The organism is Methylomonas sp. MK1 (assembly GCF_000365425.1).
Lineage (GTDB): Bacteria > Pseudomonadota > Gammaproteobacteria > Methylococcales > Methylomonadaceae > Methylomonas.
On record NZ_AQOV01000002.1, the window covers coordinates 342,501 to 400,171 of the forward strand.

43 protein-coding genes (2 of these 43 cut by a window edge) are annotated in these 57,671 nt (G+C 51.6%); 32 read left to right on the forward strand and 11 right to left on the reverse strand.

The genetic code is table 11. The annotated features are described in order from the left end of the window. The 7 genes from G006_RS0118450 to G006_RS0118480 form a co-directional block, all read left to right on the forward strand. On the forward strand, positions 1-425 hold the 3' end of the coding sequence (locus G006_RS0118450) for a class I SAM-dependent DNA methyltransferase (protein ID WP_235048888.1). 1,366 nt of this gene lie to the left of the window's left edge; the window shows 425 of its 1,791 coding nt (coding positions 1,367-1,791); the start codon falls outside the window, past its left edge; its stop codon occupies positions 423-425. Next, positions 415-1,833: a restriction endonuclease subunit S gene (locus G006_RS0118455; RefSeq protein ID WP_020484708.1), complete on the forward strand. Its 1,419-nt coding sequence runs from the start codon at positions 415-417 to the stop codon at positions 1,831-1,833. The genes G006_RS0118450 and G006_RS0118455 overlap by 11 nt, the downstream gene beginning before the upstream one ends. Positions 1,834-1,999: 166 nt before the next feature. After that, positions 2,000-3,238: an ATP-binding protein gene (locus G006_RS0118460; RefSeq protein WP_200860472.1), complete on the forward strand. Its 1,239-nt coding sequence runs from the start codon at positions 2,000-2,002 to the stop codon at positions 3,236-3,238. Beyond that, positions 3,235-6,393, forward strand: a complete 3,159-nt coding sequence (locus G006_RS0118465; protein WP_026147157.1) for a type I restriction endonuclease subunit R — start codon at positions 3,235-3,237, stop codon at positions 6,391-6,393. The genes G006_RS0118460 and G006_RS0118465 overlap by 4 nt, the downstream gene beginning before the upstream one ends. Before the next feature lie 205 nt (positions 6,394-6,598). After that, positions 6,599-7,771, forward strand: coding sequence for a methyl-accepting chemotaxis protein (locus G006_RS0118470; protein WP_020484711.1), 1,173 nt, complete (start codon positions 6,599-6,601; stop codon positions 7,769-7,771). A gap of 22 nt (positions 7,772-7,793) precedes the next feature. Further along, a complete protein-coding gene (locus tag G006_RS0118475) occupies positions 7,794-8,774 on the forward strand; it encodes a nitrate- and nitrite sensing domain-containing protein (protein ID WP_020484712.1) in 981 nt (326 codons plus the stop codon). A 322-nt stretch (positions 8,775-9,096) separates the two neighbouring features. After that, on the forward strand, positions 9,097-14,259 hold the full coding sequence (locus G006_RS0118480) for a RecQ family ATP-dependent DNA helicase (RefSeq protein WP_020484713.1): 5,163 nt from the start codon (positions 9,097-9,099) through the stop codon (positions 14,257-14,259). Positions 14,260-14,375: 116 nt separating this feature from the next. Here G006_RS0118480 and gatB read toward each other — a convergent pair whose 3' ends face one another. The 4 genes from gatB to gatC are packed head-to-tail and all read right to left on the reverse strand — an operon-like array spanning position 14,376 to position 18,197. Continuing rightward, a complete protein-coding gene (gatB, locus tag G006_RS0118485; RefSeq protein ID WP_020484714.1) occupies positions 14,376-15,815 on the reverse strand; it encodes an Asp-tRNA(Asn)/Glu-tRNA(Gln) amidotransferase subunit GatB in 1,440 nt (479 codons plus the stop codon). Between the two features lie 18 nt (positions 15,816-15,833). Beyond that, positions 15,834-16,436, reverse strand: a complete 603-nt coding sequence (locus G006_RS0118490; RefSeq protein WP_020484715.1) for a Uma2 family endonuclease — start codon at positions 16,434-16,436, stop codon at positions 15,834-15,836. A 13-nt stretch (positions 16,437-16,449) separates the two neighbouring features. Next, a complete protein-coding gene (gene gatA, locus G006_RS0118495; RefSeq protein WP_020484716.1) occupies positions 16,450-17,901 on the reverse strand; it encodes an Asp-tRNA(Asn)/Glu-tRNA(Gln) amidotransferase subunit GatA in 1,452 nt (483 codons plus the stop codon). Positions 17,902-17,909: 8 nt separating this feature from the next. Beyond that, positions 17,910-18,197: an Asp-tRNA(Asn)/Glu-tRNA(Gln) amidotransferase subunit GatC gene (gatC, locus tag G006_RS0118500; protein ID WP_020484717.1), complete on the reverse strand. Its 288-nt coding sequence runs from the start codon at positions 18,195-18,197 to the stop codon at positions 17,910-17,912. A gap of 114 nt (positions 18,198-18,311) precedes the next feature. On the opposite strand from gatC, the gene G006_RS0118505 reads away from it, so the two are divergent. The 10 genes from G006_RS0118505 to G006_RS0118555 all read left to right on the forward strand — a co-directional run bounded on the left by G006_RS0118505 (position 18,312) and on the right by G006_RS0118555 (position 30,458). Beyond that, a complete protein-coding gene (locus G006_RS0118505) occupies positions 18,312-19,355 on the forward strand; it encodes a rod shape-determining protein (RefSeq protein WP_020484718.1) in 1,044 nt (347 codons plus the stop codon). Between the two features lie 167 nt (positions 19,356-19,522). After that, positions 19,523-20,419: a rod shape-determining protein MreC gene (gene mreC, locus G006_RS25945; protein ID WP_081607973.1), complete on the forward strand. Its 897-nt coding sequence runs from the start codon at positions 19,523-19,525 to the stop codon at positions 20,417-20,419. Further along, entirely contained in the window at positions 20,406-20,894 is a 489-nt protein-coding gene (mreD, locus tag G006_RS0118515) for a rod shape-determining protein MreD (protein ID WP_020484720.1), read from the forward strand. Before mreC ends, mreD begins: the two co-directional genes overlap by 14 nt. Positions 20,895-20,900: 6 nt before the next feature. Further along, positions 20,901-22,751 (forward strand): penicillin-binding protein 2, encoded by a 1,851-nt coding sequence (mrdA, locus tag G006_RS0118520; protein WP_020484721.1) that lies wholly within the window; start codon positions 20,901-20,903, stop codon positions 22,749-22,751. Further along, positions 22,748-23,878, forward strand: a complete 1,131-nt coding sequence (gene rodA / locus G006_RS0118525; RefSeq protein WP_020484722.1) for a rod shape-determining protein RodA — start codon at positions 22,748-22,750, stop codon at positions 23,876-23,878. The genes mrdA and rodA overlap by 4 nt, the downstream gene beginning before the upstream one ends. A gap of 7 nt (positions 23,879-23,885) precedes the next feature. Beyond that, positions 23,886-24,869, forward strand: coding sequence for a lytic murein transglycosylase B (mltB, locus tag G006_RS0118530; protein ID WP_020484723.1), 984 nt, complete (start codon positions 23,886-23,888; stop codon positions 24,867-24,869). Positions 24,870-25,054: 185 nt separating this feature from the next. After that, complete coding sequence (locus G006_RS0118535; protein ID WP_020484724.1) at positions 25,055-26,749, forward strand: FHA domain-containing protein; 1,695 nt, start codon at positions 25,055-25,057, stop codon at positions 26,747-26,749. Positions 26,750-27,146: 397 nt separating this feature from the next. Continuing rightward, on the forward strand, positions 27,147-27,566 hold the full coding sequence (locus G006_RS0118545; protein ID WP_020484726.1) for a hypothetical protein: 420 nt from the start codon (positions 27,147-27,149) through the stop codon (positions 27,564-27,566). Positions 27,567-28,027: 461 nt separating this feature from the next. Next, the gene (locus G006_RS0118550) at positions 28,028-28,441 is read left to right on the forward strand and encodes a very short patch repair endonuclease (protein WP_020484727.1); all 414 of its coding nucleotides are present in this window, start codon (positions 28,028-28,030) and stop codon (positions 28,439-28,441) included. Positions 28,442-28,475: 34 nt separating this feature from the next. Continuing rightward, positions 28,476-30,458, forward strand: a complete 1,983-nt coding sequence (locus G006_RS0118555) for a BbrUII/HgiDII family restriction enzyme (RefSeq protein WP_020484728.1) — start codon at positions 28,476-28,478, stop codon at positions 30,456-30,458. On the opposite strand, the gene G006_RS0118560 is transcribed toward G006_RS0118555, so the two are convergent. Continuing rightward, positions 30,455-31,492: a DNA cytosine methyltransferase gene (locus G006_RS0118560; protein ID WP_020484729.1), complete on the reverse strand. Its 1,038-nt coding sequence runs from the start codon at positions 31,490-31,492 to the stop codon at positions 30,455-30,457. The genes G006_RS0118555 and G006_RS0118560 overlap by 4 nt on opposite strands. Positions 31,493-31,933: 441 nt before the next feature. On the opposite strand from G006_RS0118560, the gene G006_RS0118565 reads away from it, so the two are divergent. Next, entirely contained in the window at positions 31,934-35,617 is a 3,684-nt protein-coding gene (locus tag G006_RS0118565; RefSeq protein ID WP_020484730.1) for a hypothetical protein, read from the forward strand. An 8-nt stretch (positions 35,618-35,625) separates the two neighbouring features. Here the strand turns inward: G006_RS0118565 and G006_RS0118570 are convergent, their stop codons facing one another. Beyond that, complete coding sequence (locus G006_RS0118570) at positions 35,626-36,720, reverse strand: acyltransferase family protein (RefSeq protein WP_020484731.1); 1,095 nt, start codon at positions 36,718-36,720, stop codon at positions 35,626-35,628. Between the two features lie 217 nt (positions 36,721-36,937). On the opposite strand from G006_RS0118570, the gene gcvT reads away from it, so the two are divergent. The 5 genes from gcvT to G006_RS27235 all read left to right on the forward strand — a co-directional run bounded on the left by gcvT (position 36,938) and on the right by G006_RS27235 (position 45,344). Beyond that, positions 36,938-38,029 carry a glycine cleavage system aminomethyltransferase GcvT gene (gene gcvT / locus G006_RS0118575; RefSeq protein ID WP_200860473.1) on the forward strand — a complete coding sequence of 364 codons (1,092 nt, stop codon included), beginning with the start codon at positions 36,938-36,940 and terminating at the stop codon, positions 38,027-38,029. 4 nt (positions 38,030-38,033) lie between these two features. After that, complete coding sequence (gene gcvP / locus G006_RS0118580; RefSeq protein WP_026147161.1) at positions 38,034-40,943, forward strand: aminomethyl-transferring glycine dehydrogenase; 2,910 nt, start codon at positions 38,034-38,036, stop codon at positions 40,941-40,943. A gap of 8 nt (positions 40,944-40,951) precedes the next feature. Beyond that, positions 40,952-42,334 (forward strand): 3'-5' exonuclease family protein, encoded by a 1,383-nt coding sequence (locus G006_RS0118585; protein ID WP_020484734.1) that lies wholly within the window; start codon positions 40,952-40,954, stop codon positions 42,332-42,334. A 139-nt stretch (positions 42,335-42,473) separates the two neighbouring features. After that, positions 42,474-43,007, forward strand: coding sequence for a hypothetical protein (locus G006_RS0118590; RefSeq protein ID WP_020484735.1), 534 nt, complete (start codon positions 42,474-42,476; stop codon positions 43,005-43,007). Between the two features lie 444 nt (positions 43,008-43,451). Beyond that, complete coding sequence (locus G006_RS27235; RefSeq protein WP_020484736.1) at positions 43,452-45,344, forward strand: diguanylate cyclase; 1,893 nt, start codon at positions 43,452-43,454, stop codon at positions 45,342-45,344. Positions 45,345-45,370: 26 nt separating this feature from the next. On the opposite strand, the gene G006_RS0118600 is transcribed toward G006_RS27235, so the two are convergent. From G006_RS0118600 to G006_RS0118610, 3 genes are all read right to left on the reverse strand, one after another. Continuing rightward, a complete protein-coding gene (locus tag G006_RS0118600) occupies positions 45,371-45,619 on the reverse strand; it encodes a phosphopantetheine-binding protein (RefSeq protein WP_442785769.1) in 249 nt (82 codons plus the stop codon). After that, entirely contained in the window at positions 45,609-46,403 is a 795-nt protein-coding gene (locus tag G006_RS0118605; protein WP_020484738.1) for a lysophospholipid acyltransferase family protein, read from the reverse strand. The genes G006_RS0118600 and G006_RS0118605 overlap by 11 nt, the downstream gene beginning before the upstream one ends. Before the next feature lie 324 nt (positions 46,404-46,727). After that, positions 46,728-47,480, reverse strand: a complete 753-nt coding sequence (locus G006_RS0118610) for a hypothetical protein (RefSeq protein WP_020484739.1) — start codon at positions 47,478-47,480, stop codon at positions 46,728-46,730. Between the two features lie 650 nt (positions 47,481-48,130). On the opposite strand from G006_RS0118610, the gene G006_RS0118615 reads away from it, so the two are divergent. The 8 genes from G006_RS0118615 (at position 48,131) to G006_RS0118650 (ending at position 55,594) form a co-directional block, all read left to right on the forward strand. Beyond that, positions 48,131-50,155: a cache domain-containing protein gene (locus tag G006_RS0118615; RefSeq protein WP_020484740.1), complete on the forward strand. Its 2,025-nt coding sequence runs from the start codon at positions 48,131-48,133 to the stop codon at positions 50,153-50,155. A gap of 318 nt (positions 50,156-50,473) precedes the next feature. Continuing rightward, on the forward strand, positions 50,474-51,970 hold the full coding sequence (gene nifB / locus G006_RS0118620) for a nitrogenase cofactor biosynthesis protein NifB (protein ID WP_020484741.1): 1,497 nt from the start codon (positions 50,474-50,476) through the stop codon (positions 51,968-51,970). A gap of 145 nt (positions 51,971-52,115) precedes the next feature. Further along, positions 52,116-52,400, forward strand: coding sequence for a 4Fe-4S dicluster domain-containing protein (locus tag G006_RS0118625; protein WP_020484742.1), 285 nt, complete (start codon positions 52,116-52,118; stop codon positions 52,398-52,400). Positions 52,401-52,405: 5 nt separating this feature from the next. Next, positions 52,406-52,831, forward strand: a complete 426-nt coding sequence (locus G006_RS0118630; RefSeq protein ID WP_020484743.1) for an ArsC/Spx/MgsR family protein — start codon at positions 52,406-52,408, stop codon at positions 52,829-52,831. Next, entirely contained in the window at positions 52,828-54,105 is a 1,278-nt protein-coding gene (locus G006_RS0118635) for an FprA family A-type flavoprotein (protein ID WP_026147162.1), read from the forward strand. Before G006_RS0118630 ends, G006_RS0118635 begins: the two co-directional genes overlap by 4 nt. Before the next feature lie 187 nt (positions 54,106-54,292). Continuing rightward, the gene (locus G006_RS0118640; protein ID WP_020484745.1) at positions 54,293-54,580 is read left to right on the forward strand and encodes a 2Fe-2S iron-sulfur cluster-binding protein; all 288 of its coding nucleotides are present in this window, start codon (positions 54,293-54,295) and stop codon (positions 54,578-54,580) included. Positions 54,581-54,600: 20 nt separating this feature from the next. After that, the gene (locus G006_RS0118645; protein ID WP_020484746.1) at positions 54,601-54,951 is read left to right on the forward strand and encodes a 2Fe-2S iron-sulfur cluster-binding protein; all 351 of its coding nucleotides are present in this window, start codon (positions 54,601-54,603) and stop codon (positions 54,949-54,951) included. 37 nt (positions 54,952-54,988) lie between these two features. Next, positions 54,989-55,594: a nitrogen fixation protein NifQ gene (locus G006_RS0118650; RefSeq protein ID WP_020484747.1), complete on the forward strand. Its 606-nt coding sequence runs from the start codon at positions 54,989-54,991 to the stop codon at positions 55,592-55,594. Between the two features lie 96 nt (positions 55,595-55,690). On the opposite strand, the gene G006_RS0118655 is transcribed toward G006_RS0118650, so the two are convergent. Together G006_RS0118655 and G006_RS0118660 are read right to left on the reverse strand one after the other, a co-directional pair. Continuing rightward, entirely contained in the window at positions 55,691-56,266 is a 576-nt protein-coding gene (locus G006_RS0118655; protein ID WP_020484748.1) for a hypothetical protein, read from the reverse strand. Between the two features lie 4 nt (positions 56,267-56,270). Then, positions 56,271-56,972, reverse strand: a complete 702-nt coding sequence (locus G006_RS0118660) for a HupE/UreJ family protein (RefSeq protein ID WP_026147164.1) — start codon at positions 56,970-56,972, stop codon at positions 56,271-56,273. A gap of 328 nt (positions 56,973-57,300) precedes the next feature. On the opposite strand from G006_RS0118660, the gene G006_RS0118665 reads away from it, so the two are divergent. Then, a protein-coding gene (locus G006_RS0118665; RefSeq protein WP_020484750.1) for a DUF11 domain-containing protein crosses the window boundary here: on the forward strand, positions 57,301-57,671 show its 5' portion. The gene runs 1,408 nt beyond the window's last position; 371 of the gene's 1,779 nt are visible here — the first part of the coding sequence; it begins with the start codon at positions 57,301-57,303; its stop codon lies beyond the right edge, outside the window.

A 57,671-nucleotide genomic window follows, 5' to 3' on the forward strand; every position in this document is an offset into this window, starting at 1 on the left:
AAGGCGAAATCCTGTTTATCGACGCCCGCAATCTGGGCTACATGAAAGACCGCGTATTGCGCGACTTTACGCAGGACGATTTAAACAAAGTCACCGAGACCTTTTATTGTTGGCAAACCGTAGGTTGGGGTGAGGAACGAACCCCAACGAATGCCGAAGCCGATGTTGGGGTTCCTAACGTCACCCCAACCTACGCCGACATCCCCGCATTTTGTAAATCTGCCACCCTGGCCGATATTCAAAAACACGACTATGTCCTTACCCCAGGCCGTTATGTTGGCGCAGCCGATGCCGTGGACGATGGCGAAGCCTTTGCCGACAAAATGGTACGCTTGACCGCACAGCTGAAAAGCCAGTTTGAACAGAGTGACAAGTTGGAAGCCGAGATTAAAAAGAACTTGGCGGGGTTGGGTTATGAGTGTTGATGGTTGGAAAAATGCAACTATTGAATCTTTAATAGCTGATGGAGTTATTATTACCCACAAAGATGGAAATCACGGTTCTAATTATCCTAGAGCATCAGAGTTTGGTAAGAGAGGTGTGCCTTTTATTACAGCTAAATTATTAGATGATTCCGGGAATATTGATATTGAAAACGCTCCTAGATTAAATAATAACAAAGCAAGTAAATTTACTTTTGGTTTCATTCAGGCCGATGATGTCTTACTGTCTCATAATGCAACGGTAGGAAGAGTTGCTGTGGTGCCAATGCTAAACGAACGAGTGTTAATAGGTACATCTTTGACTCTATATAGATTAGATATAACGAGATTATTGCCTAAGTACCTTGCCGCTTATTTTTCTGGTCGCGAATTTCAAAATCAACTTGCATCCGTGATGAGTCAAACGACTAGAAATCAGGTTCCAATCACTTCGCAAAGAAAATTATCTATAGTTATTCCGCCTTTAAATGAACAGGAAAAGGTTGCGGATATATTAGAGTCTTTTGATAAAAAAATAGAACTCAACCGCCAAACCAACCAAACCCTAGAACAAATCGCCCAAGCCATTTTTAAAAGCTGGTTTGTCGATTTTGAGCCGGTGAAAGCCAAAATGGCCGCCAAACAAGCAGGCGCAACTGCCGAGCAAATAGAACAAGCCGCCATCTGCACCATCAGCGGCAAAACCCCGGAACAACTCGCCCAACTCGACCCGCAAACCCTAAAACAACTCAAAACCACCGCCGCCTTATTCCCCGATGCCTTGGTGGATTCTGAGCTGGGGGAAATGCCGGAGGGGTGGGAAGCGAAGCCTTTAGGTAATTACTTAGAAATAAAGCGGGGTGGCTCACCAAGGCCAATAAATGAATACATGGTTGAAAAAGGATTGCCATGGACAAAAATTGCCGATGCTACAGCTGAACCTAGTCCCTTTCTGTTTCGTACGAAAGAGTTTATTAAAGAAGAAGGTTTGAAAAAGACAGTTCTATTAAAAAAAGGTACTTTGATTTTAACTAATAGCGCGACACCAGGGTTGCCAAAGTTTCTCGAGTTAGATGCATGTATTCATGACGGGTGGCTCCATTTTCCAAATAAGAAATTATTTACTGATAATTACTTATATCAGCTTTTTTTAGATATTAGAAAAGCACTTATTGCCCAAGGTAATGGAAGTGTATTTACAAATTTAAAAACAGACATACTCCGAAATCAGGTTGTTGTCGTGCCTCCTCAAGATTTAATAATTAAATTTGAAGATACTATCCAATTGATTTTTATGCAGCTAAAAGAGAATTGCAAAGAAATTAATGTGCTTACTGAATTAAGGGATTCCCTACTCCCCAAACTCCTCTCCGGCGAAATCACCCTTGCAAATCAAGATGAGGCGTCATAATCCCTAACGGTTGTTCAGGCTTGGTCGCGCTATTTTCAAGTGGTAATCTACAATTGGACGCTGACTTAACCAGCAATTGGACGGCGTTTAAACCTACAATTGGACGGTGACTTAACCAGCAATTGGACGGTAAAATAGGCCGGAATGATTGGCACTGGGAGCGGTTGTGGCGGAACAGAGTGTGTATGTGCGGCATATGATGCCTGTGTTGCAGGCGGCGCTGGCCGATACGCCGGTGGTGTGTTTGTTGGGGCCCAGGCAGGTGGGTAAAACCACGCTGGCACAGCAGGTAGCGCCCAGTACGCCTTATATTAGTTTTGACGACCCGAATTTGGTCACGGTGGCGCAACAGGATCCGGTGGGTTTTGTGGCGGGCTTGCCTGCATCGGTGGTGCTGGATGAAGTACAGCGGGTGCCTGGGTTGTTTACGGCCATTAAAGCATCGGTCGATAAAGACCGGACGCCGGGGCGATTTTTATTGACCGGTTCGGCCAATTTATTATTGTTGCCCAAGGTACAAGAGTCGCTGGCGGGGCGCATGGAGATTGTGCTGTTGCAGCCCTTGTCGGAAATGGAAAAGCAGGGCGGCCACTATTGCTTGTTACAAGCGCTATTAGACGGCAGTATTAAAACAGAGATTAGCGGTGAGCAAACCGTGGTGCCAGGGTTGGCCGAGGCTGTTTGCAGCGGTGGCTACCCGGAACCGTTGCGGCGCAATCCCGCTCGAGCCCGGCAGTGGTACAGGCAGTATCTAAACGCGATTATGCAGCGCGACGTTAACGATATTACGGCGATTAAATCTACCGATGATCTGGCCAAATTGATGGCTTTGTTGGCGTATCGCACGGCCAATTTGTTGAATGTCAGCGGCTTGTCCAACGAATTGGACATCAACCGCGAAACGGTAGAAAAGTATTTGGGTATTTTGGAACGTTTGTTTTTAGTGCGGCGTTTGCCTGCCTGGCATCGCAATGACGCTAAACGTTTAATTAAAACCCCCAAGATCCATGTCGTCGATTCCGGATTGGCGGCGGTGTTACATCGTTTGGCAATGGAAGATTGGTCGTTTCAAAGTACTGAGTTTGGCGGGCTGCTGGAGAGTTTTGTGGTGCAGCAGTTTATTTGCCAGGCGGGTTGGGTCGATAGCGATTTAAAGTTTTCGCATTATCGCGATAAAGATCAGGTTGAAGTGGATTTGGTGATTGAGCGCGGGCGCGAGGTGTGGGCGGTTGAGGTAAAGCGCGCCAGTAGCTTTAATGAAAATGATGGTGCCGGTTTGGCCAGGCTGGCCTTACAGGCAGGCGAACAGTTTAAGGGGGGGATTTTGTTGTATTCAGGAAGTAATTGTTTGCCCATGAAGCAGGCCAACTGCTTTGCCGTGCCTATGGACAGGTTATGGTCATGATCAGCGAAGACCAACTGGAACAGCTTTGCCTCGATTGGTTTCAATCCATTGGCTATAGCTACGCCAATGGTTATGACATTGCGCCCGATGCTGAGCATCCAGAACGGGTCGATTACCGGCAAGTAGAGTTATTTGACCGTTTACTGAGTCAACTGCAAAAAATCAACCCGCATATTCCGCTCGATGTACTGGAGCGCGTCTCCCAGCAAATCGCCAAACCGGAATCGCCGGTGTTAATCAAAAGCAACCATGTGTTTCATCGCCTGTTATTAGAGGGCGTGAAAGTTGATTTTAAAATCGACGGCGAAGAGAAAACCGATTACGTGGCATTGCTGGATTTTGCCACGGTCAGCAATAACCAGTTTTTGGTGGTGAATCAATACACGATTGCAGGCAGCAAGGGCCATCGCCGCCCGGATGTGGTGGTGTTTGTGAATGGCTTGCCGTTGGCGGTGCTGGAGCTGAAAAATCCGGTAGACCTTAACGCCGATATTTGGGCGGCATATCAGCAGTTGCAAACTTATAAGGATGAAATTAGCGATTTATTCATCTTTAACGCGGCACTGGTCGTTAGCGATGGTTTGCATGCGCGGGTGGGGTCGCTGACCGCCAATAAAGAGCGGTTTTTGCCGTGGCGCACACTGGCAAATGAAGACGACAAGCCGCTGTTTGAATATCGTTTGGAAACCTTGGTGAAGGGCTTTTTTCAGCCGGAATTGTTTTTAGATTATCTGCATTACTTTATTTTGTTTGAGCAGGACGACGGCCAATTGATTAAAAAGATTGCCGGTTATCATCAGTTTCATGCTGTGCGCGAGGCGGTAAAAGCCACGGTCATAGCTGCGCAGCAGATAGACGACCGTTCAGCCGAGCCCCGCGCGGATTATGCACAGCGGGTGGTGCCGGGTTCTGGGAAAGCGGGAGTGGTGTGGCATACCCAGGGTTCGGGCAAGTCGATTTCGATGGTGTGTTATGCCAGTAAATTATTGGCGCAGCCGGAAATGAATAATCCCACCATCGTGGTAGTGACCGATAGAAACGATTTGGACGGCCAGCTGTTTAATACCTTCAGCATGGCAGTCGAAACGTTGAAACAAACCCCGGTGCAGGCCGGTGATCGTGATGATTTGCGCGAGATGTTGGCCGCACGCCAAGCGGGTGGGATTATTTTTACCACCATCCAAAAGTTTGCCTTGCTGGCCGATGAAACCAGTCATCCGGTATTAAGCAATCGCCACAATATCGTGGTGATTAGCGATGAAGCGCACCGCAGCCAATATGGCGATAAAGCCAAGCTAAATGCCAAAGGCCAATATACCTTTGGTTATTCCAAGCATTTGCGCGATGCCTTGCCCAGCGCCAGTTTTATCGGCTTTACCGGTACACCGATTGCCGCGCAAGATAAAGATACGCGCGCGGTGTTTGGCGATTATGTGTCGATTTACGATATTCAAGACGCGGTGGATGATGGCGCGACGGTGCCGATTTATTATGAATCGCGCCTGGCCAAGCTGGACATCAACACGGCAGACATCGAAGCCTTGAATGCGGAAGTGGACGAAGTCATCGAGGATGAAGAAGACATCGCCAGCCGCGAAAATACCAAATCTAAATGGGCGGCCTTGGAAAAGCTGGTGGGGAGTGCGCCGCGCGTGGAGCAGGTGGCTAAGGATTTGGTGTGTCATTTTGCAACCCGCGTTGCCAGTATGCCCGGCAAGGCCATGATTGTGTGCATGAGCCGGGATATTTGCGTGGAGCTGTATAACGCCATTGTGGCGCTTAAGCCCGAATGGCACGATGCCGACCCCAACAAGGGGGCGATCAAAATTGTGATGACCGGTTCGGCCTCTGACCATGCCAAGCTTCAGGCGCATATTTACAGCAAAACCACTAAAAAGCTGTTTGAAAAGCGATTTAAAGACAGTAACGACCCGCTGCAATTGGTGATTGTGCGCGATATGTGGCTGACGGGTTTTGATGCGCCGTGTTGCCATACCATGTATATCGACAAGCCGATGAAAGGCCACAACCTGATGCAAGCCATTGCACGGGTGAATCGGGTGTTTAAAGACAAGCCCGGCGGCTTGGTGGTGGACTATATCGGCATTGCCAGCGAGCTGAAGCAGGCGCTGAAAACCTACACCGATTCCAAAGGCAAAGGCGCACCCACGCTGGATACCCATGAGGCCTATGCACTGCTACTCGAAAAACTGGATATAGTGCATGGCATGATGCAGGGCTTTGATTACAGTGCCTTTGCCACCCAGGCTTTGCAGTTATTGCCGGGCGCGATGAATCATATTTTGAGTTTGCAAGGCAGTAATGGTGAGTTAGACGGTAAAAAGCGTTTTTTCGAGGTAATGACCTTATTAGTCAAAGCGTATAGCTTATGCAGCACGCTGGATGAAGTCGCCCCGCTTAAAATGGAAATTGCCTTTTTAAGCGCGGTGAAAGCCTCGTTAACTAAAAACACCACAGTGGATAAACGCTTAAGTGATGAAGAGAAAAACTCGGCGCTAAAGCAGATCATTGATAACGCGATTGTCGCCGATGGCGTTGATGATATTTTTAGCTTGGTGGGTTTGGACAAGCCCAATATTGGCTTGCTGTCGCCAGAATTTATGGATGATGTCGCCCAACTGAAGGAAAAAAATCTGGCGGTGGATTTGCTGGAACGTTTGCTGCGCGATGAAGTGAACGCGCGGATGAAAACCGATGTAGTATCCGAGAAAAAATACTCTGAGCGCATTCTGGAGTCTTTGCGCAAATACCACAACCGCGCCATCGAAACCGCTCAGGTAATTGAAGAGCTGATTGCGATTGCCAAAGACATGCAGGCGGATTTGGCGCAAGCGGAAAAACTGGGTTTAAATCCGGACGAAATCGCCTTTTACCGGGCCTTGATTCAAAATGAATCGGCCGTGCGGGAATTGGGTGATAACAACCTGCGCGAACTGGCGAAATATATTACTGAGCAATTACGCAATAGCACGACGGTCGATTGGGCCAAACGCGATAGCGTGCGGGCCCGATTGCGGAATCTGGTCAGAAGGGCTTTGCGGCGCTGGAAGTATCCACCCGATAAAGCCGACGAAGCGGTTGAGTTGTGTCTAAAGCAAGCCGAGGTACTCAGTGAGGCTTGGAGTGTGGGCTAATAAGCCACCGAATGGATTTCGGTACCTGGCCCTGGTCAACTCGCTGTCGATTTTGAGTCAACTTGGTGCGTATTTTTGTGAACTCCAACGGGAAGTTCGTCCTTTTGGTGCGTCGCGCCTCTATTTGGCTTGGGCGGCATTGAGCAATATCGCTGGCGAGAAAATTGCTGGCAAATCGGCATGTCTCAACTGAAGGCGCATCAAAATGTCCGTATTGCTGATTAACTCGTTTCTCGGTCGCTTCAAGCTAAAAAGTAAATTTGCGCTGATATTTACGCTGATTGTTTTGGCCGGCGTGCTGACCCTGATTATGCTCGTCGATGCGGGTCTGTCAATTTCCGGGTCACAATGGCTGGTGATAGTCTCCGCTAATCTGGCTTGGATAGTGGCGTTGTTAGCAATGTATTCTTCCCTATCGGGTGCGATTGCGGCATTGATCGGCGCACACAGGCAGTTAGAGCTTGGCAACTTCAATATGCGTCTGCAGCTTACCGGTCAGGATGAGCTGTCGCAGTTGTATAGCGGTTTTAACGAAACCGCCAAAGCGTTGGGCCGGCGCCTAGGCGATGTGCATGCGTCTATTCAAGAAGTGACCTATGCCGCCGACCAACTCAACCAGGGTGCCGGTTTCGTCGCCGAAAAACTCGATAACCAACGCGAAAGAACCACGATGATGGCGGCGGCCATTGAACAAATGTCAGCCAGTATCATGGGCGTGGCGGGGCAATGCCGGGACGCTGAAAAAATATCGTCGACCACGCAGCAGCTTTCCCAGCAAGGCCATCGCGCCATCGAAAGCTTTATTGCCGATATGAAGGCGTTGTTCGGCGAAATTCAGGACTTGGCTCAATTGATGCAGAATCTAGAATTGCATTCACAGCAGGTTGCCAGTATCTCGGAAGTGATTAAAGCCATTTCCGATCAGACCAACCTTCTGGCTCTGAATGCGGCGATAGAAGCCGCACGAGCCGGGGAATACGGTCGCGGCTTTGCCGTGGTGGCCGACGAAGTTCGCTCGCTGGCGCAACGGGTGCGGCAATCGGCCGAGGAAATAACCGGTACCACCGAAGCCGTCAGGGAAAAAATTTATCTGGCCGCGCAGTCCATCGCCGCCACTCGGGATCAAACGGAAAAAGGCATTGACAAAGCCTTCGAAGTTGAACAATCGCTGGCCGAGATTCGGCAGTATGCGGATCAAGCCTTAAATAACGTAACGATGATAGCAACCAGCGCCGAACAGCAAACCCAGGTAAGCCAGGAAATCGGCCGCAACATCGAGACGATTGCTCAAAGCGTTGAACAAAACAGCAATGCGGCCCAGGAATCAGCGGAAATAGCCAGGCATTTGGCTAAATTGGCGCAAATCGTCGCTCATTAACCAATATAAAGGGGAATTAGACGTGCCCGATTATGTTTCTGAATTGTTTTTATTGGCGGCGGTGATCGCCAGTACTGCTGCATTTATGTGCTACAAAAATCGCCAGACGCGCCTTGACCATCTACGTGGGCAATTGCATAGTCTGGAAATCACCGGCGCTTTGAAAAACCTATTGACGCAGATACAACAACATCGCGGCATGGTGAGCGCTTATTTGAACGGCGATCTGAGCTTTAAATATAAAATCGCGGTCTTGCAATCCGGCATTGATCGGCAGCTCGATCAACTCTCTGGGCAGTTCAAGCGGTCGCCGGAATCGTGTCAGTCGTTCGTTGACATTCGCGATGCCTGGAAGCAACTACACCCTTCCGCGTTGCATCTGACCAAGGAAGTAAGTTTCGAACGGCACTGTTTATTGGCCGGTACTATTCTCAATTTGATAAGAGATATAGCGGAGCATAGCCAATTACATCAGGAAAGTATTTGTCCGTTCAGCTTTATAGAAATTCTATGGCATCTATTGCCGGATACCGCGGAGGCGATAGGTCAGGCACGCGCTATCGGCACCGGCGTGGCCGCGGCTGGCCGCTGTCGGATCACTGATAGGATCAAGCTGGGTTTTCTGATTACGCGTATCCGCCAGGCCATCGAACGGGTTGAAGCCGGCATGGGCAACGCCGATATATCCATGGTTGCCGATAACCGCTTTCAGCAGTCTTCGGCTGCGGTTCATGTGCACATTACCAGTTTAATTGGCCATATCGAACAAAAATTGCTGACTGTGGATAAGCCGGCGATCGATCCGGTGGCCTTCTTTGACACCGCCACGGGGACATTGAACAGTATTTTTGCTCTTTACGATCAGGGCGAAGTGATTACAAGCCATGCCTTGCAAAACCAACTGGCAAGTGCCAGACGTAGTAGCAATCAGTCTTTCGCTATCGTGTTGGTAAGCTTGGTTTTTTTACTGGCTTCGTTGGTTTTGAAGCATGGGGTTTCTTAATCAGCGAGATCAAAAATCACGCTTTCGATGGAGGCAATTTAATTTTGAGGGATGCTGTAGTACTAAATGAGAGGCATCATTTCGAATTTGTTTGATTACATTAAACAGTCTACGCCCACTTTTTTAGGCAAGAATTCTGGAAAAGTCAGGATGTCAGCGCGATTGGCTAAGCTAAGCTAGGCAAGACCCGTTTGTTGCGCTATGGTTAATGCCCGCTTCCTCCGGCCCAATAGCTTCGTCTAGCGGGTTGGCCGAATAGCACTAAGCAATTATCAGTCGTCGCTAACCTAAACATCTAAGTCCATCCCCATTCCTCGACACAATGGCTCAACCACCCGACAGAATTCGAGCCAAGTGCCTTTGCATCGACATAGAAACCGCGCGGCAGGATAGCTTAAAGCTGCGGGAGATTGGTGCGTATCGCCCGGACACCGATGCCCGCTTGCGCTTATCAGGTAAAGCTGCCGACTTGCGGCAAAAGCTGGATCAGATCAGCGAAGGCGCGGCGTTTGTGTTGGGGCATAACGTGATTGCCTTCGATCAACCGGCTCTATCGGTATTGCATCCGGATTTGGTGCTGCATCGTTTGCCCTTGGTCGATACGCTGGAACTGTCGCCGGTGGCTTTTCCTCAAAATCCCTATCACCGCCTGGTGAAGGACTACAAACTCTGTACCACCACCCGCAACGATCCGGTTCGGGACGCGGAACTGGCTTACGAGCTGTTTCTGGATCAGGCTGGCGCCTTGCGACAGCGGGTGGCCGATCAGCCTGACGAAGCGCTGTGTCTGCATTTTTTATTGGCGCCGGAAAACGGAAAGGGCGTGGCGAATTTTTTTGCCAGCTTGCGCGCCGCGTTGCGGCCTTCCTTGCCTGATGCCCAAGCAGCCTGGCAACGAGCTACCGAGGGTAAGGCGTGCCGCGCTGGGCAGCTACAAATCGTCAATCACTATTTGCCCGATCCTGCTTGGCATAAGTCTTTGGCTTATGTGCTGGCCTGGCTGCGAGTAGCGGGCGGCAATTCGGTGTTACCGCCCTGGGTGAGTTTGTCCTTCCCGAAAACGCGGGAGTTAATCGCGACCTTGCGCGATGTGCCTTGTGGCGATGCCGAGTGCGACTGGTGTCGGGAGCAGCATGATCTGTCGCAATTGTTGCCGCGCTATTTTCCTGGCATCACCCAGTTCCGGCAGACGCCGACTACCGAGGACGGTCAGTCCTTGCAACAAGTCATCGTCGAACACGGCTTTGCCGGCACTCCGACCCTGGCGATTCTGCCAACTGGCGGCGGCAAGTCCTTGTGTTATCAATTGCCGGCGCTGGCGCGTTTTTATCGCAACGGCAGCCTGACGGTGATTGTCTCGCCGCTGCAATCCTTGATGAAGGATCAGGTGGATAACCTGGAAGCGCGGGGCATCACCTGCGCCGGCTACATCAACAGTCTGCTGAATCCACTGGAACGGCAGGTGATGCTGGATAAGTTGCGCTTGGGCGATTTGGGTTTGATCTTTGTCGCGCCGGAACAATTTCGCAGCAGCGCATTTGCCAAAGCCTTACAGCATCGTGAAGTCGGCGCTTGGGTATTCGACGAAGCGCATTGTTTATCCAAATGGGGTCATGATTTTCGGCCGGATTATTTGTACGTGTCGCGTTTTATAAAAACCCGGCAAAAGGATAAGCCGTCACCGGTGTTTTGTTTTACCGCCACCGCCAAGCCGGATGTGGTGCAAGACATTGTGGAGCATTTTCGCAAGCGCCTGGGTATTACGCTGGCGTGTTTGACCGGCGGCGTCAGCCGCGAAAACCTGCTGTACGAAGTACACGCGGTGCCGGCCCAAGCCAAATACCCGGAAGTGCTGCGTTTGCTGGAGCAAAGCTTGCGCGACGAGGGCGGTGCCATCGTGTTCTGCGCCCGGCAGAAAACCGTGGAGGAAACGGCCGAATTTTTGAAACAGGCCGGTGTGGATTGCGGCTATTTTCACGGCGGTATGCAGCCCGAGCAAAAGCGTCAGGTGCAGGAAGCTTTTATCGCCGGCGAGCTTCGGGTAATCGCCGCCACCAATGCCTTTGGTATGGGCGTGGATAAGGCCGACGTGCGCTTGGTGATTCATTTGGATACGCCGGGCTCGCTGGAAAACTATTTGCAGGAAGCCGGTCGGGCCGGTCGTGATCAAGATCCTGCGCGTTGTGTGTTGCTGTATGACGATGCCGACCTGGATGTGCAGTTTCGCTTGCTGCGTAATTCCAAGCTGACGCAACACGATATTTCCGCGATTTTAAAAGCGCTGCGCAGCATCGAGCGCAAAGACCGCAGCGAAGGTTCGGTGGTAGTCACCAGCGGCGAAATATTGCTGGAGATTCCGGACAAGCACGGCATCGATCCCGACGCCGCCGATGCCGACACCAAAGTCCGCATTGCGGTGGCCTGGCTGGAAGAAGCGCGCTTGCTGGAGCGTCAGGAAAATCATACCCGGGTGTTTCCGGGTAGCTTGCAGGTTGCCAGTCTCGAAGAAGCCCAGGTTTTGCTGCAGAAAAAGCTGGGTCCGAATACCAATATCGAGCCTTATATGGCGCTGTTGTCGCAGTTATTTTACAGCGAAGACGACGAAGGCATTAGTACCGACGACTTGATGTTGGCTACCGGCCGCAACTCTCACGAAGTGCAGAGCATGTTACGGGAGTTGGATCGTTTTAAGCTGGTCTCCAACGATACCGAAATCGGCGTGACCCTGTACCGCGATCCCGACACGGTCGATAGGCTGGCGGACTTGCGCAAGCTGGAAGACGCCTTGATCGCCAGCATGCGCGAGGCCGCGCCCGATGCCGACCAAGAGCAATGGCAGATTCTGAATGTGCGACGGCTCTGCGATACCTTGCGGCGCGATGCCGGCGTGGAATTGACGCCGGACAAATTGACCCGCTTGATGAAATCGTTTGCCGAAGCCTTTGGCGATAGTAGCAGCCAGCGTGGTTTTTTCGCGTTGCGTCCGTTCGGTCAGGATAACCGCTATCTTAAATTGCTGCGTAGCTGGCAGGACATCGACCTGATTCGGCACAAACGCATGCGGCTGGCTCAGGCCTTGCTGAATTATTTTCTAGCACAACGCCAAGGCAATAATTTGCTCGTCACCTGCAAGCAAGGCGATTTGGAGGTGGCTTTGCAAGCCGATCTGACTTTGCAGGATCTGGAGGTGCGTGATTGGCAGGTGGCTTTGGCAGCAGCGCTAATCTATCTGGACAGCAATGAAGTTTTGCATCTGGCACGCGGCAAGGCAGTATTTCGGGCGGCGATGAGTATCCAGCTCAATGCCGAAGCCCGGCGCCGACAGTTTAAAAAATCCGATTACGCCGAACTGGCTTTGCACTACAAGGACAAGATTATCCAGGTCCATGTGATGGCGGAATACGCCCGGCTGGCGCTGGGCAAGATTCAGGCGGCGATGGCATTTATCGTCGATTACTTTGCCATGGACAGACCCGAATTCGTGCGCCGCTATTTTGCAGGCCGCCAGGATATTCTGGAAATGGCCACCACCGAAGCCGCGCATCGGCGCATTCTCACCGATCTGCAAAATCCCGATCAGCAAGCCATCGTTGCTGCGCCGCCCGAGGGTAGTCAGTTGGTGTTGGCCGGCCCCGGTTCCGGTAAGACCAAGGTCATCGTGCATCGGGTGGCCTGGTTGCTGCGCGAATGCATGGTGTTGCCGGAAGATATTATGGTGCTGAGTTACAACCGCTCGGCGGCGCTTGAAATTCGCAAACGCTTGTGGGCCTTGATTGGTGCCGATGCCTCCGGCGTCACGGTGCAAACCTTGCACGGCTTGGCAATGCGCTTGACCGGCACCAGTTATGCGGTGGCTGCCGAACATGGTGAGAGCGTTGATTTTTCAGCGGTGATCAAAAACGCCACCGCGCTGTTAAAACAAGCGGAGCAGGGCGACGAACTTGGGCCGGGCATCCAACGTGACCGCTTGCTGTCCGGTTTGCGTTATTTATTGGTTGACGAATATCAGGACATCAACGCCGAGCATTACGAGCTAATCAGCGCGCTGGCCGGTAGAGCCATCAATAGCGAGGACGATAAATTGTCCTTGTTGGCGGTGGGTGACGATGATCAAAACATCTATGCTTTTGGCGGCGCGAATGTGCGTTTCATCAAACAGTTTGCCGTGGACTATCAGGCAAAAACCTACTACCTGATCGAAAATTACCGCTCCACGGCGCAGATCATCCATTGCGCGAACCGGGTGATTGCCCCGGCGCGGGAGCGGATGAAAACCCAGCATGCAATCCAAATCAATTACGCGCGCAGGGATGTGGTGGATGGTGGCGAATTTGCCGAGCTGGATAGTTTGACTCAAGGCCGCGTGCATATTCTGGAAACGCCAGCGTCGTTGGATGGCGAAGTCCAGGTGGCGTCGGTCGAGCTGTTAAGGCTGAACACCTTGGCAAACGCGGGCCAAGTCAGCCATTGGGGCCGGTTTGCGGTGATTGCTAGACATTGGGACACGCTGGAGCCGCTGGCAGAATTGTGTCGGTTGCTAGGCATTCCGGTAAGGCTGATGCGCGACGATTATTTGCTGAATTTGCATGCCACTAGGGAAGGCCATAGTTTGCTGGCCCTGTTGAATAAGCAAAGGCGAACGGCCCGCAAACCAAGGGTGTTGCTGCGTTGGGGATCGTTGTCGCGCTGGTTCAAACGCCGCTATCGGCAAAATGTGAATGAGCTGATCGAACATCCTTATCTAGCCATGCTGGCGCAATTCATCATCGCCGCCGAGGTCGCCGCGCCGGGTTGCCAGCAGGTGGTCAGCAACCTTGTCGATGCACTCTACGAATTCGGTTTCGGCAGCCAGTCCGGTGAAAACGACAGCCGGCATGCGCCGCTACTCTTATTGACGGCGCATCGTGCCAAGGGCTTGGAGTTTGATCATGTCCTGATTCTGGATGGTGGTGGCTGGCAGCAAGCAAGCGACGAGGAGCGGCGGCTGTTTTATGTAGCGATGACGCGCGCCCGCAAAACCCTAACTTTGTGCGCCAAGCAGGGCGGGCGGCATGCTTTTGTCAGAGACTGCGAAGCGCTTTGCGTTAAAACCCAACCGCAACACGCGTTGGAGTTTCAGCGGCTGGGGCAACGCACTTGGACGGCGGATCTTGGGCAAATCGTGTTGTCTTGGCCCGGCTACTTTCCTCCCGGTAAGCCGATCCACCGGGCGATTGCCGCGTTGGATGTGGGTAGCGAGTTGATTTTGCGGGCCAGAAGCGATGGGCAAGCTGGTTGGGAGATAGCCGATTTAAATGGCATGGCAGTTACCCGGATGGCACAGGCTTTTGCGCCGCCAAAAGGCGACATCGTTAAGGTGCGGGTTGCTGCCATTTCGGTTAGACATAGAACCGCCGTGAATACCGAAAATTTGCGTTGCGAGCATTGGGAAGTGGTGTTGCCGGAAATTCTATATTTGCCGAGTTCAAATGTCGGAAAGACCTAAATTTTTCGGCACCGATTTCTTCGTTCCCGCGTATGCGGGAATCCAGGAAAGCCAAAATTCTGGATCCCCGCTTGCGCGGGGATGACGATAAATTCAGTGATTGGGAGGTGGCAGACCTAGCTTTTCAGCTTGGCAATCAACATCTTGTTCACTTCGCCCGGATTGGCCTTGCCTTGGGTTTCTTTCATGATTTGCCCAACTAAGGCCATCAAAGCCTTGTCCTTGCCGGCTCGGTATTGTTCGACTGGTACCGGGTTGGCGGCGATGACTTTGTCGACGATCGTTTCTATCGCGCCGCTGTCGGTGATCTGCTTCAAGCCTTCTTTTTCGATGATCTCGTCGGCGCTGTCGTTGCTGTTCCAAAGCTTGTCGAATACCTGTTTGGCGGTTTTGCCGGAAATCGTGTTGTCGGCAATGCGTTTGATCAAGCCAGCCAAACGGTCGGCACTGACCGGGCAATCGCTGATTTCCAGGCCGGCTTTGTTCAATGCGCCGAGCACGTCGCCGGTCAGCCAGTTGCCGGCCAGTTTGGCTTCGCCGCCGGAGGCTTTGACCACGGCTTCGTAAAAATCGGCCAGTTCGCGGGATGAAGTCAAGGTCGTGGCGCTTTCGTTATCCAGGGCGTATTGATCGATGAAACGCTGCTTCTTAGCATCCGGCAACTCCGGCAGGGTCGCACGGATTTCGTCCTTCAAACTTTCTTCGATCAACACCGGTAACAGATCGGGGTCGGGGAAGTAACGGTAGTCGTTGGCTTCTTCCTTGCTGCGCATCGAGCGGGTTTCGTCTTTGTTGGCGTCGTAAAGCCGCGTTTCCTGAACTACTTTGTTACCGCTTTCGATTACATCGATTTGCCGCTCAATTTCGTGATTGATGGCTTTTTCCACGAACTTGAAAGAGTTGATGTTTTTGATTTCGGCGCGGGTGCCGAATTCCTTTTGGCCTTTGGGGCGCACCGAGACGTTGGCGTCGCAGCGGAACGAGCCTTCCTGCATGTTGCCGTCGCAGATTTCCAGGTAGCGCACCAGTTCGTGCAGTTTACGCATGTAGGCCACGGCTTCCTTGGCGGAACGCATGTCCGGCTCGGAAACAATTTCCAACAGCGGTGTGCCGGCGCGGTTCAGGTCGATACCGGTCAAGCCGTGGAAATCCTCGTGCAGGGATTTGCCGGCGTCTTCTTCCAGATGGGCGCGGGTGATGCCGATGCGTTTTTCGACGCCGTCGACTTCAATGTCCAGATGGCCGTTGCCGACGATGGGCAGCTCGAACTGACTGATCTGATAGCCTTTCGGTAAGTCCGGGTAGAAGTAGTTTTTGCGGGCAAATACCGAGTGTGGCGCGATTTCGGCATCGATCGCCAAGCCGAAAGTCACGGCCTTGCGGACCGCGTCTTTGTTCAGCACCGGCAATACACCGGGCAAGCCTAAATCCACTGCACACGCCTGAGTGTTAGGCTCGGCGCCATAAGCGGTGGCTGCGCCGGAGAAGATTTTGGATTTAGTGGACAGTTGGGTGTGGATTTCCAAGCCGATGACGGCTTCCCATTGTGAGTTCATTCTTGGTTCCTTTAAAGCTTATTCGGCAAAAACGTCGTTCAAGTCGATTTGCAGGTCGGGGAATAAATGCGGGGTGGCGATTTCGTTGCCGGGATACAGGCCGCGTAATTGGTATTTGCCGTGCTCGTCTAGCACAAATTGCTGCACGATCTGCTCGTAGGGGAATACCAGCCAATATTCGCTGACACCGCTTTCTTCGTATAAATCGTATTTCAGGCGAACTTCTTTGCGGCTATTGCCCGGCGACAGTACTTCAATGATCCAATTGGGTGCGCCGTCGCAACCTTGTTCGGTCAGTTTGTCCTTGTCGCAGATCACGCAAAGATCGGGTTGCACGACGCTGAAAGCTTCGCGGTCGGTCAGTAGCGATTTGCGGCGGTCGTAAAGCTTGACGTCGAAGGGGGCAATAAAGACTTCACAACTTTTGTGCAAGAAGTAGTTGTCAATTGGTCGCAGTAACTTAAGCGCAATCCTTTGATGCTTGACATTTGGTGCAGGCGACATCGCCATGATCTTGCCCTTGATAAGCTCGACCGATTCTTCGAGCTGCCAGGTCAAATAATCCGCGTAGCTATAGGTGCCGTTCGGGTCCAGTTGCGATAGTTGCGTGATAGGCGCCATGTTGCCTCCCGTGCTACTCGAAGCCTTTCGGTAGTTGCAAATGCCAGTCGGTCACTTGTTGATAGCGATGGCCGACATTCAGCAATTTAGCTTCGCTGAAATAATTGCCAATGACATGCAAACCCACCGGCTTGCCGTTTATGAAACCTGCCGGAATCGACATGGCTGGTAGGCCGGCCAGGTTGATGGCTATCGTGTAAATGTCTTCCAGATACATCTGAATCGGATCGCTGGTTTTTTCGCCGATACGAAAGGCGGTGCTGGGGGTAACCGGGCCCATCAATACATCGACTTCGCTCAAAGCTCGCTTGAAGTCATCGCTGATCAGGCGGCGTACTTGTTGAGCTTTTAAGTAATAAGCGTCGTAATAACCGGCCGACAGCGCATAGGTGCCCATCAGGATACGGCGTTTGACTTCCGCACCGAAGGCTTCGCCGCGCGAGCGAGTGTACAGGTCAGTCAATTCTGCCGGATTTTGGCAACGGTAGCCGAAGCGCACGCCGTCGTAACGCGAGAGGTTGGACGAACATTCGGCCGAAGCAATGACGTAATAGGCGGGAATGGCCAAGTTCAGGTTGGGCATGTCCACCTCTTTGACTTCCGCGCCGAGTTTTTGGTATTCGGCGATGGCGGCCTGGATGGCGGCAGCCATTTGGCTGTCGAGTTCGGCGCTAAAAAACTGTTTTGGCAGACCGATCTTCAAACCTTGCAAGCTATCGTTCAGGTCCGCGCTATAGTCAGGCACCGCTTGATTCACGCTGGTGGAGTCTTTAGGATCGAAGCCGGCCATGATTTGCATCAACAGAGCGGCATCTTCGGCGCTCCGGGTCATCGGTCCGCCCTGATCCAGACTGGAAGCGTAAGCGATCATGCCGTAGCGCGACACCCGGCCGTAAGTCGGTTTTAAACCAGTGATGCCGCACAATGCCGCAGGCTGGCGAATCGAACCACCGGTATCGGTGCCCGTCACGGCAGGTGCAAGGCGCCCCGCAACTGCCGCCGCCGAGCCGCCGGACGAGCCGCCGGGGACGCAATCAGTCGCCCAAGGGTTGCGCACCGGCCCGTAGAAGCTGTTTTCGTTGGACGAACCCATCGCAAATTCGTCCATGTTCAATTTGCCCAGCATCACCGCGCCGGCGCTGTTGAAATGATCAACCACGGTGGCGTCGTAAGGGGCGATGAAATTGTCCAGCATTTTCGAGCCGCAGCTGGTTTTAGTGCCTAGCGTGCAGAAAATGTCTTTTTGGGCGATGGGGATGCCGGCAAGTGGTCCGGCGTTACCAGTGGCCAGCAGTTGATCGGCGGCTCTCGCTTGTAGCAAGGCGCTTTCTGCGCTAACGGTGATAAACGCATTTAAGTCTTGGTGCTGGCTTATGCGGTCCAAGAAGAATTGGGTGAGTTCAACGCTGGAAAATTCTTTACTGCGCAGCCCGGCTGCCAGTTCGCTAAGGTTTTTTTTGTGCATAATCGTCCTTAATCGATGACTTTCGGAACCAGGTACAATCCGGCTTCGGTTTGCGGGGCTATGGATTGGAAATGGTCGCGTTGGTCGGTCTCTGTCACCGCATCTTCGCGCAGACGTTGCATTTGATCCAAGGGATGCGCCATTGGTGTCACGCCGTCGGTATTTAACTGGCCCATCTGGGTCATTAATTCCAGTACGCCCGATAGGTCTTTTGCATAGTGTTCGACATCTTGTTCAGCAATGCCCAGCCTTGCCAGGTGAGCGATTTTTTTAACGTCATTCGCCGTTAACGACATTCTTCTAACTCCAGGTTTTCTTAGTAAAACTATGATACTTTATATCTTGCTCAAATACCTGCTTGATTGTTAAAGTAGTGGGATTTTCCGTGTGCGCTTAGGGTACTGCTTACAATGTTTAAAAGAATTCGTGGCCTTTTTTCCAATGATTTGTCGATCGATTTGGGTACGGCAAATACGTTAATTTATGTTCCAGGCCAGGGAATCGTACTCAACGAGCCTTCCGTGGTGGCGATCAAGGAAGACAAAATTCGCGGCCAAAAAACCATCGCTGCTATCGGGGCGGATGCCAAAAGCATGTTGGGCCGCACGCCCGGTAATATCACCGCTATTCGGCCGTTGAAAGACGGCGTGATTGCGGACTTCGCCGTCACCGAGCGCATGCTGCGGTTTTTTATCAAAAAAGTCCACGAAAACAAGCTGTTGCGGCCCAGTCCGCGGATTTTGATCTGCGTGCCTTGCGGCTCGACCCAGGTTGAACGCCGCGCGATTCGTGAATCGGCGGCCATGGCGGGTGCTAGAGAAGTGTATTTGATCGAAGAGCCGATGTCCGCTGCTGTTGGCGCCGGTTTGCCGGTGGATACCGCGCATGGCTCCATGGTTTTGGACATAGGTGGGGGCACCTCGGAAGTGGCGGTCATTTCTTTGAACGGTATTGTTTATTCCGCCTCAGTCCGAATTGGCGGCGATCGCTTCGACGATGCCATCATCAGCTATGTGCGCCGCAACTATGGCACCTTGATCGGCGAAGCAACAGCCGAAAAAATCAAACATCAAATCGGCGCGGCCTATCCCGGCAGCGAAGTGCGCGAGATGCAGGTCACCGGCCGTAATCTGGCCGAGGGCGTGCCGCGCAGCTTTTCATTGAACAGCAATGAAATTCTGGAAGCCTTGCAAGAACCATTATCCGGCATAGTCAGCGCGGTGAAAGTGGCGTTGGAACAAACTCCGCCGGAACTGGGTGCGGACGTGGCCAGTCGCGGTATTGTGTTGACGGGCGGTGGCGCATTGTTAAAAGACATCGATCGTTTGATTTCCGAAGAAACCGGCTTGCCGGTCTACATTGCCGATGATCCTTTGACTTGTGTAGCGAGAGGCGGCGGTATGGTGTTGGAAATGTTGGATTCGAAAGGTGCGTCGGCGTTCTCTCTGGAATAAGCGCTGAGCTGAAGTATCTCTAAAAGGCCGCTGTAATCGCGAAAAGCGGCTACAGCGGCCTTTTCTACGAAATTTGTGCCGCTCGGCGATGAAAGTGCCTTGAAGCGGAAGTCCATATGCTTACTTTCGCGTCAATTGACGCCGGTCTTGATTGTTAGAGGTTTGCCATAAAACTCTTATTTGCCAAAGGCCCTTCACTTAATACCCGTTTACTGGTGGCATTGCTGGTATCAATTTCGATGTTAGTGATTGATTATCGTAGCGAGCGTCTGGACCGGTTGCGCTCCTTGTTATCGGTGTTCACTTATCCATTACAGTCGCTGGCCAGTCTGCCGGTGGATTTTTACCAGACAGTGTCCGGAACGGTCATTTCTTTTGTGGAGCTGCAAAAAGAAAACCGCCGCTTGAAAGAAGCTCAGTTCGTCAACGATGCGAAATTATTGAAATTCGCGGCCTTGGAAAAGGAAAACACTCGTCTGCGGATGTTGCTGGAAAACTCCTTTCAGCTTGGCGAGCAGGTGCTGGTAGCCGAACTGGTTTCGGTAAAACTGGCGCCTTACGAACATACGGTGGTGGTCAACAAAGGCTCCCGTTTTGGCGTGCATCCGGAACAACCTGTTTTGGATGCCAACGGTATTGTTGGGCAGGTGGTGCGGGCCTTACCGTCCAGCTCGGAAGTGATGCTGATCACCGATCCCGACCATGCCATCCCGGTACAGGTCAACCGCAACGGTTTGCGTACCATCGCTTTCGGTACCGGCCAACCCAACCGTCTGCATTTGCCGTTTCTGGCGAATAACGCCGATATCGTGCCGGGTGATTTGTTGGTTACCTCTGGGCTTGGCGGGGTGTTTCCGGCCGGTTATCCGGTGGCGGTAGTGGATAAGTTCGAAGCCAGGCCGGACAAATCCTTTGCCAATATTTACGCCACGCCAAAGGCGGAATTGGATAAAAGCCGCGAGTTTTTGATCGTCTGGAGCCACTCCACCCCGGTTGTGCTAGGGGAGTCGGCGAAAGCCGCGGTCGAACCTGAATCCAAGGATGCAGAACATGTCGCGCCTTGATTTTGCCGCCACCGTTTACTTCATCGCTACCATAGGCGCGGCGATGGTGCTGCGGGTAATGTCGCTGTTTCCCAGTATGGATGTATTCAATCCGGACTGGATCGTATTGGTGTTGATTTATTGGTCCATTGCCTTGCCGGAACGGTTTGGCGTATTCAGTGCCTGGTCGATAGGCTTGTTGACTGACGTGTTGACCGGTCGCTTGCTGGGCCAGTACGCCTTGATCTATGCGCTGATTTGCTATTTCAGTATCAACGAGCATCGGCGTTTGCGGCAATTTCCGATGGTGCAGCAATGCTTATTTGTGTTTTTGTGTTTGTTTGCGTCGCAGAGCATTATTTTCGGCACGGAAAGCATGCAAGCCGGCAACCGCTTGTCGCTGTCGTTCTGGTATCCGGTGTTATCCGGGACTTTGGTATGGCCGCTGGTGTTTGTGGTGTTGCGCTATATCCGGGTGATGGCGCGCATCTTTTAACGGGGCATGGATAGAAAATTCGCCATCAAGGATCCGCTAGCGGAGAGCCGCTTGTTCCTGAGCCGCATCGTCGCGGCGTTTATCTTGATCCTGTTTTTGATCGCCGGTTTGGTGGTGCGCTTGGTGTATTTGCAGGTGGTCGGTCACGAGCACTATGCGACGCTATCCAAGGATAATCGCATCAAAATTTCGCCACTGCCGCCCACCCGTGGTGTGATTTACGACCGCAAGGGCCGAATGCTCGCGGAAAACGTGCCCACCTACAGTTTGGAACTGATTCCGGAACAGATCGAAAATCTGGACGACACGCTAGTCAGACTGCAAAAGCTGCTGGACATTTCCGAAGAAAAAATCGATCTGTTTCAAAAGCAGCGTAAGCGCAACAAATCCTTTACCAGCACGCCGTTACTGCAGAATCTGAGTGACGAAGAAGTCGCCAAATTCGCGGTGGTCAGACCGTATTTTCCCGGCGTCGATGTCTACGCCCGCTTGGTACGGCATTACCCTTACGGCGATTTGGCTTCTCATGTGGTCGGCTACGTGGGCCGGATCAACGAGAAGGAAATGCAAACCTTGCCGTTAGCGAAATATCGGGGTACTAATCACATCGGTAAAACAGGCATCGAAAAAACCTACGAGGAGCATCTGCTGGGTACCGCCGGCTATGAAGAAATAGAAACCAATGCCCAGGCCAGGGCGGTGAATACCGTGGCCACGGTGGAGCCGGTAGCCGGGTCCAACATCTATCTGACCTTGGACATCGACCTACAAAAAATCGCCTACGATGCGTTGTCTGAGTATAACGGCGCGGCGGTGGCGATTGAGATCAAGACCGGCGGCGTACTGGTGTTCGCCAGCAGGCCCGGTTTCGACCCTAATCCGTTTGTATCGGGGATTTCCGGCAAAGAATATAAGGCCTTGCAGGATTCGCCGGATCAGCCGCTCTATAATCGGGCCTTGCGTGGCCAGTATCCGCCCGGCTCGACGGTGAAACCGTTTTTGGCCTTGGCCGGTCTGGAATACGGTGTGACTGAATTCAACCATCGCTTGTTTTGTCCCGGCTATTACAAATTGCCGAATGTTGACCACAAATACCGGGACTGGAAAAAATGGGGACACGGCATGGTGGATATGAACGACGCGATTACCCAGTCTTGCGACGTCTATTTCTACGATCTGGCGCTGGCGCTAGGCATCGATAAAATGCATGCGTTCATGGACAAGTTCAGTTTCGGCCGGAAAACCGGGATCGATTTGGTCGGTGAAGTTGACGGCTTGATGCCGTCCAAGGAATGGAAAAAACATTACCGCAGTCAGGCCTGGTTTCCCGGCGAAACCCTGATTACCGGGATCGGCCAAGGCTACACGCAAGCGACGCCGCTGCAATTGGCACACGCGACTGCGACTTTGGCCAATTACGGCAAGGTCATTACGCCGCATCTGGTGCACAGTATTATCAGCGCCGACTATGCCGACTTGATCGGCGGCAAAGCCGATGCGCTGATTCCGCTGAAAACTCAAAACGTCGATAACATTATCAGGGGTATGACCAACGTGGTGCACGGATCGCGGGGCACCGCCGGCCGCTTGGCCAAGGCCATTACCTATCAAATTGCCGGCAAGACCGGCACCGCGCAGGTTTTTACCATCAAGCAGGAAGAGAAATACAACGAGGACGCCATCGATTTTAAAATGCGCGACCATGCTTTGTTCATAGCCTTTGCGCCGGTCCACGATCCGCAAATCGCGGTGGCGATTATCGCCGAGCACGGCGGTCACGGCGGCTCCGTAGCGGCGCCTATCGCCGGCGAAATTATCGATGCCTATCTGAATCAGAAAAAGGAGGCGCAGCCATGAGAAACGAAATGCGCAACGAACAATTCCAGCCGCCGTCGCTGCTCGGTAATTTGCTCCGAAAGTTGCATATCGATATTCCGCTTTTTATAGGTTTGTTATTGATTTGCGCGGCCAGTTTCGTGATTTTATACAGCGCGGGCGGGCAAGAGGTGCCCTTGTTGATTCGGCACGCTACCCGTATGGGTTTCGCCATTTTATTGATGATTGTGCTGGCACATATCAACCCACGGCGCTTCCAAAGTTTTTCGGTGGCCTTGTTCACGGTGTGCGTGCTGTTGCTGCTGGCGGTGGCGGTGATGGGGCAGATCAGTATGGGTGCTCAGCGTTGGCTGGATCTGGGTGTTTTTCGTTTTCAGCCTTCCGAATTTACCAAAATCAGCGCGCCGATGATGGTGGCCTGGTATCTATCGGAGCGCGCCTTGCCGCCCAAGCCCAAGCACGTGTTAGGCGCGGCGACGCTTTTGATCGTGCCGGTTTTGCTGATCGCTAAACAACCGGACTTGGGTACCTCGTTACTGGTTGCTAGCTCCGGGGCGGCGGTATTGTTCTTTGCCGGCTTATCCTGGTGGTTCATGCTGGGCATTGTGGCTTTGCTGGCGTCTCTGACACCGGTGCTGTGGCACTTCATGCGCGAATACCAACGGAATAGAGTATTGACGTTTATGAATCCGGAAGCCGATCCGATGGGCGCCGGTTACCATATCATCCAGTCCAAGATCGCCATCGGTTCCGGTGGGATAAACGGCAAGGGCTGGCTGGGCAGTAGCCAGGCGGAGCTGGATTTTCTGCCGGAAAGCTCTACGGACTTTATCTTTGCGGTGTTTGCCGAGGAGTTTGGCCTGTTCGGCTGCGTTGGTCTGCTGGTTTTGTATTTATTGGTCATCAGCCGTTGTTTTTATATCGCAGTGCAAGCTCAGGATACCTACTCGCGCCTGCTGGCCGGCAGTCTAGCGTTCACTTTTTTTGTGTATGTCTTCGTGAATATCGGCATGGTGATCGGCGTGTTGCCGGTAGTCGGTGTGCCGTTGCCGTTGATCAGCTATGGTGGCACTTCAATGGTAACGCTGATGGCCGGCTTCGGTATCCTGATGTCTATCCATACCCACCGTAAATTACTACCCGTCTAATTGGCTTATGAAAATTAATAAGAATATATTCAGCTGGCTATTGGCAGCCACGTTGTTCGCCGCTGGTTCGGCATCTGCTGAAATCGCTGAAACCGACAGTTTCAAGCAATTTATCCACAACATGGTCAAACAGCAGCATTTCAACGAAGCTGAATTGCGAAACCTGTTTAAGGCTGTGCAAATCCAGCAGCCCATTCTGGATGCGATGTCCAAACCGGCGGAAGGTAAGCCCTGGTTTCAGTACCGCGAAATCTTCATGACCGAAGCCCGGATCGCTGGCGGGGTGCAGTTCTGGAAAGACAACGAAGCAGCTTTGAAAACCGTGGAAAGCCAATACGGCGTGCCGGCCGAAATCATCATTGCCATCATCGGTGTGGAAACCAAATACGGCGCGCATACCGGAAAATACCGGGTGATTGACGCGTTGGCGACCTTGGGTTTTGCCTATCCGCCGCGCAGCGAGTTCTTCCTGAAAGAACTGGAGCAATTCCTGGTGTTGGCGCGCGAAGAGCATATGGACCCGTTGCAACCTATGGGTTCTTATGCCGGTGCGATGGGCTTGCCGCAATTCATGCCCAGCAGTTTTCGCGGCTATGCCAAGGACTTTGATCTGGACGGCAAACGCAATATCTGGACCAATAGCGCCGACGCCATAGCCAGCGTGGCCAACTATTTCGTGCGCAACCAATGGCGACCCGGCGGGGCTGTGACTTACCCGGTCAGTGCGCGCGGCGATGCCCACAGGCAAGCGCTAAGCAAGGGCGTTAAGCCTGACACAACTGTCGGCGAATTGCGCCGCCTTGGAGTGGATGTTCCTGCACAATTAGCCGCTAGCGAAACCGTCAAGCTGCTGGCTTACCAGCAACAGGTGGGGGAAGATTTATGGGTGGGTCTACATAATTTTTATGTCATCACGCGCTACAACCATAGCCCGCTATATGCGATGGCAGTGTATCAACTCAGCCAGGCCATAGCCGCGCGCAAGGCCTAATAACCACGATACGCATTGTTGGGCTATGCTTGCTCGGCACTGGCGAAACCAAACTTGCCGGCGTTAAGGCGGTATGGTGCCATCACCGATAACAACAGGCGATTAATGCGTGTATTCGCTAGAGACTCGATTACAGACTGATAAGCAGACCTGGCGTAGGCGCGCTGTAGCGATGAGGCAAGTTGATGGAAGACGATAAAACCGTTTTCATGGGAGTCAGTCCGTTTAAAGCACCGGAAGCGGATGCTGATCGCACCGTATTGGCCAAGCCGGAAACGCTTCTGGTTGAGTTACTGAATATCAGCGGACAAGTGATCGCCAGTTATGCGTTCGAAAACAGTTTCAGTGTTGGTCGTGCCCAAGAGAATTCGGTGGTTGTCAACGATCAATCCATAAGCCGGCATCATCTGGAAATCAAGCGTGAGTCCGATGGTTGGTGGGGGTATGACTTAAACAGCACGCACGGCGTGTATCTGGACAAACAACGGCTGGCTGCTAAAACCAAGTTGCATTTGCCGGTGTTGTTGGGCCTGGGTGTTTCGCCGTTTGAACTAAAAATCGCCTCCGCGAATGTAAAACCCGTTTTGCCCACCCCCAAAGACGATGCCACCTTATTTGCCGTCGCGCCAACGCCTGTTTTAAATCAGCCCAAAGCCCCACCTCCCAAACCGCAGCAGAACTTATCGGCCGATGCCATCAAGAATCGCCTGCTGTCCGATGAAGAATCTGCGGATATGGGCGATTACACCCGCATGGTGCGGCGGGTGATCCGCGAGGACAGAACGGTCAGAACCAAAAATTACAAAAAACTGATTTGGTCCTTGGGAATCTTGTTTGTGATAGCCGCCGGCTTGGTGACTTATCAATATCTGGCGCTGGACAATGCCCGCAAGCTGGCGATCAATATGTTTTACGACGTAAAAACCTTGGAAGTCAGTTTGTCGCAAGCCGACATGCGACTGGCGGAGAATGTCGAGTCCTTGGCCAAAGCTTTTGAAGAATTAAAGGACGAAAAATTAAAAGTCTCGCAAGAGCGCATCAAAGCCGAGCAGGCAAAAATTCTGGAAGAGAAAAAACGCTTAGCAGAGGAACGGCAAAAGCTGAAACTGATGAAAGCCAAATATCAGGAGTATCTAAAGGAAATCGATTTTCTGCGCCTGAGCTTTCCGACCGATGAACAATACGAACGCGAGTTGATCACCCGCGTGGTCAGGGGTTTCGGCGAAAGCGAGTTGGAATTGCCGGACGAGTTTGTCACCCAGGTGCGGCAATACATCAAGAACTGGCAGGACACCGGTCGGTTGCGCGTAGCTATTAAAAACATGCAAGATAACCAATATGGCGTGATGGTCTTGGATGCGCTGGATAAGGAAGGGCTGCCGGCTTATTTTATGTATTTGCCGCTGCAGGAAAGCAATTACGACACCAAGGCGATAGGGCCGGAGACGCGTTTTGGCATTGCCAAGGGTGCCTGGCAATTTTTAGCCACCACCGGACAGGAATACGGTTTACCGCCCGGACCGCTGGCGAATGTCAGGGAATACGACGAGCAGGACGCGCGCTTCGACTTTGCTCAGGCCACTCAAGCTGGCGCTAAATACCTGAAATATATCTACAGTAAGCAAGCGCAGGCATCAGGATTATTGGTAATGGCCAGCTATAACTACGGTCACAATAAAGTGCGCGGCATGGTGGAAAAAATGCCGGACAACCCGCGCGACCGTAACTTTTGGAAGTTCATCCAGCAATACGAAATTCCGCTGGAAACCTACGATTATGTGTTTTACATCGTGTCGGCCGCAGTGATAGGTGAAGACCCTAAGCATTTCGGTTTTGATTTCAGCCCGCCGCTGTTACAAATATCTCAGGCCGTTAATTGATAGGTCTGATTTAATTCGGTAGCTTCGATAACACTGGGTATGTTGCAGCACACAAGCTTGGGCTTGAACCTAGCGGCATATTCCGATGCGGAACGCCAGCCGTAAACTTCCGACGTCATACAGACACTTTGTGCTGGTCAGTGGCAATGCGGGGTGGTTCATCGAAGCCTTCGGAACGCTTGACGGAGACGGAAAGCTTTCCAACGTTTCCGCAATCGATGTCTATCCGTTTGCCGCCCCCAAGAACTTCGGATACTGGGCTGGCACTGGACCGGTTAATCCTTGAAGTCCAGAAATACCTTTGTTATGGCTATCAAAGCGAGCCATTACTTCGGCAAGACAGCGCTTATTGGTACACCCCATTCAATTCTCTACCCACCACCACAAGGAAACAACGATGAGTATGACGCTTTGGTTGAATATCCGTAACGGCGAAACTTACGAGAGCAACGGCGAAGATCATTCCGCTGTCTTCTACCTGCAAGAGCCACTGGATGCGTTGGCTCACAAACTCAATGTCACCCCGCTTAGCGCCTTTTATGATGATACTGACGTTCGCTATAACATGGACGAAACCGGCGAGTTTGAAGACTGCGAAGAAGGCTGGTCGGCATCAGTCGCCAATTGGTTTCCGGCCGCAGTCGTATTGTCTTCGGTATCCGTGATATTGGACCACCTGCAAACCAATCCTAACGCGTTAACGACCACAGACGGCTGGAAGCAAGACGATGTCATTGACGAGCTTACCGATTTTAAGTCCGAACTTGAGCGTGTCGCAGCGCAGTCAAACACGGTCCATCTATGTATCGTCATGTGATGCCTGGCCTGGTAATCAAACGGACCTGCGCAAAAAAAGTGCAGATCCGTTATTTCTAAGGTCGATCTCAAGGCGTCCGAATGGCTGACTAAAGCGGAAATTTGTGCCGCTGTTTGACACCATGGTACCTGTAAGGATGTGGCGGCTCCCGGGCTGGGCTCGGGCGATTTACAATCGATCAAGAACAAAGTAGACGCTGACTGATCAATTTCGACCGATTGTGTTGAAAAAGTCGGTTTTCGGTGAATTTAGGCCAATTTTTCCTACTCTCGTATTTTCAACCTATTGTTTTCAATAGGTAATAATTTTTATAAAAACAGCTCCTTTCACAAAAGAGCCCGTTTTCAACACAATCGACCCAATTCTGACAGTGGACTGCATAAATGAGATGACTATAATTTGGCGTTAAGCGGACGTTGAATCAATTTTTGTGCATGATTCCGACCCGCTAACATTAGCGTGTGGTTATTTTGGATACAATTACCATAGAAAAACGCAGCGAAATGATGAGCAAGGTCCGGAGCAAAAACACCTCTCCGGAACTTGCCGTCCGTAAGTTGGTTTTCGCCCTCGGTTACCGCTACCGCCTGCACGGTAAAAACCTACCCGGCAAGCCGGATTTGGTTTTTCCAGGTAAGAAGAAGGTCATCTTCGTGCATGGCTGCTTTTGGCACGGGCACGACTGTAAGCGCGGTAGCGTACCGGCGACAAACAAAGAATTTTGGCTTCCTAAACTGCAAAAGAACAAATTACGCGATTCGGAAATACTTAGCCGGCTAGACAATATGGGTTGGAAAACTTTGGTTATTTGGCAATGCCAACTGAAAGATAAAGATGCTTTAAAAAATGCAATAGACAATTTTTTAAAAAATTAGTCGTATTATGACACGCCATTATTAAGGAAAACTAATGACGGAATTCGCTTTTAAAATCGATTTGAACGTGCTTAATCATTTAGGCTTAGGGTTATACAGCAGCACACCAGCTGTTTTAACGGAAATTATCGCCAATGCTTACGACGCCGAAGCTACGGAGGTGACTATTTCAATCGATAAAACTCGGCATATTATTACAATTACCGACAATGGCCACGGCATGTCGGAAATTGACTTGCAAAATAAATTTTTGAATGTCGGTTACGCAAGGCGGAATTTTTCCGACTTTACGCTTACCGAAAAGCGACGCGTTATGGGCAGAAAGGGTATAGGAAAATTGGCTATGTTCTCTTTAGCCGATGTGGTTAATATTTCGACTAGGCAAGATGGAAAAGATGCTTTAGGGGTTTCGGTAAACGTGCCGGATTTAAAAAATACCATTAATAAACACCAAGAGTATAAGCTTAACTCTGTAACACCTTCCAATAAACTCAACGACTCTCACGGGACAGTGATCGAGCTGTCGGAATTAAATAAGACAACTACCTCGGCAACGGAGTCAAATTTAAAACTTAGGTTGGCTCGACGCTTCAGCATTATAGGAAATAGTGCTGAACTACCTTTTAATATTTATATCGATGGTGAAAAAGTCACAGTAGCCGACCGTGGATTTCATGAGGATGTGCAATTTTTTTGGAGTTTCGGCGGAACCGAGGCGGACGAGAATTTAAGACTATGTAAGAATCTCGCCGTCGATAAAGATACAAAAGTACAAAGAGTTATGTTGCTTGACTCTTCCGTTACCAGCGATACCGAATTGTCACTCCGAGGGTATATCGCTTCGGTTACCAAACCGAAACAGCTGAAAGAAAAAGAAACCAACATCAACCAAATATCGATTTTCGCCAATGGACGTGTTTTCCAGGAAGACGTGCTGCCGATACTGAGCAACAGCGACCATTTCAACAGCTATTTGGTCGGCGAAATTCATGCCGATTTTTTGGATCAGGATGACGTGGATAGAGCGACGGCTAGCCGGGAAGCGATCAAACAAAACGACCCGAAATTCATGGGTTTGATTAGTCATTTAAGAAGTCAGATGCAAAGAGTAGCCGGAGCATGGGACGAATGGCGCAAGGCTTTGGGATACGAGAATCTGCCGGATAAGAATCCGTTTGTTGAGGATTGGCTTAATAGTCTTATCGACAAACGGGATAGAAAGTCGGCTGAGAAATTAATAATGAGTGTTTATAACAATCAATTCTCACCAGACCAAAAGCAAAACGACGAATATAAAAAGGATTTATATAGAAGCACGATTATCGGTTTCGAGAAGCTTAAAGCCAAAAAACAATTAGCAAAACTGGAAGCTATCAGTAGTGTTACGAGTCCTGAATTTCAAGCTATATTTCAGTCGCTAGATGACATGGAGGAAACCTATTACTGGGATATAACCAACAATCGCCTACATATCATAGAGAAATTCAAAAAAATCGTAGATAACAAAGAACTCGAAAAAGTCGCGCAAGAGTATCTTTTCGAGCACTTATGGCTTCTCGATCCAACTTGGGACAGAATTAAAGGATCCGAGCATTTGGAATTAACATTGACCGCTGAATTAAAGAAAGCCAGACCCGATGCCGATAGCGGTGCCAGAATTGATATCGCTTATAGGAACAGCGCTGGTCGTCAGATTATTATCGAACTCAAGAAGCCCGGAATAACTCCGGATTTTTACAAATTATTGAAGCAAGCGAAGAAATATAAAGATGCCGTGAAGCAGTTCCTTGTCGAACATCCGGATACTTTCCATGGTTCCGTAGATGCTATCGATATATGCTTATTGCTCGAAAAGGATATTGCAATGGATGAAGATCAAAAAAATATGCTTCAGAGTGCAAATGCCAGGATTGTTACTTATAAAGGCTTAATCGAAAACGCATTTAGGGTGTATCAGGAATATCTAAATGCACATCAAGAAGCCTCAAAAATCGAACAATTGGTGCAAAAAATCTAATTCAATGATTCCAAATGCTTCAAAATCACTTCGCCTTGTTGCCTAATAAAATCCGGTGGCAAGGCGTTTCCTATCATCAACGCAGCGGAGTCTTTGCCTCTGCGTAATGAAAAATAGTAATCTTTAGGAAAGGTTTGCAGCAATGCGGCTTCCCTTAAAGTAATTGCTCGGTTTTCTTCCGGATGCAAAAAACGGCCTTTCGACGGATTATGACACCCGCCGGTTATGGTTGGTGAAACGTCGTTCCAACTCATTCTGCCGTACACATCCCTAAATCCATTCGGATACCGTTTATGGCATTCCAACCAATATTCCAGCGGTAAATCCGATCGGCTACCGCCGTCTTTAGGTACCAATGAAATCATTTTATTGACTTTCTCAGACCGGTTGTCCGGTAAGTCGTGCAGCGGATCACCGCTATAGCCTGCTTTCGGTAACCAGGCTATAGCCTCCTTTACCGTGGTTTTGGCTTCAGCCGGTTTTGGTTGCTCTACCGCGCCGAATCGGCTGGCTGTAAAAATCATGCGCTTGCGTCTTTGAGGGATGCCGTAATCGGAAATATCGTCGATACGTAAATTTGAATCGCCGATCCTATAGCCTAAGTCTTCGAGTTGCGCGATTGCACTAGTCATTCTTATGTCTTTCGCAAGTGCCGGCACGTTTTCCAACATTACACATTTGGGCAGGAACACCTTTACCCAGCGAACGAATTCGAAAACAAGGTCATTACGTCGATCATCTACACTAGACTTTTTGTTTCTGGTCCTTAGCGATGAGAAACCTTGGCAAGGCGGACAACCAGCCAGTAATGATAATTCGCCGGGCTTCAATCCCAACGCCGACATCACTTCAGCTGGCGATAGGTTGCAAATATCATCTTCCAATAATAGGGTTCTTTTGTGGTTGTGGCGATAGGTTTCGGCCGCAATGTCGAGCAGTTCGACACCAGCAAGCACACGAAAACCGGCTTGCTCAAGCCCGCATGTCAGCCCGCCGGCACCACAAAATAAATCGATGGCTGTGTAATTTTTCATAACTTATATTGTAGTAATGCTTTGCATCGAACGCCATCTAAAGATAAAGGCCGTTCGATTAGCCATAGCAAAAGATTAGGGCAAAACTCCCTATATCCTACTGGCAGGCAGATGTTGGGCTTATTGCTGTCATTCCGACCATAACGCATCAGTCCGCTCATGGCCGAAGTCTGTCTTCCCTCGTAAGCCAACATCAAAAGGTTAAGGCCTAATCTGTATTCCACTGGGCGATACCCTATTGCGTCGCAGTTAGGCTTTACTGTTTCGGCACAACACCCTGTCATTAGTCCTCGGGCTGAAGAATTTGTGTTAGCCAAAATCTACCGGCGGTGCCGGCCAAGCTAAAGCGGAATTTTTTGCCGAGCTGTTTTATTATGGCGACTACAAGGATGTGTTCGCTCCCGGGCTGGCTCGGGTGTTTTTGACCGACAAGGATTTGCGATGCCTCCCTGCGCTGTATTCATTCGGCTGTTTTCGGCCTCTACTTGTTTCATTTTTCCCTGCCTGCTGATGATCGCTAGCGCTACTGTGTGTCAGGCCGCGCTAAATGACACACTCAATCTACCTATCAATCCCACGCCGCAGCAACCGGCCTTATTGCTCGAGTTGGGCAACGCACCACACGCACAGTCTCGCTCCTTACCTGGTGTCCAATTCATACAGGGTCAAGCGCTGCAAGAGCCGCAAGCCGGCGTTAGCTGGCAAGTCGAAAACGAAGCGGTGAACGTGCTGCATTCGGGCTTTGGCCAATGGCGAGCGGCTTTTCGTTTCAATTTAACCCAGCCAGTCGTCGCGGGCGATTTCCAATTTTGGGCGCGCTGGCGGCAGGGCGGCGATCCGAATGTTTGCATACAGACTTTTGACATCTGGGCGGGACCGGATGCCGGCCGGTTGGCGTTGCGCGGTAGTTTGTCGCTAAAACCTAAGGGCTGGGAATATGCTTGGATTACCGGCGATAAGTCGGTGCCGCTGCAAGCCGGCGATAGGGTGATCGCGATTCGTAATAGCGGCAACGGCCATGATGCCAAAGTGTTTGATGCGTTTTTATTGGCGTCGCCGTGGGCGGTATTGCCGTTTGCGGGTAGTGTTGATCAACCGGCGGTGCTGTTGGAATTGGGCAAAGCGCCGGCTTTGGCAGCGTTGCCCAAGCCGCGCTATCTTGACGTTGTTACAGGCAGTGCCACGGCGGGCCGCAATACCGGCGCACTGGCCACCGAGCAGGATGAAGCATTATTGTTTCATCAGGGCTTTGGTGAGTGGGGTGGACGTTTTCGCTTTGAATTACCGACAGCGCTTAAGCCTGGACAATACCAGCTATTGGCCCGCTATAAAAGCGGCGGCGAGGTGTCGCAGGTCAAACAAAGCTTCATCGTCAAGGCCGGAGCCAACCCTGAGGAGTTGGCGACTCGCGCCGAGTTTGCGCTGACCAATACCACGCCGTGGGAATACCAATGGTTGCCGGCTTCCACCAGCGTCACATTGTTGCCGGGCGACCGGTGGTTGGAAATCGAAAATAGCGGCAAAGCGGATGGTGCCAAAGTCTTCGATGCGTTTTTATTAAAACTGGATAAACCGCTGGGCGATTGGATGTCCGTCGAGCAGGCTCAAGCCAGAAATCGTTTCTTGGCGTTGACCAAGCCTGCCGCCGCAGGCCCGCGACACCTTTATCTGTTGGATGGCAAAGGTGAAAACGCCGAGATGTTGTTTCGCGGGTTGGCTGCGGATGTGGCGCGGCCATTCTATGAAAATTTGCCGGTGACCTATTTGATTGGCCCGGAAGCCGAAACAATGGCCAGGCGATTGAATATCGAGGTTCTGCCCGCAGCGGTAATCACCGACGATCATTTCACCGTGCTCGGGGTATTCACGCAGCCTAGGAACCAAACGGAGGTGGTCAAGTTTCTGGCCGAACCTGGCAAATTCGGCACGATGCCGAAACCAGCTCCAGTTGCTCCCTCGCAGCCAACTTCGCTGAACAATGGCGTGCCATCAGCGTGGCTGGTCGGCGGCTTGCAGGATGGGCAGGCCGGCCTGTCGGTGTTTGGCTTGGACACTGAAACTGTCTCAAGGCCCAATCCAGAACAACCGTATCTGAGTCTGGAAATGATGGGCGGCAAAATGCGCGATTGGCGCATCGCACTAACTCAGGCCAACGGTGAGACCGATATTGAAGCCAGCACCCAGCACGCCTATGGCTGGTCGCGCGGCACGGGGTATGCCCAGCTTTACGTTTACGCCGAACGGGCAACGCAAACGCATCTGCATTTGCGACATTCCGGTATCAAATCCGTCGGCTGGCTGGATGGTCAGTCTGTTACGTTTAGCGATGATCCGACGCCACCGGTCGGATTTGCCAACTCCATCGGCACGCAAGCCAAAGCTCTATTGCACGATTTGACCACCGAAGGCTTGCCGGCAACTGCATCAGCGGAGCGCACGCAGTTCCCGCATTTGGCGATGTTAAACCTGACGCCCGGCTGGCACAGCTTGTTGCTGAAATTGGTGATGCAACATGAGCAAGGGCAGCGCTTTTATTTCTCCGGTCTGTTTACCGATCCCGCCGGGCGGTCGCTGTCGGGCTTGAAAACTCAAATCGCCGATCCCGATGCCGATTTGGCTTTGCAACGTATCGCCGCCAAATTGCGGCCAATAATGTTCGTCGATGCCCCGGCCAACCTGCTGCATCCTGGGGATGCGGCGAAGTTAAAAGTGGATTTACGCTGGCAGCCGATTTTGGAAGAAACAACTTTACCGGTGCCGCTACTGCGCTTTCCGGCAAAGTTACGCCTGCGCATGGTTGATTACAGCGGTAAACAAATCGCCGAACGGGAAGTCACTGATACCTTTCCCGGTCAGGTCGAAGCCGATTTTGGCAAGCTTCATGAGGCGGGTTATTACGCGGTTTATCCGTCCTTGTATACGAACGACGGCCGCTTGATCATGCATCATCCGGCCGACGGTTTTAGTGTGGTCGGCGGCAATGCCGCCCAAAAGCAACGGCTGCCGCAAAAGAAACTCTGGAACAACGATTACTACGCGCTGGCAGACGGTGACAAAAGTTTTAGACAGTCTGGAGGCTATTTTGCCTGGCTGGAACGGATAGGGATTTTCAGAAGCTACGGTAGCTATCCGGGCTTTGATCCCGAATATAAGCCGCAATGGGAACAAGCCAAGCAGCGCGGCTTGCAGCTATTCGCCGATTCCTCCGGCGATAGCAATTGGTTGAACGACCAGCCTACTGACGGCCAAAACTTCATCAATTCTGCGGCCGCTTACACCCGCTATTTCAAAGCCACGAACGAAATAGACATTCGCCATGAAGCCGATTGGCAAAAGCTGCGCGAGCCGGCGCACTGGGTCGAACGGGCGAAATGGGAATACCAGTTGGCCCATCAAGCGCGCAGCGATGCGCATGTTGTCGGCGGCAGCCTGGTCAGGCCGGGCGAGGGTGATTGGTTTAAACAGGTGTTGCAACTAGGTCTGGATAATTATCAGGATGCTTGGGACGTGCACGCCTATCCGCAACAGCCGCCGCGTTTCGGCGGACCGATTGGCAATAGTTCCAGAGAAGATGAGCGGGGTGTGCTGGCTGCTCATACTAGCCTGGGTCGAAGCAACAAATTACCGTTCTGGCTAGGCGAAACCGGCGCCAAGGCCATGCACGGCTTCAGCGGCCGGCGCTGGCAGGCCGAGCAGGTGGCGAAAATCATCGCCTGGGTCAACAGCCGTCAGGATTATCTGGGCGTAGCGTTTTGCATCGCTCATGAATACGACTTGGCTTATGGTCGCTTCTGGGACTATTCCTTGGGTCACAAGCCCGGCGAAGCGGCGATGTATATCGCCGGCGCGTTGATCGACGGTTTGCCTTACCGTGCTGTAGATGCCCAGGACGGCAATATTCAGGCCGCCTATTTTGGCGATACCTTCATGATCTGGCGCACAGACGAAACCAGCAGCGTCTGGACCATGCAGCTAGAGCCTAGGAAAGCCTGGGTGGCGGTGGACGTGGTTGGGTATGCGGAAGACTTGGCCGTCGGTGCCGCGGGCCAAGCCTTTGTTTCCATTTCATCCAGCCCTATCTATGTGTTACCGCGCGCTGATTATCTAAATTTGATTCGCGATTAATAGCTGGGCTATTTATGTCGTCTTTGCAAGGAAAACGGCTTTTCTATCCAGCAAAATAATGCTGCGGAGGGTAATAAGGTAACCAGGAAAATCGGTGCTAAACCAATCCAGAATAGTAGTTCGCTATCGTGATGTGGGGGAAGTAATTTGGCAAATACCATGAAAATGGCTTTTAATGACAGGCCATGAATTAAATAATAAGAGTAACTCATGTTGCCCAGCCATCTAAGGTAGGGTAGGGTAAATAAATAGTTGGTAAATCCTGAAGTACAAAAACATTCCAGACAGAAAATAAAAAACAGCGTGAAAAGCAATAAATACTTTAATGAAATATTGATGTGGTAATAGCTGGTTATTGCAAATGATGTAATAGCTAATATTAAAGCCAATAAGCCTATGGGCGGAAAGTGTTTTAAATAACCGCTTTCGACAGATTCGTATAAAATTATTCCGGAAACAAACATTAATAAGCGAATTGGACCGCTATGATTGTAAAAATAGCCGAATAATATGAACGATGCCGATAAAAACAATAATACCCTGTATCTTCTTGGCCAAGAGCGCAGCTTAAGTGTCATTATTAGTAACGGAATCAACAGGTAGTAAAAAAACTCATAGCTCAATGACCAGGCGACAGTGATGATGGGAGTAATATGGAACAGACCGGGCATCAGCAAATAATTTTGCATCACGAAAACAAATCCGCTTTTCCAGTCGTGGGGGATTTTTGATTCGGATGGAAAAGCAAACGAAAGTGCTAGATAAATAATAAACACCACCGTAAAAGTTGGATAAATTCGCTGTATTCTGCGGTATAAGTATTTTTTGAATTCGGTAGGCTTTTTTATCAGCATGCCGTAAATCAAATAGCCGCTTAATACAAAAAACAAATCAACGCCGGTATTGCCTATGGTATGGATGTTTTTCGCGATTTCGTGAGTAATCGAATTTGTCAGCAACCACGGTTCTATTAATGTCACATAGTGAACCAGAAATACCAGAAACACTGCAAAACCGCGTATACCTTCCATCGAGCGAATGGCGTTATGGCCAACATGGGATATTTCGAAAGTATTACGGATCCAACTTGCGATAGTTATCATAGTGTTTGCTTAGCTCATTAAAGCAGGGTAGAGGGTAAAGGCGATTAAACTACACGCCAAGAAACGCAGCTGATTTACAAGTTGCCAAGGCCCGTTCGATACATTAAACGCACTTGGCTGAAATTTGAACGGGCAAATCAGCCGTTTGTAAATTTACTTGGTTGGAGATCCGGCCCGGCGCTAGACTAATGAAATCCCTAAACAGTATAGGATGGTCATGGTGACTAGTTCAAAGCAAACGCCCTTATACGATCTACACCTGCAACTTGGTGCCAAGATGACTACGTTTGCCGGCTACCAAATGCCAGTGCAATATAAAAACGGCATCATTCACGAGCATTTGCACTGCCGCAGTCAGGCCGGATTCTTCGATATTTCGCACATGGGCCAATGCCGGATAGTGGGCGAACACGCAGCAGACGCCTTAGAAAAGCTCACGCCCGGTGGCATCGTCGATTTAAAGCCGGGTGCGCAGAAATACACGGTATTGACCAATGCCGAGGGCGGTGTAGTCGACGACATTATCGTTACCCGCATTGAAGCGGGCTTATCCCTCATCGTCAATGCCGGCTGCAAGGACAAGGATTTTGCTTATCTGCGTAGCCAGTTACCGGTCAATTGCTTGTTCGAACCATCAAACGATTTAGCTTTATTTGCCATACAAGGACCGGGCGCAGCGGCGGTAATGGCTAAGTTTTCGACCGAGGCTGGCGGACTAAAATTTATGCAGGCTTGTGCCACCGACATTGCCGGGAGCGCATGCCATATTAGCCGTAGCGGGTACACCGGTGAAGATGGCTTCGAGATTTCTTTGCCGCAAGCCGACGCGGAACGAATCGCACGTTTGTTTTTGGCGGACGAGGCTGTCGAACCGATAGGTTTGGGCGCTCGCGATACTTTGCGGCTGGAAGCCGGGCTTTGTTTGTATGGCCATGAACTGAACGAAACGATCACGCCGATAGAGGCGGGCTTGCAATGGATATTCAAAAAAGGCTACAGCGATTTTCCCGGCGCTGAGAAAATTCTGGCGCAACGGCAAAACGCCGCAGAGCGAGTGCGTGTCGGTTTGCTGGTGGATGGTCGAATTCCGGTAAGGGATGGTTGTGAGATCGTTCATCAAGACCAGCAAATCGGCTATGCGACTAGCGGCAGTTTCTCGCCCAGTCTGAACCGGCCGGTAGCGATGGCGTTGCTGGATCGCCGGTTTGCCGGGCTCGGCACGACATTAACCGCAATGGTGCGGAACTCGCCGATTAGTGTCACGGTCACTTCGCTACCTTTTGTTCCCCATCGTTACCTAAGAAGATAAGCCCATGTCTGCAAAAAGCCCCCGTCTCGACCAACTGGAAATGCGCGGAAATTTTATTCAGCGCCATATCGGTCCCAATCCGCAGCAGACTCAGGAGATGCTGGCCGAGTTGGGTTTGCAGGATTTGGAAGATATTGTCGGTCAAGTCATTCCCGCCAATATTCTCAACCGCGAACCCTTAAAACTCACCGGCACCATCAGCGAACGCGCGGTGATCAAATACCTGCGCAAAATGCGCGAGCGTAACAAGGTACTGGTGTCAATGATAGGCATGGGCTACTACGACACCATCATGCCGGCCGTGATCAAGCGCAACGTGCTGGAAAACCCCGGCTGGTACACCGCCTACACCCCGTATCAAGCCGAAGTGGGGCAGGGCCGGCTGGAGGCTTTGCTGAATTTTCAACAAATGATCATCGATCTGACCGGCATGGAGATCGCCAACGCCTCGTTGTTGGACGAAGCGACAGCGGCTGCGGAAGCGATGACGATGTCGCGGCGCTTAGCCAAAAGCCAGTCCAACACCGTGTTGATCGACAAAGACTGCCATCCGCAAACCATCGCGGTGGTGCAGACCCGGGCCGGCTCCCTGGGCTATGAAGTAGTCGTCGCTGATCCCTTCGACAATCTGGCACAACACGATTTCTTTGCCTTGATTCTGCAATACCCAGGTTCCAGCGGCGAAATCCGCGATCTTAGCGAAGCAACCGCAATTGCTCACAGCAAACAAGCACTGGTGACGGTGGCCGCCGACTTGCTGAGTTTGGTGTTACTAAAACCGCCGGCTGTTTTCGATGCCGACATCGCCGTGGGCAGCGCTCAGCGTTTTGGTGTGCCTATGGGTTACGGCGGGCCGCATGCGGCTTTTTTTGCCACCCGCGACGACTTCAAGCGCTTGATGCCGGGCCGTTTGATCGGCGTATCCAAGGATAGTCACGGCCAGATCGCCTTGCGGATGGCCTTGCAGACCCGCGAGCAACATATCCGCCGCGACAAGGCTACTAGCAATATCTGTACTTCGCAGGTTCTGCTGGCGGTGATTGCCGGTTTTTATGCGGTCTATCACGGCGCGGACGGGCTGCGCCTAATCGCCAGCCGGGTGCATCGCTATGCGCAGATTCTGGCTGCGGGTTTGACGCAAAGCGGCCAGCAAGTGCAGAGCCAATGTTATTTCGACACCGTGGTGGTCAGGGTGCCGAATCGCGCCCGCCGCATCGCCGCGCAGGCAGCTGATGTGAACATCAATCTGCGGATTATCGACGCCGATACGCTGGGGATTTCCCTGGACGAAACCACCAACCGCGAGCATTTGCGCACCTTGTGGCAGGTGTTCGCTTCGCCCATCGCTGAATTGCCGGATATTGGCGCGCTGGATGCGACACTGAATGAATGCATCCCAGACGCACTGTTGCGCGACGATCCGATTCTGCAAAATCCGGTATTTAGCTTGTATCACTCGGAAACCGAGATGATGCGTTACATGCGTCGGTTGGCGCGGCGCGATATTGCTTTGGATAGGGCCATGATTCCGCTAGGTTCGTGTACGATGAAGCTCAACGCTGCCACAGAGATGCAGGCTATTTCGTTCTACGAATTTAATGCCATGCATCCTTTTGTGCCCCTGTATCAAGCGCAAGGCTATCAGCAATTGTTCGCGGAGCTGGAAGACATGCTCTGCGATTTGACTGGTTTCGACGCATTTTCCCTGCAACCCAATGCCGGCTCGCAAGGCGAATACACCGGTTTGCTGGTGATTCGCAAATATCACCAGGTTAACGGCCAGGGGCAGCGCACTATTTGCCTGATTCCGGCGTCCGCGCACGGCACCAATCCGGCCAGCGCCAGCTTGGCTGGCTTGACCGTGGTGGTGGTGGCTTGCGACGAACAAGGCAATGTCAGCGTCGATGACCTGCGCGCCAAAGCCCTGCAATATCAAGACACGCTGGCGGCGCTGATGATTACTTACCCGTCCACCCACGGCGTTTATGAACAAGCCTTCCGCGAGATCTGCGACATCGTCCATCAACACGGCGGCCAGGTGTATATGGATGGCGCCAATTTCAATGCCTTGGTGGGTCTCAGCCGGCCCGGCAAAATCGGTGCGGACGTCGCGCATTTGAATTTGCACAAAACCTTTTGCATTCCGCACGGCGGTGGTGGTCCCGGCGTCGGGCCGATAGGTGTCGGTGCACATCTGGCGCCGTACTTGCCGGATCATCCGCTGGTCGAAGGTGTCAACCCGGCCAAAGGCGAGCACGGCACGGTCGGCACTGTATCCGCCGCACCCTGGGGCTCGGCCAGCATTTTGACCATTTCCTGGGCATATATCGCCATGATGGGCGCCACCGGCTTACGCCGGGCTACCTTGGCGGCCATCATGAATGCCAATTACATCGCCCGCCGCCTGGCGCCGCATTATCCAATTCTGTACACCGATGCCAACGGCTGGGTGGCGCACGAGTGTATTATCGATTGCCATCAATTCCGCAAAACCGCCAATGTCACCGTAGAAGACATCGCCAAACGCTTAATCGATTACGGTTTCCACGCCCCGACCGTGTCGTTCCCGGTGGCTGATACCCTGATGATAGAACCCACCGAAAGCGAGAATCAAACCGAGATCGACCGCTTCTGCGCAGCTTTGATTGCGATTCGGCAGGAGATTAAAGAAATCGAAGACGGCTTGGCCGACAGCCATAACAATGTGCTGCACAATGCGCCGCATACCCATCGTTTGCTGTTGGAAGAATGGACGCTGCCGTATTCCCGGCAAAAAGCCTTCTTTCCAGATAGTCATCAGCACGACGACAAATACTGGCCGCCTGTCGGTCGCATCGATAATGTCTACGGCGACCGTAATGTGATGTGCAGTTGCCCGACCGATTGGGCTGAGCCGATGGAGCCAGCGTCCTGAACTCAAATATGCAAGCCCTGGCTTTTGTTGACCTGGAAACCACCGGCGCCTCAGCTACCAAAGACCGCATCACCGAAATCGGTATCGTTTTGGTTGATGAGGATGGCGTGCGCGAGTGGAACCAATTAGTAAATCCGCAAACCCGTATTCCGTTGTTCATCGAGCAATTGACCGGCATCAGCAACGAAATGGTCGCCGAGGCCCCCAGCTTTGCGCAAGTGGCCGGTGAAGTGGCGGAATTGCTGGAAGGCCGCTTATTCATCGCCCACAACGCCCGTTTCGATTACGGCTTTTTGAAGAACGAGTTCAGCCGGGTTGGCATGACTTTCCGCCCCCAAGTGTTGTGTACCGTCAAACTGTCGCGGGCTTTGTATCCGCATTTTCACCGGCATAACCTGGATAGCCTGATCGAACGGCATGGTTTGCAGGCCAAAGACCGGCACCGGGCCTTGGCCGACGCCCAATTGATTCATCAGTTTTGGACCCAAGCTTACGAACAATTTTCCGACGAAACCGTCGATGCTGCCGTGCAGCGTTTGGTGGGTCGTTCTAGTTTGCCGTCCAATATCGATCCCTTATTGATTCACGACTTGCCGGAAACGCCGGGCGTCTATTTGTTTTACGGTGAAAACGATCTGCCGTTGTACATTGGCAAAAGCGTGAATATTCGTAACCGGGTGTTAGCGCATTTCGGCGCTGATCATAAGAACAATAAGGAGATGAGCCTGGCCCAGCAACTGCGGCGCATCGACTGGATCGAAACCGCCGGCGAGTTGGGTGCTTTACTCACCGAGTCCAAGTTGATCAAGCAAATGATGCCGGTGCATAACCAGCGCTTGCGTCGGAAAAGCGCGTTGTGCGCCTGGCAATTGCAACAGCAGGGCGAACATTTACGCCCGGTTTTGACCTGGGCAGACAATCTGGATTTTGGGGCGCAGAACAATTTATACGGTTTGTATCACAGCCAGCGCGATGCGCAAAAAGCCTTGCGCAGCGTCGCCGAGCAGCACGGCCTGTGCCTGAGCGTATTGGGCCTGGAAAAAACCGCCGTCGGCCGGCCTTGCTTTGGCCACCAGATCAAAAAATGCCGCGGCGCCTGCGTCGGTTTGGAAGCGCCTTTGGCGCACGCGGCACGGCTGTTGATCGCCATGCAAAAACTCAAACTCACCGTTTGGCCGTATCCGGGCGCGATCGGCGTGCGCGAGGCAGGGGAACTGCACATCATCGACCGCTGGTGTTATTTGGGCTCGGCCAAAAACGAGGGGGAGATAGTGGCGATATTGCAGAGCGGGCGCCCGGCTTTTGATCGGGATACCTACATGTTGCTGAGTAAGTCCTTGAAAAAGGCGGAGGTTGTGGGGTTGTCGAGAACGTTGGAAATGGTTGGTTAACATGACCTTTGCGGCGATGTTGCGGGGGAAATGGATGTAGAGTTGCAATGCTCGAATGGCGGCTGGCGCTTCGCTTATCCTCCCTACGATCCTCAGCTTCAAACACCGGATTTATTTATAATTCGAATCAGGAGAATTTATGGCGGTATATCCGATGCTGGCGTCTATGATGGCCGGTACTAACATCCATTCATCGCATGTCTTTGAAACGCGCGTCATACCGTATCTGCTGGAGACTTGGCTAGACGACTACAGACGTTTCATTAAAGGCAGTGAAATTTTCGAGACTAATGTTGACGACTTTTCGTATTTGTTCGATGTGACGGTTGAACGATTGATCGCCGCATGGGGTGTTAGCAACGGTCGACATGCTGGTGCCCGCGACCGTTCTCGAATGGCCGGCCACCCTCTCAGTGATGGTCCAGATTATCACCGGGGCCACTCTATCCCGCATACCCTGGGTGGAACGACAGATATTAACTTGGTTCCGCAACTCGGCGCCGTCAATATCGGTCCTTTCCGGCAGCTGGAGAAACGCGCGGTAGCCACCCCCGGTTCCTTGTATTTTACCTATTGGATATACGGCGCGTCAGGCAGTCAGAGGCCGTTGTATGTTCAACAGGGTCTGTTAATCCCGGGGAGTTTTCCTGACATTAGAACTCATCCGAATTAGACGTTTATCTCGCTCCCACGCTCCGGCGTGGGAATGCATAACGTTTTCATCGGTTGCTCCAGGCCCGCGTTTATCCTTTGGATTGGGCGGGAGTTATTTCCGAATCTGTTACTACGGGGGAAATCTGTGACGAGACGTCGTCTTCCGGAATGGCGTATAGCGTTTGCTTATACGCCTTATGATGCGTTCGGCGGTTCTTGTCCGGATCGCCGCGAGGTAAGTGCTGGCTGGACCGTGCTTTGTGGGGTGGCGAAATGGTCTAGTCTAGGCGCCATAGCGTGCTTGCTAAGCGGTCATTCGCGTCAATGCCATGCCGATAGGGCTTGTCAGGCATTTGTCGCTAGCCAAAATCCAGTGTTTTTCAGTTCCGCTTCATCGGAATGCTGCTATTATCAATCTCACACGACAGACTGTTAACTTCACTGCTCGATTCCACACCAGCCGATGTCTGAAAACACCATCAAATACGCCCAACTTGTCGATCTTGCCAGTCTGCAAACGCTGATGGACGATTTGTACCGGGTGGTCGGCATACCAAACGCGATTATCGATACCGACGGCATCGTTATCACCAATGCCGGATGGCAAGATGCCTGCGTAAAATTTCATCGGGTCAACCACAACACATGCAGTAACTGCATAGAAAGCGATACGGCATTGGTTGAAAGCATGCTGAAGGGTGAGCGGTTTGCAATCTACAAATGTCTGAACGGGTTGGTGGATTCGGCCATGCCGATTATCGTCGAGGGCCAGCACGTCGCCAATATTTTTACCGGTCAATGTTTTATTGAGCCTCCCGATCTGGAGTTCTTCCGCCGTCAGGCCCGGCTTTATGGGTTCGAAGAAAATAGTTATCTGCAAAGCATCAGCAAGGTACCGGTCATTGCGAAGCAGCGGCTGGAAACCATCACCGAAATGTACGCGCAACTCGCGCAAGCTTTTGCCAAACACGGCGCGGATCGGTTGCAGCAAAAGCAGGCGGCTGCGGAATTGGCGGAGCTGAATAACGAATTGAATCGGCGCGTCGAGGAAAGAACCGAGCAACTGATTCAAAACAATCAGCAACTGCTGTTGGAAAAGCGGGCCTTGGCCGCCAGCGAAGCACGCTTATCGGCACTATTCAAACACATGAGTAGCGGCGTGGCGGTATACCGAGCCAGCGAGGACGGCCGGGATTTCATTATCATCGGTTTCAACAAAGCCGCCGAGCAAATCGAAAAAATCACCCGTAAAGAATTGATCGGTAAAAAACTTACCGAAATGTTTCCGGGGGTATTCGAATTCGGCTTATTCGAAGTCTTGCATCGAGTGGCCAAAACCGGAACGCCGGAGGCTTTTCCGCCGTCGTATTACCATGACGAGCGGATTCAGGGTTGGCGGGAAAATTATGTGTATAAATTGCCTGGCGGTGAAATCGTCTCGATTTACAACGATGTCACGGAGCGCAAGCTGGCGGAAAAGGCCTTGCATCTGACGCAGTTTTCGGTGGATAGAGCCACTGAATGTTTGTATTGGATAACCGCCGACGCTAGATTCCAATTTGTAAACAACACCGCCTGCCAAGTATTGGGTTATAGCCGGGAGGAGTTGTTGACATTTTCGGTAATGGATATCGACAAGGAGTTAACAGCAGAAAATTGGCCCGCGCATTGGCAGGAAGTCAAACAAAAAGGCGCGTTAAAAATGGAAGCCATTCATCGCTGTAAAGACGGCCGGGAAATTCCGGTGGAAGTGGCCGCGAATTATCTGGTCTTCGAAGGCCTGGAGTATAACTGCGCGTTCGTGCGCGACATCAGCGAGCGCAAAGCCCTGCAAGCGGAGTTGGAGCGCCAGGCGCGCATCGATTATCTGACCGGGATTGCCAATCGCCGTTATTTCATGGAGCAGGGCGAAGCGGAGTTGGCGCGCAGTGATCGTTACGGCAACCCGTTGTCGGTATTGATGCTGGACATCGACTATTTTAAAGCCGTCAACGACAACTACGGCCATGCGGCCGGCGATCAGGCCTTGCAAAAACTGGGCTGCATTTTGGTGGAAGTTTTGCGGGAAATCGACATTCCCGGCCGCATGGGCGGCGAAGAATTTGCGATCTTATTACCGGAAACCGGCTTGCTTAAAGCCCTTGAGGTGGCGGAGCGACTCCGAAGCGTGGTGGCCGGCAGCGTGATTCCGGTTGAATCGGGGTTTGAATTGCAATTTACCGTATCGATTGGCGTGGCTACCCTGACGGATAAAAACAGCAGTATCGGCGATTTACTGAATTTGGCTGATAAGGGTTTGTATCAAGCTAAACACAGCGGCCGGAATAAGGTCTGTAGTTTTTCGCTACAACATTAGAATTGCATCGACTCGTCAAAACCCTCTCAACTCCGCGCCGCTTCGATAAATTGCGCCAAGGCCGCCACAGAACCGAAGATTTTCACCACATCGTCGCGTTCGGCATCGATTTTTACCTGATAAGTTTTGCGAATCGCCAAGCCCAGTTCTAGCGCGTCTATGGAATCCAGGCCCAAGCCATCATTGAACAGCGCGGCATTGCTGTCTATATCCGCCACATCGACATCTTCCAGCGCCAGCGTGTCGATAATCAGGTGTTTTATTTCAGTTTCCATCTCGCTCATGGCGTTCTCGTTGTTGAGTAAAATAATCCTGTAAATACTGCGTTAAGCGCCGCACCGCTATCGAGCGCGGTTGCAGTTCCCGGAAAGGCTGTAATTCGACATCCTCGCCTACAATCATTTGCAAATGAAAACGCCGCTGCGGGATTTGGTACCAAGCTTGGGTTTTAGTGAGGGTACTGGGTTTGCAGGTCAGCGTTACCGGCGTGATTATACTATCGGCTTTTAAGGCAATGGCCGCCGCGCCGCGTTGAAATCGATAGGCCTGGCCTGGCACCGAGCGGGTGCCTTCCGGAAAAATGATCATGGTGCCGCCGTTTTGCAGCCAAGTGGCGCAATCATTGACCATCGTTTCAGAATCGGCGTTGCTGATATAGCCGGCATTCAAGATTGGGCCGCGCATCGCCGGGTTGTGCCACAGGCTGGCCTTGACGATGCAGTTGGCTTGTTTGATTCGGCTGATCAGAAATACCACATCCACCAAGGTCGGGTGGTTGGCGACAATCAGCTGGCGGGGACGGTTGAGTTTTTCCAGACCGATCACTTCATACGTCATCACGCCCAGCCTGTGCATCAGGCCTATAAACACATAAAAACTGATATGTACCGTGTATTGGGCGCGGCCGGCCTTTTGCGCTCGGTTGCCCGGCCATATTGCCAAGAGCGGAAACACCAGCAGCCACAGCATCACGCCGCCGATCCCGAAGCTGGTAAAGCTGATCGCAGTGGCCAGTAAACGCCAGCCGTAATCAAGTTTTTGAATTAGAGTTTGTGCCATCGCCAGCTGCGGTTCTGATCGCCGAACTGCAACATAGCTTGGTCGGCGGGCAGGAATTGGATTAGGGGCGGCAATTGTAGCGGTTACTGGCTATCGTGACGAGTTATCGACGATAAACCTAAAAATCAGTAGAGGCGTTTGCAAACCGTTCGTGGTCGACTTGCAAGGATTCAGTAAGTACAGCAAAGCAGGAGCAGTTGCTGAGCACATCACCACCCCGCCCATCCTTCGCCAGGCTCAGGGCGAACGGAATGTCGATATGCTCAACTGCGTATTACTATCAATCAAAGGGCTTGGAACTATGTTCCTGATGAAGTTCGGACTTTATATGCAGCCCGGTAGCGGACGGGAATCCTCTTTACTGAATTGCGGCAAGGTGGCGAAGGCTTCTTTCAGCTTTTCGTGCCACATCTTGCGGATTTTGCTCAGATACTCGTTGTCCTCCTGGAAACAATAGTATTCGTCCAGTATCAGTGTATCCCGATGATAGATCAACAGTTCCACCGGAGCGCCGACGCTGGCGTTGCTGCGCATGGTCGAATCCATCGAAATCAAACAGCAGCGGCCGGCTTCGTGCAGTGAGGTATCGATTTTTAAAAATCGGTCCAGCACCGGTTTGCCGTATTTATTTTCGCCGATTTGCAGATAAGGGGTCTGCCGGGACGTAGTGATGCAATTGCCTTCCGGGTAAATCAAATAAGCGCCGTGCGGTTCCTGGCCGATTTGCCCCGCCAAAATAAAAGTGGCGGACGGATTGAAGCTGCTTTGCCCTGCATCCACATGGCGGCGCTGTTTTTCGACGCTGATCCGTCCCAGATAGGCGGCCGCTTCCGACAGATAGTTGACCGTGTCCAGATTAACTTCGGTCTCTTCCTTCATATCGCGCTTCAACTGGTCGATCACGGCCTGCGTGGTGGCCAGATTGCCGGCGCTGAGCAGCACGATTTTCCGGTCAGATGCCGTACAAAATGGGTGCATTTTGCCGTAAATGCTGACGTTGTCGATGCCGGCATTGGTTCTGGAATCCGAAGTTAAGACCAATCCGTCCTTTAGGGATACAGCAATACAGTAAGTCATGTGCTCTGTGCCTGAATATAGGGATAGCCGAAGTGTACTAAAGATACAACGCAAAGGCCAAGGCAAGTCTTGCATTAACTTGTAGTTGATTATGTTCGCCGTTAGTGATCGGGTGTTTGCACCACAACGATGCAACACAGCCGGCTTTTGGGATCAGTTAGGTGCAAAATGAGTTGGTTTAACAGCTAGTCGAAATTCCGTGTTTGTCGCGTTAGGTGGGCTGTTTTCCGCCGATAAACTTGAATGGAGTCACAAAAATTTGCCAATTTGTTGCTCAATTAAGGTCTGAATAAACGCTTTTCAAGCGCCGGTTAAGACAAACTTCGTCGCTGATTTTTTCTGGAATAATCTATGCTTGTTTACCGCAATTGTCGAAATAAGATCATTAAAACAGTGGCTTAGTGGGGTTTTTGAGCTTGTCGACAAGCGTTGGGTGCACGCTGTCTTGTAAAAAGCGTTTTTTAATTTTAGTGAATGGGCTAGGTGTTGAGGTGTCTAGCCAGTATGAGGTTTGACAAGTTTTTAAAGGGAGGAGGATGAATGCCATTTTGTGGATTTCGTCGGGGTTTGTCGGTAGGTGAAGGTGAGCCGCAGACTAGCCTGACAGAATGGCTAATCCCCGATTTTCAATTGCTAGCGAGAGGAGTTTTATGAATGATTTTTTGCAGTCCCATTCGACAAAATTATTGGGATCAATGCCGGTGGTTAAAAGTTTTGAGGGGCGGTTAGCGTCTTTAAACGATTGGTGGGGCAAAATCACGCTGATAGGGAAAATAAATAGCCACAACGTGGCGACGACTATTTTGGACGATATGAGTCGTACCCAGCTTAAATTCGGCGAACTACAGAAACAATTGACCCATAATTTACTGGTCGAAAATGTGCAAAAACTGGTGCTGGATAACTCGTCGAAAGCGCAAGTGGCTATCGATTTGTTGATTCGTAACCTATTCGAGCGCACTGCAGATGTGGGTTTTCTGGCAACCGACGACGATATCAGAGTGTTTCTCGGTTCCGCGAATGTCAGCACCGAGCAAACGCAGTTTATCGAAAACAGGCTCCGTGAATATGTCAAAAAATACAGTGTTTACGACGAGATTATCGTCTTTGATACCCAAGGGAACGTAAAGGCCCATTTGGACAAAGCCAATCCCATATCCTATTCCAATGATCCTTTGTTGGCGGCAACGCTGAAGTCAGATCAGGATTATCTCGAAACCTTTCGCTATTCCGATTTACAAAGTGAGCGACGCCATTCTTTAATTTATTCCTGCAAAATTACCCAAACCGATGACAAGAGTTCGCCGGTGTTGGGCGTTTTATGTCTGTGCTTTCGCTTTGATGACGAAATGCATAGCATTTTCGATGGACTCTTGATGTCGGGTGATATTGGGGTTTTAGCGATTATTGATCGGGATGGACAGGTGATTGCCAGCAGCAACGAACACTTGCTGCCGCTCAATACCGGATTTAAAGGTGATGCGGGCTTGAGGATGCTGAATTATCGGCGTCAGGACTATATCGTGAATATGCGCAGCACCAACGGTTATCAGGGCTTTTATGGTCTGGGCTGGCGCGGCCAAATGATGACCGGGCTGGGTATGGCGTTCGTTCGCGAAGAAAGGCAGCTGTCCCGTAACAGCTATACCGAGATCATGCATCAGGCAAGTTCTTTTCCGCAGGAATTACGGGAAATCCATCAGGCTTCTTCCGATATCAATACCGACCTTGGTTTGCTGGTGTTAAACGGACAGATTGCATCGGCCCGTAAAAATGCCACCGAATTCATGCCGGTGCTGGAAGCCATCAGACAAATTGGCTCTGATATTACCGCCATATTTAACGCGTCGGTTAAGAGCCTGCAGGAAGTGACGGTGATGTCCTCGCATCTAAATAATGCTGGATTTTTGGCGTCCTTGGCGGTCGATATCATGGATCGAAATTTATACGAGCGGGCTAACGATTGTCGCTGGTGGGCGCTCACCTCAGCCTTTAGGCGGGGCTTGACGAATGCTGAGCTTAGTTTCACCGAAGCCCGCCAAATCAGCGAAATCCTGCAATATATCAACGCACTTTATACGGTGTACACCAATCTTTATCTGTATGACAGCCAAGGTCGAATTCTGGCAGTCTCCTCGCCCCAGTATCAGATGTTAGTCGGCGTCAAGTTAGACGAGTCAACCGGTGCGACCGAGGCTTTAAAGCACAGCGATTCCCAGCATTACACGGTATCGGCGTTTGATAAAACGCATCTCTACGGCAATCGGCATACTTACATCTATAACGCCGCAATTACCGATCTGGAGGACCCGCGTAAAGTGTTGGGTGGCATAGGCATTGTGTTCGATAGCGAACCGCAGTTTGAATCGATGCTGAACGATGTTTTGCCTCGCGATAAACAAGGTAAGGTATTGGCTGGCTGTTTTGGCGTGTTTGCGCAGAGAAACAAAACGATTATTGCCGTCGCCAATAATCCCGCGCTCAAAGTTGGAGACACCTTGGACGTTGATGCGGCATTTTTAGGATTGAAAACCGGTCATCGTAGTTCGGAAGTGATACAGCTAAATGGTACGAGTTACATCTTTGGTGTCGCTGTCTCCAAGGGATACCGCGAGTACAAAGTGCAGGATGGTTATCGTAACGATGTAATTGCCATGGTGTTTATCCCTTTTTGATTACAGCGGCATCCCCCAACCCACCGGCTGACGCCGGTGTCGCTCGATGGACCAAATAACTTGTTCGGGTTAAATCCGCAAATAGGCGGCGTGGTCAGTGTTAAGGTTGGAACAGCCCGGTTAAGCGCGGTCGCTTTGTGCAACTCCTTACAATCGTTCGGCTGAGAATGTGTCTTTACAAACATTAGGCAGCCTTTTTTGCGGCTGCCTAGATGTTATCCTTAATTATTTTCATATTAATCAATAGCTTAAAATGATTTCATAACTGGCATGGCCTGTGCTTTCTCACTGCATAACCAATCAAGTGAGGTGAAGAATATGGAACTGCCAGTAATAAACGAAACTCCAGCAGCCAGCGCAGGCGGCTGCTCCTCCCATTCTTGCGGTACAAGTGATGATCAACTCGGTCATTTATCCGACGAGATTCGCTCCAAAGTAGAAAACCATCCTTGTTACTCGGAAGACGCCCACCACTATTTCGCCCGTATGCATGTGGCGGTAGCGCCGGCTTGTAACATTCAATGCCACTATTGCAATCGCAAATACGATTGTTCTAACGAGTCACGTCCCGGTGTGGTTTCTGAATTGTTGACGCCCGATCAAGCCGTGAAAAAAACCATGGCGGTGGCTGCCAATATTCCGCAAATGACGGTACTGGGTATCGCCGGCCCCGGTGACCCATTGGCTAACCCAGAAAGAACTTTCGAAACCTTCCGCCGTTTGAGTGCCGAAGCGCCGGACATCAAACTCTGCGTATCCACCAACGGTCTGGCCTTGCCCGAATCGGTCGAAGAACTGGCCAAGCACAACATCGATCACGTCACGATCACGATCAACTGTGTCGATCCGGAAATCGGTGCGCAAATTTATCCCTGGATTTTCTGGGAAAACAAACGCATCAAAGGCGTGAAAGGCGCGAAGATTTTGATCGAGCAGCAACAAAAAGGCCTGGAAATGCTGACTGCCAGAGGTATTTTGGTCAAAGTCAACTCGGTGATGATTCCCGGTGTCAACGATAAGCATTTGGCGGAAGTCAGCAAAATCGTCAAAGCCAAAGGTGCTTTCCTGCACAACGTGATGCCGCTGATTGCCGAAGCCGAACACGGCACCTTTTACGGCGTGATGGGCCAACGCGGCCCGACGCAGGACGAGTTGATGGATCTGCAAGACTCTTGCTCCGGCGACATGAACATGATGCGTCACTGTCGGCAATGCCGGGCCGATGCGGTCGGTCTGCTGGGCGAAGACCGCGGCGACGAGTTCACGATGGACAAAATCGAGGCGATGGAAATCGATTACCAATCGGCGATGGAAAAACGCAAGGTCATTCACGAAGCGATTGCCGAGGAAATGCATAGCAAGCGCGCTGCCAAGGTCGAAAAAGCCGCCAGCCACGCTGACGAGCCCAAGCTGAATACCCGTCCGGTGTTGATGGCTATCGCGACCAGCGGTCAAGGCGTGATCAATATGCACTTCGGGCATGCGAAAGAGTTCCTAATCTATGAAGCATCGCCAAACGGCGTGCGTTTCATGAGTCATCGTAAAACCGATCTTTATTGCGGCGGCGATGATACCTGCGGCGACGGCGAGAGCGTATTGCAACAAACCATTCGTTCTCTGGCCGGCTGTGAAGCGGTGTTGTGCTCGAAAATCGGTTACGAGCCCTGGGACTTATTGGAAAAAGCCGGCATCGTGCCAAACGGCGAGCATGCGATGGAGCCTATCGAAGAAGCCGTGATGGCGGTTTACAAGGAAATGGCTGCCGCCGGCAAGCTGGATGAGGCTGCGCCGCAAGAAGAGCGGGCGACGGCATAGCCCAATATTTCCTCTCTGGCCGGAGAGGGTAGGGCGAGGTGAATCAAAAAAGCTTTTGCTTATTCAATTCTCCTCACCCCAGCCCTCTCCATCAGGAGAGGGAGATTGTTAGAAATGATTAACCATCGAATACAAAGGTAACGTCATGGCCTTACAAATTATCGAATCCTGCGTCAACTGTTATGCCTGCGAGCCGTTGTGCCCCAGCAAGGCAATCTACATGTCGGAAAAAGCCGGACATTTCCGGATTAACCCGAAAAAATGTACCGAGTGCGAAGGCGATTATAAAGATACGCAATGCGCCAGCATCTGCCCGATTGAAGGTGCCATTCTCGATGCCTTAGGCGTTCCGATTAATCCGCCCGGTTCGCTGACCGGTATTCCGCCGGAAAAAATGGCAGAGGCGATGGCGGAACTACAAGCACATTGACGGCCATGGCCACCGTGCATTTCTATGAAAAGCCGGGCTGCTTGAACAATACCCGGCAAAAGCAGTTGTTGAGTGCTGCCGGCCATTTGCTGGTGGTTTACGATCTGCTGCAACAGCCATGGGGCAGGGAACCGGGCAAGTTGCGCTCGTTTTTCGGCGACATGCCGGTCGCGGATTGGTTTAACCGCAGCGCGCCGGCTGTCAAACAAGGGTTGGTCGATCCAAACACTGTCAGCGAAGACGAAGCTATAGCGCTGATGGTGGCGCAGCCGTTGTTGATTCGGCGGCCTTTGATGGAGGTCAACGAACAACGCGTCTGCGGTTTCGACCAACAACAGGTCGATGCCTGGTTGGGCTTGGCGACAGCCGTATCGCACAAAAATTTGGAAACCTGTCCCAAGCAGTCGCATGCCGAGGCATGCAAGCCATGAACAGCGTCCAATTGGAGAGCGAAGACGGCGTACCGCTGGCGGTAGCCTTATCCGAGCGCGTGCATTGGGTCGGCGCGCTGGACCCGAATCTACGCACTTTCGACATCATTCTTAAAACGGCCAACGGCACCAGCTACAACGCCTATGTGATTCGCGGCAGCGAAGGCGTGGCGGTAATCGATACCGTGAAGGAAGGCTTTGCCAACGACTTTTTCGCTCGCTTGGAAAGCGTCGCCGATTATTCGGAAATCAAAGTCATCGTTCTCAATCACTTGGAGCCCGATCATACCGGCGCTTTGCCGGAGCTGATGAAACGGGCCCCGCAAGCGCAGTTGTTCATTTCCCAAAAAGCCCAATCCATGCTCAAAGGCCTGCTGAAACAGGACGAACTGAGCTACACCCCGGTAGTGACCGGCGACAAAGTGTCATTGGGAGACCGTAGTCTGGAGTTTTTGCACACCCCTTATTTGCACTGGCCCGACACGCAATGCACCTATGCGCCGGAAGAGGCGATGCTGTTTTCCGGCGACGTGTTTGGCTGCCATTTCTGCGACAACCGTTTGTACAACGACAAGGTCGGCGATTTCCGCTTTTCCTTTGAATACTACTACGCCCACATCATGCGGCCGTTCAAGGAATACGTGGTCAGGGCCTTGGAATTGATAGAGCCTTTGCCGCTGAAATTGATCGCGCCCACTCACGGTCCGATCTTGCGGGATCGCCCACAACATTACATCCAGCGCTACCGCCAGTTATCCAGCCCGGCGCTGCATAACGAACTCAGGCCCAATCAAAAAACTTTGCTGATTTTTTACATCAGTTCCTACGGCAATACCCGACGGATGGCGGAAGCGATTTATCAAGGCGCGATGCAAATAGAGGACGTGCGGGTATCGCTTTACGATTTGGAAGGCGGCGAGGTTGCGCCGTTCGTGGATTTGATCGAGGAAGCCGACGGCCTGGTGTTGGGCACGCCGACCATCAACGGGGATGCGGTCAAGCCGATTTGGGATCTGCTGTCTTCGTTGGCTGTGGTCAATCTAAAAAACAAACTCGGCGGTGTCTTTGGTTCTTACGGCTGGACCGGCGAGGGTGTGCGCTTGGTGGAAGATCGTTTGCGCGGCTTGAAACTGCGGGTGCCGATTCAGGGCCTGCGCGTCAAGTTGATCCCGACTGACGACGAGATCCACGAGTGCAAAGCCTTTGGCTTGGAATTGGCTCAGGAGTTAACCGGGGCCAGAGAGTCGAGAGTGATTAATTTTGCGGACCTGTAAACCGGATAAAACAGACGCCTGCTATTGAGCCTACAGCGTTATTCGTAGGCTAAACCGATCCAAGGACGCATCGGTGACCTCACCGGCCGCAAGGCCGGTGAAAATCAGGAATCGTTTCGGTTCCAAACCGGGAGTCCTCAGATTAGAGGCTGCCGAGATTACTTTTAAACCTTATGGAGTTTTTACAATGGCCAAAGCGACCATTACATTTGAAGATATAAACGTGACTGTTACCGTCCCCGCCGGCACCCGGGTTATTGAGGTGTCCGAGAAAGTAGGTTCCGGCATTACTTACGGTTGCCGGGAAGGCGATTGCGGAACCTGCATTATGAAAGTGACTGCTGGTTGGAACAACTTGACCGAGCCGTCTGTACTGGAAGACAAAATTTTGCGGGAAAACATGGCTGGCAAACACAACCGTCTAGCTTGCCAAGCGCAAGTGTTGGGCGGCGAAATTTCCCTTAAACCAGTTTAAGAACGCAAAAGGAGTAACACATGGCATTAGTAACATTTACCAGTCCCGAATATCGGGATAAAACCGTCTACGCCGTTGCCGGCAGTCACACCCAGACTATTTTGAAGCTGGCTCTGGAAAACAAAATCCCCATTAATTTCGAATGCGAAGATGGCGAATGCGGCACTTGCGTGGTCCGCGTCACCAGCATCGACAAAAAAATGGAGCGTATGGGTGGCACGATGACCGAGAAGGAAAAAGCCCTGCTCAAACAAATCGGTAAAGTCACTACCGAACAGCTGGAGCAAATGATCGTTGACGACCTGCCGCCGGAATGGCGTTTGGCTTGCCAAATGATCGTTAGGGATGAAGATATTCGCGTCGAATATTAATTTCTGCGTCATCGTTAAAAAGGCCGGAGAATCGAGTATGAGTTGCACACTTTCCATAGAACCGAACGATAGGGCAGAGCCCTCGGTGGTTAAGTCGCGGCAACACATTTATCAAGATCTGATGGCCTGTGCCGACCAGTCGCCCAACAGCGTCTGGTTGGCGCAAATCATCGCCAGCTGGAGCGTCGGCGACGGGGTGCTTCCCGATAGCCTGGGCTTGAGCCCGGCACAATTTCAGCAATTGCTCGACCGTTACTTTCCCGGCTACCCGTTAGCGCCACAAGCGTTTTCCGGAAGCAGTTTGGATTACAGTCGCATGTTGGAAAAACAGGATTTGGAAATCCTGCTTGGGCAATTTGCCGCCAATCCCGGCGCGGAAACCGAATGGCTAATCGCTATGATCGTAGCGGCCTGTTTGGGCAGCGATCATCTCTGGCAGGATTTAGGGCTGTGGTCACGTAACGATTTGTCGGCCATGCTGGGCTACAACTTTCCGGAATTGCTGGTTCGCAACAGCAAAGATATGAAATGGAAAAAGTTTTTGTACAAACAACTGTGCGAAGCGGAAGGTTTGTACGTCTGCCGGGCGCCGTCCTGTGAGGTTTGTAAAGACTATCCGCAGTGCTTCGGGCCGGAGGATTGAACCGGTTTTCCGGGTCGGAATCGTTTAAATACCGCTCGGGCGTTGAATCTGCATTTTTCGTTCAATACATGTTTATTCGGTCAGCGCCGCGTCTGATCACATCAAACCCAAAATCCGATAAGCCCCTTTCGTGTTTAAAACCACGGTAACCGGTGCGCTGGATTTGTTTTCCCAATACCAGCCGTGCGAGCCTTCGAAGGGCGCGCTTAACGAGCCACTGGATTGGCTGTCGGTCGTTTCCTTGTAGCTTTTGAAATAGCCGGTTTTGTCACCTTGCGGCTCGCCGTGAAAATCAAAATACAGCGCCGTGCCATTGGTGGACCACGAATATTCCAGGGCCGCGCCTTTGGCTAAATGAAATTTGTATTCCAGGCCTTCGCCTGCCGGCACTACGATTTTTACCGTATCTTGCCACTGCGCGGCCGCAGCCGGTTGCGCGGCGCTGACTGCCACAGGCGGCTCCGCGCAAGCGCTGGCTGTTGTCGCGCTGCCGGTTTTGTTTGATGACGATAAACTGGTTAAACCGGTCATTTCGCCAAACCCGGTCGGATCTATGCCATATTCGGCGGGTAATACGGCTGTGACCAGAATTACGCCCGCCAAAAACATTGCCGAAATACTGGCGATAGTGAGCGATTTAACGGATTGCACCGGCGGATTGCTGTCTTGCATCGAGTTATCCATGGATGATGTACCCCGTGATTTGGTAGCCGAATAGAATCAAGCCGCCGGACATTAACAGGGTGTTGGCAGCTGCGGAAAAGGCGTAATAACTGCGGTGGCGCCGCCAAAAGTCCAGCGCGATCAAGATAAACAGGAGGGCCAGAAACTGGCCGATTTCCACGCCCACATTAAACGCCAACAAGTTTTTCCAAAGCCCAGCTGCGGGCAGCGAAAAATCCTGTAATTTGGTCGCCAAGCCAAAGCCGTGAAACAAGCCAAAAATCATCACCGCCCATTTCGTATTGGGCTGAAATCCCAATAGACGCTGAAAACCGCCCAGGTTGTCGAAGCCTTTATACACAATGGACAAGCCGATGATGGCGTCGATCAGAAACGGGTTGACCGAAATGTGGCCCAGCACACCGGCCAGCAGCGTCAAACTATGGCCCAGGGTGAACAAGCTGACGTAAACCAATACATCGCGGGTGCGGAACAAAAAGAAAATCACGCCGACCAGAAACAACAGATGATCGTAGCCGGTGACCATGTGCTTGGCGCCGATGTACAAAAACGGCCCTATGGCGATACCTTGGTTGGCCAGCAAAAATCGTTCGGTATTGGCATCGACGCCGTGGGCGAAGGCGGTAGTGCTGAGCAGGACTAGACAAAGCGGTAAGCCAATCATTCTGATATTTCGCTGGATTGCGGGTGTCATATTTAAAAATCCAATGGCAATGGGGGCGGAGTATAGCCGACTCGGATACTTCGGTTAAATAGCCAGTCTGTTGCCGGCCAAACAAATCACAGCTTACCGCGCTTAAATTTTTATCCGCTTTGAACCTTTGCTAATTTCAGGTGATTTACAAGGTAATTGCCCTGCGCGAAACCGCTAGTGTTAATCTGCTCCAGCGTATCTAGCCAAATCAGGCAAAGGCTGAGATTTTTTAAAATAAATGCTTAACGCAAAAATATCCAACTAATAGTGCCGATTGATCGGCCTCCAATGGCCTTGTTCCAAGGCAAACCAAGCACCAAGGAAATTTATGAATAGTTCAAAAACCAGTCTATCCGGTAAGCACATGGCTTTGGCTGTGTTATCCGCGCTGATAGGTTCGCCTGCCTGGGCTAATACGATCAACGTTACCAATTTAATTGATGTAAGCGCAGTGGCCGATGGCAGTTGCACATTGCGCGAAGCGGTCGCCAACGCCAATAGCGACAGTGACACAACAGGTGGTGACTGCCCGGCTGGTACAGGCATCGATACCATCACCTTTGGCGTCAATGGTACTGCTGTACTGAGCAGCACCCTGACCATCAGCGATGTCGATGGACTGACCCTTGATAGCTTGGGTCGTAGCGTCACGCTAAGCGGCGGCAACGCCGTGCGGGTGTTTTGGGTCACACCCGGCGC

Bases quoted from the DNA above. Each gene is read 5' to 3' on its own strand.
- G006_RS0118615 (WP_020484740.1), top strand. From the start codon at position 48,131: ATGAATGATTTTTTGCAGTCCCATTCGACAAAATTATTGGGATCAATG.
- G006_RS27235 (WP_020484736.1), top strand. From the start codon at position 43,452: ATGTCTGAAAACACCATCAAATACGCCCAACTTGTCGATCTTGCCAGT.
- gatA (WP_020484716.1), bottom strand. From the start codon at position 17,901: ATGCACAAAAAAAACCTTAGCGAACTGGCAGCCGGGCTGCGCAGTAAA.
- mreD (WP_020484720.1), top strand. From the start codon at position 20,406: ATGTCGCGCCTTGATTTTGCCGCCACCGTTTACTTCATCGCTACCATA.
- G006_RS0118660 (WP_026147164.1), bottom strand. From the start codon at position 56,972: ATGACACCCGCAATCCAGCGAAATATCAGAATGATTGGCTTACCGCTT.
- G006_RS0118555 (WP_020484728.1), top strand. From the start codon at position 28,476: ATGACGGAATTCGCTTTTAAAATCGATTTGAACGTGCTTAATCATTTA.
- G006_RS0118630 (WP_020484743.1), top strand. From the start codon at position 52,406: ATGGCCACCGTGCATTTCTATGAAAAGCCGGGCTGCTTGAACAATACC.
- G006_RS0118545 (WP_020484726.1), top strand. From the start codon at position 27,147: ATGAGTATGACGCTTTGGTTGAATATCCGTAACGGCGAAACTTACGAG.
- G006_RS0118625 (WP_020484742.1), top strand. From the start codon at position 52,116: ATGGCCTTACAAATTATCGAATCCTGCGTCAACTGTTATGCCTGCGAG.
- G006_RS0118645 (WP_020484746.1), top strand. From the start codon at position 54,601: ATGGCATTAGTAACATTTACCAGTCCCGAATATCGGGATAAAACCGTC.
- gatB (WP_020484714.1), bottom strand. From the start codon at position 15,815: ATGAACTCACAATGGGAAGCCGTCATCGGCTTGGAAATCCACACCCAA.
- G006_RS0118640 (WP_020484745.1), top strand. From the start codon at position 54,293: ATGGCCAAAGCGACCATTACATTTGAAGATATAAACGTGACTGTTACC.
- G006_RS0118590 (WP_020484735.1), top strand. From the start codon at position 42,474: ATGGCGGTATATCCGATGCTGGCGTCTATGATGGCCGGTACTAACATC.
- G006_RS0118650 (WP_020484747.1), top strand. From the start codon at position 54,989: ATGAGTTGCACACTTTCCATAGAACCGAACGATAGGGCAGAGCCCTCG.
- rodA (WP_020484722.1), top strand. From the start codon at position 22,748: ATGAGAAACGAAATGCGCAACGAACAATTCCAGCCGCCGTCGCTGCTC.
- G006_RS0118565 (WP_020484730.1), top strand. From the start codon at position 31,934: ATGCCTCCCTGCGCTGTATTCATTCGGCTGTTTTCGGCCTCTACTTGT.
- gcvP (WP_026147161.1), top strand. From the start codon at position 38,034: ATGTCTGCAAAAAGCCCCCGTCTCGACCAACTGGAAATGCGCGGAAAT.
- G006_RS0118635 (WP_026147162.1), top strand. From the start codon at position 52,828: ATGAACAGCGTCCAATTGGAGAGCGAAGACGGCGTACCGCTGGCGGTA.
- G006_RS0118465 (WP_026147157.1), top strand. From the start codon at position 3,235: ATGATCAGCGAAGACCAACTGGAACAGCTTTGCCTCGATTGGTTTCAA.
- G006_RS0118585 (WP_020484734.1), top strand. From the start codon at position 40,952: ATGCAAGCCCTGGCTTTTGTTGACCTGGAAACCACCGGCGCCTCAGCT.
- G006_RS0118560 (WP_020484729.1), bottom strand. From the start codon at position 31,492: ATGAAAAATTACACAGCCATCGATTTATTTTGTGGTGCCGGCGGGCTG.
- G006_RS0118570 (WP_020484731.1), bottom strand. From the start codon at position 36,720: ATGATAACTATCGCAAGTTGGATCCGTAATACTTTCGAAATATCCCAT.
- G006_RS0118535 (WP_020484724.1), top strand. From the start codon at position 25,055: ATGGAAGACGATAAAACCGTTTTCATGGGAGTCAGTCCGTTTAAAGCA.
- mltB (WP_020484723.1), top strand. From the start codon at position 23,886: ATGAAAATTAATAAGAATATATTCAGCTGGCTATTGGCAGCCACGTTG.
- G006_RS0118455 (WP_020484708.1), top strand. From the start codon at position 415: ATGAGTGTTGATGGTTGGAAAAATGCAACTATTGAATCTTTAATAGCT.
- gatC (WP_020484717.1), bottom strand. From the start codon at position 18,197: ATGTCGTTAACGGCGAATGACGTTAAAAAAATCGCTCACCTGGCAAGG.
- G006_RS0118490 (WP_020484715.1), bottom strand. From the start codon at position 16,436: ATGGCGCCTATCACGCAACTATCGCAACTGGACCCGAACGGCACCTAT.
- G006_RS0118610 (WP_020484739.1), bottom strand. From the start codon at position 47,480: ATGACTTACTGTATTGCTGTATCCCTAAAGGACGGATTGGTCTTAACT.
- G006_RS0118480 (WP_020484713.1), top strand. From the start codon at position 9,097: ATGGCTCAACCACCCGACAGAATTCGAGCCAAGTGCCTTTGCATCGAC.
- mrdA (WP_020484721.1), top strand. From the start codon at position 20,901: ATGGATAGAAAATTCGCCATCAAGGATCCGCTAGCGGAGAGCCGCTTG.
- nifB (WP_020484741.1), top strand. From the start codon at position 50,474: ATGGAACTGCCAGTAATAAACGAAACTCCAGCAGCCAGCGCAGGCGGC.
- G006_RS0118600 (WP_442785769.1), bottom strand. From the start codon at position 45,619: ATGGAAACTGAAATAAAACACCTGATTATCGACACGCTGGCGCTGGAA.
- G006_RS0118470 (WP_020484711.1), top strand. From the start codon at position 6,599: ATGTCCGTATTGCTGATTAACTCGTTTCTCGGTCGCTTCAAGCTAAAA.
- gcvT (WP_200860473.1), top strand. From the start codon at position 36,938: ATGGTGACTAGTTCAAAGCAAACGCCCTTATACGATCTACACCTGCAA.
- G006_RS0118655 (WP_020484748.1), bottom strand. From the start codon at position 56,266: ATGCAAGACAGCAATCCGCCGGTGCAATCCGTTAAATCGCTCACTATC.
- G006_RS0118505 (WP_020484718.1), top strand. From the start codon at position 18,312: ATGTTTAAAAGAATTCGTGGCCTTTTTTCCAATGATTTGTCGATCGAT.
- G006_RS0118605 (WP_020484738.1), bottom strand. From the start codon at position 46,403: ATGGCACAAACTCTAATTCAAAAACTTGATTACGGCTGGCGTTTACTG.